A 55,717-nucleotide genomic window follows, 5' to 3' on the forward strand; every position below is an offset into this window, starting at 1 on the left:
TGGTCATGATTTATTTGGCAGAATTTCCTTACGTCCGAATATTGTGAAATTGCATCATATGATGCCGAAAGGAACTAGCGTGATACCAGGATAATTAGGATTGCAATACAACAAATAAGAATTGCATAATGATATCTCAAGTTGTTTTTCTGAAATGAAATCAAATAAAAGGGGTATCCTATGAAACGCTACATGAAGCGCTGCCTGGCTCTTTCCATCTCCGCAATGCTGCTGTCGACCGCCGCGTCGGCGGCACCGACCCCAACCTTCAACATCACCCCAGGCGATGCTCCAAGTTTCACTGCGAATTATGGCAATTCGTTCAGCAAGTTGGACTACAACCACACGTTCGATGACAAGTTCTATTTCGCCATCAATCGGAAATTCACATCGAGCGCCGACCTCACTGCCTCCTATCTGGGCAAGAGCTTCGACCTGAGCATTACCGCACTGCAGCTGGTGAGCTACAACCCGGCAACACATGCTGTCATCCACACCTATGGCGGTAGTAATGACACCCTTCCAAACTCCAAGAAGGACGAGTGGTCGTTTGACCTGGGACCCCTGGCATCTGGCTCGTACTACATGGAAGTAAAAGGCAAAGTGCTGGGCACTTCTGGTGGTAGCTACGGCGGCACGCTCAACGTCGCTGCCGTGCCTGAGCCTGAGACTTATGGCATGTTGCTGGCTGGCCTGGGACTGTTGGGGGCGGTGGCTCGTCGGCGCCCGAAGCAGGCATAAGCTCCCGCACTTCTAGAGGCCGCCTGAGGGCGGTTTTTTATTGGATGGCCGCAGTCCGCGTCGGTGTGCGAGATGCTGCGGAGACGCGGCCTCCACAGGACAGTCGTGCTCATGGTGCTTGGTAGGCTGGCGCGGTCGACACCAAAACCGCTGCGAAGCGCAAGCGCGGGATGTGAAGGAAGAGGGCGCGAACTAGAATCCGGCGCTGTAGCGCGTCAGCTTGATCGGCTTGTCTGCAAAGTGATCGAGAGGGAAGTCGGTGACCTCGGCCAATTCACCAATATGCATTGCTACCCCAAACTTGGATAGTGCGCTGCGAACCATCTGCCTCGCCTCATATGCATCTGCGGCATGGGTGTGCGCTACCAACAGCGCCAGATTCATGGAGGCATCTTGATAAACGACGGCCCTGTACACTTGCATTGATTAACTTATAATTTCCATATCGGCAATGTCAGATTATAACCAAGTGCGCTCAATCGTTTTGTGGGTTGCCGCGCATCTCTAACCCGTTCGGGCTTGCGCACCTTTATCAAGAGACATTGGATCGAGCGAGTCGTGTTTCTCCGCTTGAGATTTAAGCGCATCGCCCGGCTCTTGCCGCAGTAACCATTTGCCCCCAGCGATCTCAGCGGGGCGCTCATCAAGCTTGCCACCGAGATTGACGCCGAAGCTATAGCGCATGGCTGGGTTACGCAATGAAAGACGTTCCAGTGCCTCAAAAATCAAGCGCAAGTCCAGCTCGTTCGAGCTATCAGCCAGACTGCGTTCGAGGCGAGCCACCAGCTCGGCGTTCGCGCTGCGTTTGGATTTGCCAGCTTCGGTCTTCAACTTCTCGAAGAGCGATATCGGCATGCGGAATTGGCTGCGGTAAATATCGGACATGCCACTATATTGTCACTTACCGCACAAACTGGCTAGTGACTGAAATTATGGAAATAGTGACAAACTGGATTAATAGTCAAAAATTCGCCGCTCCACTTGGACGAAGGTCGGAATGCCAGCAAGCTAGGAGCTGATGGCCATCGACGGACTTCGCCGGCGAGTGCACATCCTGGCCAGCCTTGTTCACGTAGTGGTTGTGCGTCTGTAGATTAGATGCTATTGGTTCGGCATACCCGCTGCGTCACAGTCGCGGGCTTCGGTCCGCTTCCACAGGGCATAGTTGTAATCATCTTTCGCTCGCAGGAAAGAGGCGGACACCGTCCCTGCGTGTACGCATATATCGATCGGGGTGCCCGAGGCTTTTGCAATGTTGTATTGGTCTACCATATCGCGAGCTACCTGAACTCGAATCTTACCCATATCCTTACCAGCTTGATTTTCCAGCCCGCCCCCGAAATAGAACCAAATGATCCCAATTGTGAAAATGCCACCGATGGTCACTGATGCGGTGTTTGTTTTATTCTTCGGGGCGACGCACTGCGGGCAGGTCTTGGCTTCGCTACTAATTTGGGCGCCACACTCGTGGCATGCTTGTAACGCCATTTTTATCTACTTCCTCTTGGCATCTGAGCGTGCCGTATCGCATAGATAGAAGTATATTAAAAATTGTTAATTGGAAATCTAACGAATTGTCACGATGCTATGACCAAGGTCTCGCAAATAGCCTTCCAGTGATCTTCGAAGACTTCGCGGACGACCGTTGGGTGATCTTGCCGTGCGCATCAGTTGGCGCGGGCAATTGTTATTGATAATTCACCCGATCTAGTGTGGGTTCGTCACGGCCCGAGGTAGCTTCGGCGCATCGTCTCCGGATTTTGTCGAGCATTGCTGGCCCCACTCCCTTGAATGCAAGCAGGTCTTTGTCGTTTGCGGCAGAAATTCTATCTGGCGTATCCAGTGCAACATCCCACATCGCATGCTGGGTCAGGTGCGGAAGGCCCGGAATCATTGATAGAAACGTCGGAAAAAAATACCCACAAATTGCTTCCTTATAGTGACCTTCGGGGCTCAAGACAAAAAAATAGCCCCGAAGGGCCATTTATGCGGAACGTCTTATGCTTGTCGGCGACGGCGAGCGATGACGCCAAGCAAGGCAAAGCCACCAAGCAGCATGGCATAGGTTTCTGGCTCTGGGACGGCGGTGATATTCGCGGTATAGGTTATGTTGGGAACGTAATAATTACTCCACGAGTTACTCAGCCCAAGTGGGTTGACACCGCTGGTGTTCAAATATACGAAGTCCCCTTGCAAGCCACCATTGCCGGTCGAGCCTAGCATCCTGACTCCTTGCACCGGGGATGCAACATCAGCAATTGTCAAGTAGGCGATGTAATTGATATTCGCTTGCAGTGCCAAATTAATTCCTGAAGCGCCCAGCGATTGCTCACCGCCGGCGTACGAGATTGGCGAGCTAACGTAGAGTGCGGGCCCGACTGCCTTACTGCCATCCCAAGCTGCAATGGTTAGGGCGAGATTGCCGCTGGTGCCAGAAAGTGCATAAAAAGTGAAGTCGCGCAGGAAGCCGCCGGGTGATGCAAAAGTCTCGCCGTAGCTCGTTGTATCGGGATATCCGAAGGTGGTAATTGCAGTGGTTGCGCTATCTAAATTTGAATAAGTTGTGGCGCTCGAATGCAGGGAGGTGAAGATAGTGGATGCTATCAGTGCGATTTTTGCAATGCTATAACGGTTCATATTATCCCCTAGTTTTGATGTAAAAAACACTACAAAATTTAGTATACGATAATTTATTTAGTTGTTAAATTTATATTTTCTATTTGCAAAGTAGTGGCAGACATGCTTGTAATCGAAACCGGCAGCGGACTCCCTGATGCTGAGAGCCAGGCCAGCGTTGCTGTCGCTGATGCGCGTTACGCTGGGTGTTGCGGGCTGGGCATGTCCGGTCGTCTGCTTGTCGTGAGCCAAGAAAAAATTGAAGTCGTCGGTGCAGCAGTTGGGTAACCAGTTTCCAGCGGCGCAGCCGATGTCCTGGTGCGCCGGTCAAGTCTTGCCACGATGGCCAGAAGCAGTGGGAGGATGTGTTGCACGCCGATCCGGCGATTGATTTCCGTCCGATCTGAAGCCGGATGAGGTCGACCGGTCGAGGTCGACTTCATCATGACAGGCATGTATAATTTGTCTACCCACTGGGGAGTAGCCTGCTTCCGCCCTGGAAGCGTTCGCGTCAACATACTCGGCAAGACTGCCGTGGTGCGAACAACCGATCAGGTTTGGCAAGACCATTGGCGTGCCGTACGCTCTGTCGGGCCGTGCTGCATGCCTTTCGTCGTGCCCGACCAGGAAGCTACATGAACTTCGCAGCCACCGCCGCCTTATCCCTGGCCATGTCCACGGATGCTTTTGCCGTCGCCATCAGCAAGGGCGCTTCGATCCAGAAACCTACTTTGCGCCAAGCGCTGCGCATTGGCTTGATCTTCGGTGTGATCGAGGGCCTGACGCCGATCATCGGCTGGCTGCTGGGCCAGGCGGCGGCGCCGTATGTTGAGGCCTGGGACCACTGGATTGCCTTTGGCCTGCTGGTGGCGCTCGGCGCAAAGATGATCCATGAAAGCTTTGACAAGGCGGACGGCGACGATCAGAAGAGTGCGGATCAGTCGGCCTGGGTGCTGGCCATCACCGGTCTCGCCACCAGCATTGATGCGATGGCGGTCGGCGCCAGTCTGGCGCTGATCGGCGTGAATATTTACGCGACCGCTGCCGCCATCGGCTTCAGCACCTTTGTCATGGTGACCATCGGGATCATGGTCGGCCGCGCGCTGGGAGCGGTCATTGGCAAGCGCGCTGAGCTTATCGGCGGCGTGGTGCTGATCATCATCGGCAGCGTTATTTTGTACGAGCACATCGGTTAAGCCGGGCCCTGGTCAGCCGTTATCGGCTATCATATTTCCTCCACTAAATATGAGGTTCGACATGGCAGATTGGGATTGGAATAGCGCGTCGGCGCGGGAGTCGCTGGTGCTGCCGCGCGTGGATGCGCTGGCGATCTACGCAAATAACAACGGCGAAATCGTGCTGCGGCAGCAGGGCATGGATGGGCAGGAGGACAGCATCATCATCATCCCCAAGAGTCAGGCGCAGGAAGTGATCGACGCCATGTCGGCCATGCTGGGTGATAAATAAAGGCAGGCTGCATCAGCCGGAAGTAAATAGCTTCAGCAGCGATGGAAGTAATTGGCCAAGGATAATCGCGCTCATCACCCACATGATGATGGACGATTTGCTTTCAGCGATCAGTGCCTTTAATTCGGCGATATCCGCCTTGGTCGCACTGTTAGCCTTGAGGAAGGCGATATCGACTTTAATGGATACAACGTCGTCTTCCAGCCGTTCGATGCGCGCCTCGGTATTCATGCGCCAATGGTAGGCCTCCGGCCTTTCCTCGTCAAATTTCATGGACATAATGTGCTCCCCGGTTGAAAGCCCAGTGCTTCCGCCTTGGCGATGGTAATCGCCTGCGGTAGCGGGAAGCTGAGGACTGTCAATGGAAACAGCGGTTCGTAGTTGACCTGCCCGCAGTCCGGACTGCCAGGCGCGCACACGCGCACGCGGACGAACCGGATGCAGCTGGCGCCGTAGGGATTGGCCGCGCACTGGATGCGCGCGCGCGCCGGACAGGCCGGCAGGCTGGCGGCCGGCATCTCGGTCAGGCTCATGCTGCCGTTGGCGGCGCGCGTCAGCGACAGGTAATCGATGCGGATATGTGAGTCGGTTATCGGCGTCCCCAGCACCAGCGGCCCCGGCGTGTCGCGCAGCACGGCCGCCTGGCGGATCTGCGCCATCACCGCCGGATCGCTGAAGTCGCTGACGGCGGCGGCGGCGGCGGCGCGGCGCGTGGCTTCCTGCAGCGTGTGCAGCAGGTACAGCGCACGCGCCATTTCGATGACGAAGAACAGCGCGCCCAGGAATACCGGCACGCACAGGGCGAATTCGGCGGCGGTGGCGCCGCGCTGGCGGTCAGTTGCCCACATAGCGCATGCTTTGCGTTGCCACGATGGTTTGATCGGCCACTTCCGGCGCATAGTCGATCAGATCGTTGTGCACTTTGATCTGCACGCCGACCGTGACCGTGGACGGCACGCTCAGGCCGCCGCACTCGAGGCCGTCGCAGGTCACCGACATCGCCATCTTGTACGGGTTGAGCACACTCAGCTCCTGCTGCGCAATCGCCTTGGTCACGGCCACTTCATAACCAGCCAGGTCGCTATTCTGCATGTTGAGGATGCTGGCGCTGGCCATGTAGCGCACCGCGTCGTGCGTGGCTTTCTGCGCCACTTCGTAGTTGTACAGCACGCGGCCGTAGAACAGCAGCATGGCCACCACCGGAAACAAGAAGCCCAGCGTCAGCGCCAATTCCAGCGCCACCGCGCCGCGTTGTCTGCGTGCCGGCTTCATGGCAGCAACTCCACCGTGCCGCCCAGCGTCGACAGCGGCGCGGTCCCGGCAAATTCCGCGCTCAGACTGGTGCTGGTGGCGGGCATGGTCATGAAGAAGCGGCCGACGCCCAACACATTGGCGCTGGTGATGGCGCCGGCCGCCACCGGGCAGGCCAGCAGCGCCACATTGAGCACGCGCCGCTTGGCCAGCCCCGGCTGGTGGTCGACGGCGGGGGCGAGGAAGGTGGCGCCGGCCAGCTGGATATACGGTGTGGAGGTCGACGACGACCCTGGATAGCCGGCGGAGGACGCCGGCGGATTCGGCGCGTACAGCTTGAGCCAGGCGCTGGTGGCGAAACCGCCATAACCGGCGGCCGGTTCCACCGGCTGCGCGCTGTAGGCGCTGTAGGGGACGGCACGTGCATACGCCCACAGCGGTCCGTACTGCGATGCGGTGTTGCTGGCGTCCCCCGGCAAGGGATCGGCGCGGGTCCACAGCTTGCCGCCGCTGGTCCAGCTGGCGGCGGTTTGCGTGCTGGCGGCCGGCACCATCCAGGTGATGGCGGCTTTGTCGTAGGACTTGATGTTGCTGTCCGGCGGAGCGCCTTCCGCCGTGCACGCGTGGTCGGCGTAGTCGTCAAAGCGCGAGTTCAGATGGTGGTACAGGTCGGCCAGCGGAAAGCCGCGCTTCAGCGTCAGCGTGCCGCCGGTGATGGTCGGCAGCGGCAACTGGCCGGCGCACACGAAGGGGCCGACCACGTCGCTGGCGAAATGGCTCGCGACGCCGGTGACGCCGGGCGGGGCCAGCGGATCGATCAGGAAATTTTCCGGCGTGACGCCGCTGGCATTCAGGTTCATCAGGTCATAGCCGACGCCGCGCCGGAAGCCGTATTCCACCAGTTCGTTATAACTGGAACTGCCGGTGACATTGACCCGCGACGCCGCCGGCGCCGTCGACTGCGCGCAGATCGCCAGCGGCGTCAGCAGCGTCGACATGCGGCCGGCCACCGCGCGCGCCGCCGTGGTGGCGCTGCTCGGGCCGTTGTCGGCCACGCGGATGAACACGGTCGACACCAGGCCGATATCGGCCCGCAGCGCGCGCGTGTCGACCTTGGCGAACATGATGCTGGCCGGCGCGGCCTCGGCGGTGGTCTCGTCGAGCCAGCTGGCGTCCGGCGTGGCGGCCGAGGCGGCGAAGCGCAGCGCGTTGCCGCTCCAGGTGATGAGCCGGCGGTTGTACTGGTAGCGGAAGCTGGCGGCCGTGTCGGCGGCGGCGATTGCCGCATTGGCGACGCCGTCAGCGGTGCCGTTCAGTTCGCGCGCGGCGGCCAGGGCGGTGGCGTCCGCCAGCGCCTGCAGTTCGGCCTTGCGGTTGTACAGCATGGCCAGGTCCAGCGCCATGCCCACCATGGCCAGCATGCCCAGCGCCATGGCGCAGCAGATGACTGCGATCACGCCCCGCTGGCGGGGCAGGCTGGTGGGACGCATGCGCTTCTCCTGTCGGTGCTTGCACTCTGCGATTTTATCCAACAGGAAATATTGGAAATTGATGCGGCGCAAGGTGGGGATATTCGGCTTTCCGTTGACACTCAAAATCATTGGATGCTATATTTGGCTCTGGACTGGGAACGTTTCCAATTTTGTTTGGCGCACTGTTCGTCTCTTCGCCCCGCGAAGTTGCCGGCGCCTCAGGCGGCGCCGGCTTTTTTGCCGCCGGAAGACGGTAGTATTAGGTTTATATAAAAAAATACACGGAGACTGGATGACCAAGCAAAGTAGGGGCGCGACGCGCATTGCATGGGTGTTGCTGGCCATGTTGGCTTTCGCCGCCGGCAAATCCGACGCGGCCGCGGCTGCCGCGCCCAGGGCCGAAGTCATGCATTGGTGGACCTCCAGCAGCGAGTCGGCCGCCGTGCGCAAGTTCGCCGACGCCTATCGCGCCGCCGGCGGCGTCTGGGGCGATACCGCGATTGCCGGCGCCGACCAGGCCAAGGCGGTGGCGATCAACCGCATCGTCGGCGGCAATCCGCCCACCGCTGCGCAATTCAACACCACCAAACAATTCCGCGACCTGATTGACCAGGGCTCGCTCAACAACGTCGACGACATCGCCATCCGCGACCGCTGGGACCAGCTGATGCCGCAGCCGATCCTGGACGTGATCAAGGTCAAGGGCCACTTCTACGCGGTGCCGGTGGACATTCATATGTCGACCTGGATCTGGTATTCGAAAGCCGCGTTCAAGAAGGCCGGCATTGCGAAAGAGCCGGCCACGCCGGACGAACTGTTCGCCGCGCTGGACAAGCTGAAAGCCGCCGGCCTGGTCGGCCTGGCGCACGGCGGCCAGCCGTGGCAGGAGAACATCCTGTTCCAGGCCATGCTGGCCAATGTCGGCGGCCGCGAGCTGTACCTGCAAGTGCTGCGCGACCGCTCGCCGAAGGCCATCAATTCCGACGCCTTCAAGAAAGTGCTGCTGGCCTTCAAGCGCCTGCAAGGCTATGTCGATACTGGTTCGCCCAACCGCAACTGGAACGACGCCACCGCGATGCTGATCAGCGGCAAGGCCGGCGTGCAGATCATGGGCGACTGGGCCAAGGGCGAATTCGCTTCCGCGCGCCAGACCGCCGGCAAGGACTTCGGCTGCATTCCCGGCCTGGGCGCCAACGTGCCGTACCTGATCCAGGGCGACGCCTTCGTCTTCCCCAAGACCAGCAATCCGGAAGCGGTGCGGGCGCAGAAGCTGCTGGCCACCACCATGCTCACGCCGGGCGCGCAGCTGGAGTTCAACAAGATCAAGGGTGCGCTGCCGATCCTCAGCAATGTCGACACGTCGAGCATGGACGTGTGCGCGCAAGCCGGTATGGCGATCCTGAAGGACAAGACGCGCGCGGTTGGCATGATCGAGGTGTTTTTGACGCCGGACCAGAACGGCGCCTTGCAGGATGTGCTGACCACGTACTGGAATACCCGCATGCCGGTGGAGAAGGCGCAGAAGGGAATTGTCTCTGCATTGCAGGATTGATCAGAGGCATAGCCTGCTTGTCATGCTTGAGGGTGTGGGTTATCCTTGCCGCCGCATAGACTAAAGGGATAAGGGAAATTCGTGGCAACCATCAAGGACGTAGCCCGGCTGGCGGGTGTGGGGTTGGGCACCGCCTCGCGTGTTATCAGCGGCAAGGGCTCGGTATCGCAATCCACGCAGGATAAGGTACGCAAGGCCATCGAAGAACTGGAATTCCGTCCGTCGCACGCGGCGCGTTCGCTGTTGTCGGGCTCCTCGCAAATGATCGGGGTGTACATCCCCTACCTGGCGGGGACGTTCTATACGCCCATTTTGCAGTCGATTTACACAGCTTTACGTGAGGCGGGTTTGAACATGGTGGTGGCGTTCGGCGTCGGTGACGGCGATGCGCGCAACCAAGCCATTGATGGCCTGAATTTTTTGATTGAGCGTGGCAGCGATGGCCTGATCGTCATGAGCACGGCGATGGAAGAGGAAGACTTTGCGGCACTGGGGCCATTCCAGTCGCGGGTGGTGGTGATCAACCAGGACTTGCCGAGCATGGCGCCGCAGTGCTTCACGGTCGATCACGACGCCGGCGGGCGGCTGGCGGCGCGCACCTTGCTGGCACAGGGCCACCGCAAGATCGCGGTGATCGCCGGCCGCGCGGCGGCAGCCGATAATCAGCAGCGTATCGCCGGGTTCATGGCGGAGCTGGAGGCGGTGGGCATCGACACCAGCACGGTGTGGATGGCCGACGGCGAGTTCACGCCGGAAGGCGGCTTTGCCCGCGCCGATGAATTGCTGAAGTCCGGTGCGGAGTTCACGGCGGTGTTTTGCGCCAATGATGAAATGGCGGTGGGAGCGTTGTCGCTGTTCCAGAAGCAGGGCGTCCAGGTGCCGGAGCAGGTGTCGGTACTGAGCTACGATGATACGCACAGCGCGGAGTTCACCGCGCCGCAGCTGACCAGCGTGCATATCCCGTGGAGCGAGATGACCTTGAACGGGCTGAATTATTTGCTCAACCACTGCTACGGCCTGAAACGGCCGGTCACGCGGGAATATCAGCTGCACGTGACTGAAAGGGCTTCGCTGACGGCGCTGAAGCAGTAAAACGGCGTAAATAAAAGGAGCATGCGCTAGCCGCTTGCTCTTTTTTTACAGTATATTGGAAACGATTCCATATTGAATGGAACAGGGGGAGACAAGATGCTGATAAAACGATTACTTAAAACGGCCGGATTGGCGGCGTGGCTGCTGGCCAGCGCAGTGCATGTGCCGACTCAGGCGCAGACCACTGCGCTGCCGATGCTGCACACGGAAGGCACCAAATGGCTGGCGGCGGACGGCACGCAGCCGGCGCTGCGGGGCATCAATCTGGGCAATTACCTGATCCAGGAATTCTGGATGATGGGGCAGGAAACCAAGGCGGTCGACGACCAGTGCAAGCTGGAAGCGGTGCTCGACAAGCGCTTCGGCTACGAAGAGCGCCAGCGCCTGTACACGCTGTTCCGCGACAACTGGATCAAGCAGCGCGACTGGGACATGCTGCCCAAGATGAATCTGAACCTGGTGCGCCTGCCGTTCATCTACAGCGTGGTGGAGGACGAGAAGAACCCGCGCCACCTGCGCGCCGACGCCTGGAATTATCTGGACAACGCCATCGACCAGGCCGAGAAGCGCGGCATCTACGTGATCCTCGACCTGCACGGCGCCGTCGGCAGCCAGGGTTGGGAGCACCACAGCGGCTGCGTGGGCCAGAACAAATACTGGGACACGCCGGAATACCAGGAGCGCACCATCTGGCTGTGGCAGCAGATCGCCGCGCGCTACAAGGACCGCAGCGCGGTGGCCGGCTACAGCATCCTGAACGAACCATGGGGCACCACGCCGGAGAACCTGGCGGTGGTGATGGGCACCTTGTACAAGGCGATTCGCGAGGTCGATCAAAACCATGTGATCATCCTGCCCGGCCATAACAAGGGCATCGACGCCTACGGCAAACCATCCGAGCATGGCATGAGCAACGTCGCCTTCGAGATGCATCCGTATCCCGGCCACTTCGGCTGGGGCAAGCCGGGACTGGCCGTGCACAAAGATTGGCTGCAATGCACGGGCGAAGGTGACAACGTTTGCAAATGGAAGACCAAGCTCGATGCGCTGGACACCGCGTTCTTCGTCGGCGAGTTCCAGCCGTGGGCCTTCATGGGCGCCGAGAACGGCGGCCAGGTCATGCGCGTCACCTATGACACCTACGTCGCCAATGGCTGGGCCAGCACCGCGTGGGCCTACAAGCGCCTGTCCAACAAGGGCGGGCAGGGCGTAGGCACCTGGGGCCTGGTGGCCAACGCGCCCGGCGCCAGCATTCCCCAACTCGATTTCAACAAGGCCTCACTGGCCGAGATTGAAAACCTATTCCGCCTGTTTGGCAGCGTGCCGTATCAACCGCAGCAAACCGCCATCAAATGGATGAACGCTCCTGTTCCACCTACACCTTTCGCTAAAAAATAATATGACCATGATTACGCGTACCGACTTTGCCAGCGACTTCCTGTGGGGCGTCTCCACATCGGCCTATCAGATCGAGGGCGCCGCCGCCGTCGATGGCCGCGTCCCATCGATCTGGGACACCTTCAGCGAGACGCCGGGCAAAATCCGCGACGGCGCTACCGGCGCCGTGGCCTGCGACCACTATCACCGCTGGGAAGAAGATCTCGACCTGGCGCAGTCGATGGGCCTCAACTCCTACCGCTTCTCGATTGCGTGGACGCGCATCTTCAACGGCGTCAATGCGGAGCCGAACGCCAAAGGGCTGGAGTTCTATTCCAAACTGGTGGACGGCATGCTGGCGCGCGGTTTGCAGCCCTGGTGCACGCTGTATCACTGGGATCTGCCGCAGTACCTGCAAGACCAGGGCGGCTGGAACAACCGCGCCACCATCGACGCCTATCTGCACTACGTCGATGTGATCACCAAGCATCTGGGTAGCCGCATCAAGCACTGGATCACGCACAACGAGCCATGGTGCACGGCCATGCACGGCAACTGGGACGGCATGCACGCGCCGGGCAACAAGAACCTGCCGCTGGCGCTGCAGGTCTGCCACAACGTGCTGGTGTCGCATGGCCGCGCCGTGCCGCTGATCCGCGCCAATGCGCCGGGCGCGCAAATCGGCATCGCATTAAGCCTGCATCCGATCAAGGCCGGTAGCGACAGCGCGGCCGATCTGGCGGCGGTATCGCGCCACGACGCGCTGCGCAACCGCTGGTTCCTCGATGTGCTGTATGGCCGCGGCTATCCTGCCGAAGCGCTGGCGCTGGTGGGCGCGGACGCGCCGGTCGTGGAAGCGGGCGACCTGGACGCCATCGCCGTGCCGTGCGATTTTCTCGGCGTGAATTACTACTTCCCGGAAGTGGTGGTCGATGCGCCGGATGAATATCCGCTGCGCACCCGCATCATCCATCCGGAAGGCCGCCAACGCACCGACTTTGGCTGGGAAGTCTCGCCGGAAGGTCTGATCTCGCTGCTGGAGCGCGTGGCGCGCGATTATCCGACCGGCGACTTGTACGTGACCGAAAACGGCTCGTCCTACGACGACCATCTGAACGCCGACGGCACAGTGACCGACACCGCCCGCCGCGATTACCTGATCCGCCACCTGACCGCGATGCGCGATGCGATTAGCGCAGGCGGCAATATCAAAGGCTATTTCGCATGGAGCCTGCTGGATAACTTTGAATGGGCGGAAGGCTATCTGCGTCGCTTCGGCCTGACCTACATCGACTACCCGACGCAGCGCCGCATCGTCAAACAAAGCGGCGAATGGTACAGCGCCTTCGTGCGCGGCCAGAACTCATAATCACAACGGAGACAATACGTAATGAAGACCACGACCAATCACATTCTGCGTCGCGCCGTGCTGGCGGCAACGCTGGCCTTGGGGGCCAATGTCATCGCCGCACCGGCCGCCAAGCCGCTGGCCGACTGGCCGCACATCACCAGCCCGGTCAAGCAGGACGCCCGCATGGAAGCGCGCATCAAGCAGATCGTCGCCGGCATGACGCTGGCGCAGAAGATCGGCCAGATGACGCAGCCGGAAATCAAATTCAGCACGCCGGAAGACATCCGCAAATACTATATCGGCTCCGTGCTGAATGGCGGCGGCAGCTGGCCGCAAGGGAACAAGCACGCCAGCGCCGCCGACTGGGTCAAGCTGGCAGACGCCTACTACGATGCGTCGGTCAGCACCGACATGAAGGTGCAGATCCCGGTCATCTGGGGCATCGACGCCATGCACGGCAATTCGAATATGTACGGCGCCACGCTGTTCCCGCATAACATCGGCCTGGGCGCCGCGCGCGATCCGAAACTGGTAGAGGCGATGGCGAAGACCGTCGCCAAAGCGGTGCGCGCCACCGGCATCGACTGGGTGTTTGCGCCTACGCTGGCCGTGGTGCGCGATGATCGTTGGGGACGCACGTATGAGAGCTTCTCGGAAGATCCTGCCATCGTCAAATCGTATGCCGGCGTGTACGTCAAAGGCCTGCAAGGCGATCTGAAATCCGACAACACCGTGGTGGCGACCGCCAAGCACTTCGTCGGTGACGGCGGCACGGCGGAAGGCAAGGACCGTGGCGTCAACCAGTCCACCATGTCGGAGATGATCAACATCCATGCGCAGGGTTACTACCCGGCGCTGGCGGCCGGCGTGCAGACCGTGATGGCGTCCTTCAACAGCTGGAACGATGTCAAGGGCGGCACCGATCACGGCAAGATGCACGGCAGCCGCGAGCTGCTGACCGTTGCGCTGAAAGAGAAGATGGGCTTCGACGGCCTGGTGGTCAGCGATTGGAACGCGATCACCGAAGTGCCAGGCTGCGCGGAAGACAGCTGCGCCGCCTCGATCAACGCCGGCGTCGATATGGTGATGGTGCCGGAGAAGTGGAAGACCTTCATCGCCAACACTATCGCGCAAGTGGAGAAAGGCGAGATTCCGATGTCGCGCATCGACGACGCCGTGACCCGTATCCTGCGCGTGAAACTGCGCGCCGGTCTGTTCGACGGCAAGAAGCCTTCGCAGAATATCTACGCCGGCAAGCAGGAAGCGCTGCAGGACCGCGCGCTGGCGCGCCAGGCGGTGCGTGAATCGCTGGTGCTGCTGAAGAATAACGGTAACGTGCTGCCGCTGGTACGCGGCAAGAAGATCCTCGTGGTCGGCAAGAGCGCCGACAACATGGCCAACCAGTCCGGCGGCTGGTCGCTGACCTGGCAGGGCACCGACAACAAGAACAGCGACTATCCAGTCAGCGACACCATCCTGACCGGCATCAAGGAAGCGGCGGGCGAAGCCAATGTCACCTACAGCGAAAAAGCCGCCGACGTTGATGTCAGCAAGTTCGATGCGGTGATCGCGGTGATCGGCGAAACGCCGTATGCCGAGGGCGATGGCGACATCGGCCCGGCCGGCACGCTGCGTTTGTCGGGCCGCCATCCAGAAGACCTGGCGGTGCTGCAAGCCGTATCGGGCAAGGGCAAGCCGGTGGTGACGCTGCTGGTGACCGGCCGTCCGCTCTACACCAACGACATCATCAACCTGTCGGACAGCGTGGTGGCCGCGTGGCTGCCGGGCACCGAGGGCAAGGGCGTGTCGGATGTGCTGTTCCGCAAAGCGAACGGCAAGGTCAATGCGGACTTCCGCGGCAAGCTGTCGTTCTCGTGGCCGAAGTCGGCCTGCCAGTCGCCGCTGAACGTCGGCGACGCGAATTACGATCCGCTCTTTAAATACGGCTATGGCCTGAACTATGCCAGCAAGGCCACCGTGGCGCAGCTGGACACCAGCTATCCGGAAGGCGGCTGCGGCAAGTCGCTGGCGGTGCCGGTGTACAATCCGACCGACCGTTCGACCTATGCGCTGTATGTCAGCAGCGGCGGCCAGCGCGTGGCGTTGGGTGCGGATCTGAACGCGGTGTTCAACCTGCCGGCCGTAAAAGTGGAGACGGCGCAGATCAATACCCAGCAGGACGCCAAGCGCCTGACCTGGAGCGGTCCGGCCAAGCTGGAAGCGCAGGCGAACAAGGCGATCAAGCTGCCGGCCTACGCCAGCACCGACGGCGCGCTGCAATTTGATACTATCGTGTCGGCTGCGCCGCAGGGCAAGGTCAACATCGGTATCGAAACAGTGGAACTGGACGCCAGCGCTGTATTCCAGCAGCTGGCGGGCAAGGGCAAGCAGACGGTGAAAATCCCGCTGACCTGCTTTAGCGCCAAAGGCTTACCGCTGGCGGCATTCAGTACGCCGTTCAGCGTGTCCGCCGATGCGCCGTTTGCAGCGACCTTCGCCAACATCCAGATCGTTGGCGGCGCCGCCAAGGACAAGGATGCGCTGGCGTGCGGCGCATTCAAATAAATAAAACAAGGAGAAAGTAAAAGTATGGAACACTATTCGCAAGCTGCCCCGGTAGCATCCGGGCAGCCGAAGGGGGAGCACCAGACGGGCAGCTACACCGGTCCGCTGGTCATCGTCACCATCCTGTTTTTCATGTGGGGTCTGCTGACGTCCCTGAATGACGTGCTGATTCCCCACCTGAAGGCGGTCTACACGCTGACCTATGTGCAGGCGATGCTGGTGCAGTTCTGCTTCTTCGGCGCGTACTTCATCGTGTCGCTGCCGGCGGGGATGCTGATCAAGAAGATCGGCTACCAGAACGGCGCCGTGGCTGGCCTGACGATTGCTGCTGCCGGTTGCGCGCTGTTCTATCCAGCGGCCACCAGCGGCTACACGCTGTTCCTGATCGCCTTCTTCGTGCTGGCGGGCGGCATCACCATTTTGCAGGTGGCGGCCAATCCATACGTGGCGGTGCTGGGCGATCCGCGCACCGCATCCAGCCGCCTGACGTTGACCCAGGCGTTCAACTCGCTGGGCACCACCGTGGCGCCGTTCCTGGGCGGGATGCTGATCCTGGCCGGCGGCGTTCTCAGTTCGTCCGACCTGGCGAAGTTCAGCGCCGACCAGCTGGCGGCTTACAACGCTGCGCAGGCTACCGCCGTGCAAGGTCCATATCTGGCGCTGGCTGCCGCGCTGCTGCTGTTGGCGATCCTGTTCGCGCTGGCGCGCCTGCCGAAGATTGCCGACGCAGAGGCGGCGCCGGGCGAAGCGCAAGGCACGTTTGCCGATGTGCTCAAGCACCGTCACCTGGCGCTGGGCGCGGTGGCGATCTTCCTGTACGTCGGTGGTGAAGTCAGCATCGGCAGCTTCCTGATCAACTTCCTCGGCGAACCGCACGTGGCCGGCCTGACGGCGGCCGAAGCGTCGCACTACGTTGGCTACTACTGGATGGGCGCGATGATCGGCCGCTTCATCGGCTTCGTCGTGATGCAGAAGGTCAGTCCGGGCAAGGCGCTGGCGTTCAATGCGGCGGCGGTGATTGTGCTGGTGCTGACGGCGATCTTCAGCCAGGGCGACGTGGCCAAGTGGTCGATCGTGACGGTGGGCCTGTTCAACTCCATCATGTTCCCGACCATCTTCTCGATGGCGCTGAACAAACTGGGTCCGCTGACCGGCCAGGGGTCGGGCGTGTTGTGCATGGCGATTGTGGGCGGCGCGCTGGTGCCGTTCGCGCAAGGCTTGCTGGCCGATCACCTCAGTTTGCAGGTGTCGTTCTTCGTGCCGGCCGCGTGCTACCTGTTCATCCTGTACTTCGGTCTGAAGTACGCCAATATGTACAACGAAAAATAGGCTTTTCTTGTTCGATGCCGTTGCGATTTAGGTAAGCACTACTAATCGCGGCGGTTTTTGATCGCGCGCATGTGCCCCGGTTGTTTTGATTGCCTAGACTCGGCTCATTACAACTGAGGGAGTGTGCATCATGACTAAAGCGTATTTGATCGGCAGCGGCATCGGTTCCTTGGCCGCTGCGGCCTTCATGATTCGCGACGCCGGCGTGGCCGGCAGCGACATCACCATCTTCGAAGCGCTGCCGCTCGCCGGCGGCAGTCTCGATGGCGGCGGCAACCCGGATAGCGGCTACACGCTGCGCGGCGGCCGCATGCTCACCACCGACAACTATGAGTGCACCTGGGATCTGTTCAAGAGCATCCCGTCGCTGGAGCATCCCGGCCAGACGGTGTACGACGAAACCATCACCTTCAATGAGCTGCACAAGTCGCACTCGCGCGCGCGGCTTGTGGACCGCAACCGCTTCAAGGTCGATGTCACGTCGATGGGCTTTTCCATGCAGGACCGGCTGGAGCTGGTGAATTTGGAGGAGGCCGATGAAAAACACCTGGGCGACAGCGCCATTACTGACTGGCTGTCGCCGGAATTCTTCGAGACCAAATTCTGGTATATGTGGGCGACCACCTTTGCCTTCCAGCCGTGGCATAGCGCGGTGGAGTTCAAGCGCTACCTGCGCCGCTTCATGATGGAGTTCTCGCGCATCGAGACGCTGGCGGGCGTCAAGCGCACCGTCTACAACCAATACGATTCGTTTGTGCGGCCGTTGCAGCATTGGTTGCAGCAGCAGGGCGTGCAGGTGGTGTTCGGCGCCAGGGTTGACGATCTGTCGTTGAGCGACGATGCCTCGACGGTCACCGCGATCCGCTATGTGCGCGATGGCGAAGCCCAAACCATTCAAGTGGCGCCGGGCGATCTGGTGTTCTTCCAGAATGGTTCGATGACCGATGCGTCGAGCTACGGCACGATGCACAGCGCGCCGCCCAAGCTGGACAAGCGCGATAGCCAGGGCTGGGCGTTGTGGGAGAAGCTGGCGCAGGGACGGCCGCAGTTCGGCAATCCGGCCGCGTTCAATTCCAGCATTCCGGAATCGTGGTGGGAGTCGTTCACCGTCACGCTGAAAGACGCGGCGTTCTTCGACCGCATGGAGAAGTTTAGCGGCAACGTGGCCGGCACCGGCGGGCTGGTGACCTTTAAGGATTCCAACTGGTTCATGTCGGTGGTGCTGGCGCATCAGCCGCACTTTGCCGGACAGCCGGAGGGCGTGCAGGTGTTCTGGGGTTATGGCCTGCATCCGGACCGCATCGGCAACTTCGTCGCCAAGCCGATGGCTGAATGCAGCGGCGAAGAGATCCTGCGCGAGTTGTGCGGCCATCTGAATTTCGACTACGACGAAGTGATGTCGAGCGCTAACTGCATCCCGTGCCGCATGCCCTACATCACCAGCATGTTCATGCCGCGCCAGTACAGCGACCGTCCACTACCGGTGCCGGCGGGTTCGCGCAACCTGGCGTTTGTCAGCCAGTTCGTTGAGGTGGCGGAGGATGTGGTGTTCACCGTCGAATACTCGGTGCGCGCAGCGCAGACAGCGGTCTACCAGCTGCTGAACGTGCAACGCGAAGTCCCCCGCGTCACGCCGCACGACGAGTCGCTGAAGGTGAAATTTGACGCGGTGATCAAGGCCTTCAAATAATTACGCCAAGACCCCGATCAGTTTCTGCATCGGGGGCAGCGGAATCAATGCCTCAGGCTCGTCGATTTCCAGCACCACATCGTTGTACGCGACGGGCCGCAGATGCTCGACTTCCGTGGTATCGGAAAGTCGCGCTTCATCAAGCAATTGCTGCAGCGATGCGGCATCCATCTGATTGAGTTTGGCAAGCAGCGCGCCATACTTCCTGACGTCAGCTTCGTTGGCCGCTATACGCTCCGCAGGGCGTATAGCCAAGTTCATGCAGCCGAGCACGGCAAATGTGGCCAGTAGCCATGCCGATTGCGCCGGTAGTTGCGCCGCGAGGGTCGCTACTGCACTACTGCCTGCGAGCAAGCTCATAAAGGTGAGCAAGGTCTGAATGCGGCGATAAAAGCGCGCCGTGCGTTGGCACAATCGCTGCGCGTAGCGGAAATTAAAGTAGAGCTCTTCCTTGTCTTCATCCATGATCAGCTCCCTTCTTCGGTGGCTGCGGCGTGGCAGGCATTGTATGCCTTTCCGCGCCTTCTTGATGGGCGCACGATTCCCATCATGGCCTCGCTATTTGAGGCCGCTTTGCGGTGGATCAGAAGGGAAATGCTGCGCCATCGGCTGGGTGGCCGATGGCGCGAGAGGCGCGCTTACAGGAAGCGGTCGATGATTTTTTTGCTGTGCTTGTCCAGATCGCGCAGGTCGCGGATCAGGTAGTGGATGCCGTGGATGTCGGAGATCAGCAGCGTGTCGATGGTCAGGCGGCGGATGTCTTCTTCGCCACGCAGCACGAACTCGGTGTCGCCGCGGTCGGTCTTCACCGACCAGGTGCACGGCGTGGCGTAGCTGGTCACGCTGTTGATGCGCGAAATCTCCGGCATGAATTCGCGGCCGCTCAATTCCTCGCTCACCAGCGCGCCGATGGCCGGCGGCAGGTCGCTGATCACATCGATCCACGCCACTTCCTTGCCATCGGTGTTAAGCAGCGAGATGCCGTCTTCCGGCGCCTGCACCGGGAATGCGCGCACCGGCGATACGCCTTCGTGCACCACGCCTTCGGTGGTGGTCAGCACCAGCCGGCCGAAGGAATTGCGGGTCAGTTCAAATGTCGTCGTCATAATCTGTTATTCCTCGCTGGCGCTGTCGTCCAGATCCTTGTCCACATTGCGGGCCTGGGCCTGATACAGGCGGTAGTAAGCGCCTTCGCGCGCCATCAGTTCGTCGTGCGGACCGTCTTCCACCACCACGCCGCGATCCAGCACCACCAGGCGGTCGGCCTTCTGCAAGGTTGACAGGCGGTGGGCGATGGCGATGGTGGTACGGCCTTGCACCAGGTTGTCCAGCGCCTTCTGGATTTCTTTTTCGGTTTCCGAGTCGACCGAGGCGGTGGCTTCGTCGAGGATCAGGATCTTCGGATCGATCAGCAGCGCGCGCGCAATCGAGATGCGCTGACGCTCGCCGCCCGACAGGCCCTGGCCGCGCTCACCGACCATCGAGTCGTAACCCTGCGGCAGGCGCAAAATGAATTCGTGCGCATGCGCGGCGCGGGCGGCGGAGATGATCTCTTCGCGCGTCGCACCCGGCTTGCCGTAGGCCAGATTCTCGGCGATGGTGCCGAAGAACAGGAACGGCTCCTGCAGCACCAGGCCGATATTGCGGCGATAGTCCGACACCGCAAACGAGCGGATGTCGACGCCGTCGAGCATGATGGCGCCTTCGGCCACGTCGTAGAAGCGGCAGATCAGGTTGACCAGCGTCGATTTGCCGGAACCCGAGTGGCCCACCAGGCCGACCATCTGACCGGCCTTGATATCCAGGTTGATGCCGCGGTTGACCGCGCGGTTACCGTAGCGGAAGCCGACTTCGCGCAGCGAGATATTGCCTTCCACTTTATCCAGCTTGACCGGATTGACCGGCTCCGGCACCGACGACACGTGGTCGAGGATGTCGAAGATACGCTTGGCGGCCGACGCCGATTTCTGCGTCACCGAGACGATGCGGCTCATCGAATCCAGGCGGCCGTAGAAGCGGCTGGCATACGCCACGAACGACGACAGCACACCCACCGTGATATTGCCCTTGGAGACCTGGTAGATACCGAACACCCATATCACCAGTAGTCCCAGCTCGGTCAGGAAGGACACGGTCGGCGAGAACAGCGACCACACCTTGTTCAACTTGTCGTTGACGGCCAGGTTATGTTTGTTGGCGGTGCGGAAGCGGTTGGCTTCGCGCGCTTCCTGGGCAAAGGCTTTCACCACGCGGATGCCGGGAATGGTATCGGCCAGCACGTTGGTCACTTCGCCCCACACGCGATCGATCTTTTCAAAGCCGGTGCGCAGGCGGTCGCGCACCAGGTGGATCATCCAGGCGATGAACGGCAGTGGCGCCAGCGTGCAGATGGCCAGCCACGGATCGAGGTTGAACAGGATCACGCCGGTCATGATGATCATCAGGCAGTCGGACAGGAAGTCCAGCAGGTGCAGCGACAGGAACACGCAGATGCGGTCACTCTCGGAGCCGATGCGCGACATCAAATCGCCGGTGCGCTTGCCGCTGAAGTATTCCAGCGACAGTTGCAGCAAGTGTTCGTAGGTGGTGGTGCGCAGGTCGGCGCCGATGCGTTCCGACGCCAGCGCCAGCACATAGGTTTTGCCCCAGCCGAAAATCCACGCCAGGATAGACGCCCCGACCAGGCCGGACATATACATCACCACCAGCATCGGATCGACGGCCTTGCCGTTCTGGTACGGGATCAGCACATTGTCCATCAGCGGGATGGTCAGGTAGGGCGGAATCAGGTGGGCGCCGGTGGACAGCAGCATGAAGGTAAAGCCCAGCGCCAACTGCCATTTGTACGGCTTGGCGAAGCGCCACAGGCGAAACAGCGTCCACGTCGATGGCGGCGTGTAGACCACCTTGGTGCAGATCGGGCATTCCTCCTGCTCCGGCTCCATCGGCGCCTTGCAGCTTGGGCAGACGTTTTTATCGTCGACGATGACCGGCTCGCCGGAGGCGTGGCTGTCGAGATGGGCCTCGAATTGTTCGACCAGGCGGATCGCCGCCAGGTTCTGGCCCAGCGTGAAGCGCCAGGCGGCCAGACGGCCTTGTTTATTGATCAACTCCAGATGACCGACGCCGGCATGGTCGTGGTGTTTCAGCACCAGATCCGGCGAAAATGCCCACGATTCCCATCCGGCCGCCCCCGGCGCGCGGGCCAGAACGCGGTGTGGCGTTACCAACACAACACCCTTGGAAAAACGAAGTTGCTGATCCAAGTCAACCTCCAGGGCACCTGCAACGTTTTCCCCTTGGGAAAGTTGTGCCTGTATCTCGGAACGCCAGCGTTCAGGTAGTTCGCTCTGGCTGGATACGGTGGAAAGTTGTTCTGTCGTCATCGTGTGGCGTACTCCTGAGGGGAAAAGGGCTGTTGTAACGTATTATTTACGGTATTCTGTCAGTGATTAAACATTTGACAGAAAACAATAAAATCAGATGGTTGCGGCGGCGTCAAACTTGACGGCAAGTATACCGCACAGCAGCATGGCAAGGGTACAGGGTTTACAATACGGCGCGGGCTGGCTCAGCCGATAACAAAGTTATAAGAATCAATACATGACTAAGAAGAAAGACATTGAAGTTCAGCGCGTAACTTATTTGCGCGGACCCAACATCTGGACCTATCGCCCGGTAGTCGAGGCGTGGCTGGACATTGGCGAGTTGGAGAACTTCCCCTCGAATTTGTTGCCCGGTTTGTATGAGCGCCTGACGGCGATCCTGCCGGGCCTGATCGTCCACCGCTGCGGCGTGGGCGAGCACGGCGGCTTCCTGGAGCGCCTGCGCGACGGCACCTATGCCGGCCATATCCTGGAACACGTTGTGCTGGAACTGCAAAACCTGGCCGGCATGAAAACCGGCTTCGGCAAGACCCGCGAAATCGGCGAGAACACCGGCCTGTATAAAATGGCCTTCCGCACCCGCCAGGAAGAAGTCGGCCGCGCCGCACTGGCCGCCGGCCGCGACCTGCTGATGGCGATGATCGAAGACCGTCCGTACGATCTGGCCGCCACCGTGGCGCAGCTGACCGATATGGTCGAGAGCCTGTGCCTGGGCCCAAGCACCGGCAACATCGTCGATGCCGCCGGCGTGCGCAAGATTCCTTTCATTCGTCTGACCGACGGCAACCTGGTGCAGCTGGGCCATGGCGCCGCACAACGCCGCATCTGGACCGCCGAAACCGAACAGACCTCGGCCATCGCCGAAGGCATCGCCAGCGACAAGGATCTGACCAAGACGCTGGTGTCCTCGTGCGGCGTGCCGGTGCCGGAAGGCCAGTTGGTCAAGAGCGCCGAGGAAGCGTGGGAAGCCGCGCAGGACATCGGCCTGCCGGTGGTCCTGAAACCGTATGACGGCAACCATGGCCGTGGCGTGTCGCTGAACCTGAGCACCGAAGCCGACGTCGCCGCCGCGTATGCGCTGGCCGCAGTGGAAGGCGACAGCAGCAGCGTGATCGTCGAGCGATTCATCGTCGGCGAAGAACATCGCCTGCTGGTGGTGGGCAAGCGCATGGTCGCCGCCGCCGCCGGCGAGTCGCTGTGGGTGACCGGCGACGGCAAGGCCAGCGTGCTGGAACTGTGCAACACGCAAATCAATACCGATCCGCGCCGCGGCGATACCGAAGAATTCCCACTGGGCCTGGTCACGCCGGATACCTCGGGCGAGATCGTGCTGGAACTGAAGCGCCAGGGCATGACGCATGACTCGGTGCCGGCCGAAGGCCAGAAGGTGCTGATCCAGCCGAACGGCAATGTCGCCATCGACGTCACCGACAAGGTGCACCCGCAAGTGGCGGCCATGGCCACGCTGGCGGCGCGTATCGTTGGCCTGGACATCGCCGGCATCGACCTGGTGACCTCGGACATCAGCCGTCCGCTGGAAGAAACCGGCGGCGCCATCATCGAAGTCAACGCCAGTCCTGGCTTGCTGGCGCATCTGAAGCCGGCCGAGGGCGAACCGCGCAACGTCGGCGAGGCGATTGTCGATCACCTGTTTGGCGACGCCACCGGCCGCATGCCGATCGTCGGCATCACCGGCAAGCATGGCACCACCATGACCGCGCGCCTGGTCGCCTGGCTGCTGCAAATCAGCGGCAAGAAAACCGGCCTGACCTGCGCCGACGGTTTGTTCGTCAACGGCCGCCTGCTGCCGCGCGACGGCTTCAGCGACTGGGAAACCGGCGAGCGCCTGCTGTTGAACAAAAACGTCGAAGCCGGCGTATTTGAAAACAGCGCGCGCATGATCCTGTCGGAAGGCCTGGCCTACGACAAATGCGCGGTGGGCGTGGTGACCGACGTCAGCGACTTCGCTGACCTGAACGACTTCCACATCGACAGCGAGAACAAGCTGTATAACGTGCTGCGCACCCAGGTGGATGTGGTGCTGCCGGACGGCGTGGCGGTGCTGAACGCCGCCGATCCGCAAGTGGTGGAGATGGCCGACCTGTGCGACGGTGAAGTGATTTTCTACGGCGTCGACGAGCACCTGCCCGCCATCGCCGCGCACCGCCAAGACAACCAGCGCGTGGTGTTCGAGCGCAAGGACGGCGTGAATAACAGTATCGTCATGGCGATCGGCCACGAAGAAGTGGGCACTTTGCCGCTGTCGCCGCTGGTGCCGCCGGAAGCCGTGCTGGCCGCGATTGCCGCCGGCTGGGCGCTGGGCCTGACGCCGGACCTGATCGGCGCCGGGCTGCGCACCTGGGAAGCGTCACCGAAACGCGTTCACCACTGATACATCATTGAGAGAATAAAAAGAGCATGGAAGTCATACGCACCCGCGCCCTTCGCGGCCCGAATCTTTGGAGCCACCACACTGCGGTGGAAGTCATCATCTCGTGCCCGCCGGAAGAACAATCGATTGCGACGCTGCCGAACTTCGTGCAGCGTCTGCACGCGCGCTTCCCCGCTGTCGGCGCACTGCAACCAACCGGCACCTCGGACGCCGTATCGCTGGCACGCGTGCTGGAAGTGGCGACACTGAGCCTGCAAGCGCAAGCCGGTTGCCCGGTCACTTTCAGCCGCACCCACGCCACGCTGGATGAAGGCATCTACCAGACCGTGGTGGAATACACCGAGGAAGCCGTCGGCCGCCGCGCGGTGGAAATGGCTGAAGCGCTGATCAACTCCGTGCTGGCCGATACCGCCTTTGACCTGGAAGCAGCGCTGACCGAACTGCGCGACCTGGATGAAGACGTGCGCCTGGGCCCAAGCACCGGCGCTATCGTCAACGCCGCCGTGGCGCGCGACATTCCGTTCCGCCGTCTGACCGAAGGCTCGATGGTGATGTTTGGCTGGGGCTCGAAACAGCGTCGCATCCAGGCTGCCGAAATGGACACCACCGGCGCCATCGGCGAGACCATCGCGCAGGACAAGGAACTGACCAAGAAGCTGCTGCATGCGGCCGGTGTGCCGGTGCCTATCGGCCGCTCGGTGGAAGACGAAGCCGACGCCTGGAAAGCCGCGCAGGAAATCGGCCTGCCGGTGGTGGTCAAGCCGAAGGATGGCAACCAGGGCAAGGGCGTCACGGTCAACATCATGACCCAGGACCACCTGGAGCAGGCCTTCCGCACCGCCAAGGAATTCCGCGACGACGTGATGGTCGAGCGCTACCTGCCGGGCCACGATTACCGTCTGCTCGTCATCGGCAACAAGCTGATTGCCGCCGCGCGCCGCGATCCGCCGCTGGTGATCGGCGACGGCACCCACACCGTGCGTCAGCTGGTCGACATTGTCAACGCCGATCCGCGCCGCGGCTCCGGCCATTCGACTTCGCTGACCAAGATTCGCTTCGACGACATCGCGATTGCGCGTCTGGCGCTGCAAGGCCTCAACGCGGACTCGGTACCGGCCAAAGGCCAGCGCGTCATCCTGCGCAATAACGCCAACCTGTCGACCGGCGGCACCGCCACCGACGTCACCGACGACGTGCATCCGGAAGTAGCGGCGCGCGCGGTGGAAGCGGCGCAAATGATCGGCCTCGATCTGTGCGGCGTGGATGTCGTTTGCGACAACGTGCTGGAACCGATCGAGAATCAACGCGGCGGCGTGGTGGAAGTCAACGCCGCACCTGGCCTGCGGATGCACATCGCGCCATCGTTCGGCAAAGGCCGCGCGGTGGGCGAGGCCATCGTCAACACCATGTTTGCGCCGGGCGAAGATGGCCGCATTCCCGTGGTGGCGGTGACCGGCACCAATGGCAAGACTACTACCGTGCGCCTGATCGCGCACCTGCTGACCGCCAGCGGCCTGCGCACCGGCATGACAAATACCGACGGCGTCTACATCGAAGGCCGACAGACCGACAGCGGCGATTGCAGCGGTCCGCGCAGCGCGCGCAACGTACTGCTGCATCCGGACGTCGACGCGGCGGTGTTTGAAACCGCGCGTGGCGGCATCCTGCGCGAAGGCCTGGCCTTCGACCGCTGCCAGGTGGCGGTGGTGACCAACATCGGCATGGGCGACCACCTGGGTTTGAACTACATCACCACGGTGGAAGACCTGGCGGTGCTGAAGCGCGTGATCGTGCAGAACGTCTCGGCCAGCGGCTTCGCGGTGCTGAATGCGGTCGATCCTATCGTCGCCGGCATGGCGCTGAACTGCCGCGGCAAGGTGATCTTCTTCGGTGCGGACCGTTCGCATCCGGTGATCGCCACGCATCTGGCGCAAGGCAGCCGCACCGTGTACGTGGAAGACGGCCATCTGGTGGCGGCGGAAGGCCGTGAACAGAACCGCATTCCCCTGTCGGCTGTGCCGATCACCCGTAACGGCGCAATCGGCTTCCAGGTGGAGAACGTGATGGCGTCGGTGGCGGCAGCGTGGGGCGTGGGCATCAGCTGGGACGCGATCCGTCTCGGCCTGAAAACCTTCGCCAACGATTCCGACAATGCGCCGGGCCGCTTCAACGTCTTCGACTACAAAGGCGCGACGCTGATCGCCGACTACGGCCACAATCCGGACGCCATCCTGGCGCTGGTGAAGGCGGTGGAGACCATGCCGGCCAAGCGCCGCGTGGTGGTGATATCGGGCGCCGGCGACCGCCGCGACCAGGACATCACGCAACAGACCGAAATCCTCGGCCGCGCGTTTGACGACGTGCTGCTGTACGAAGACGCCTGCCAGCGTGGCCGCGTGGACGGCGAAGTGGTGGCGCTGCTGCGTTCCGGCCTGGCCGGCGCGCCGCGCACCTCGCACATCGAGGAAATCTACGGCGAGTTCAAGGCCATCGACACCGCGCTGGCGCGCTTGCAGGACGGCGACTTGTGCCTGATCCTGATCGACCAGGTGGAAGACGCGCTGGCCCACATCGCCAAGCGCATCAAGGAAGTCTGATCTTCGTTCGCGCCTGCCGTCCCCGTTTATTGAGCGGGAACGGCAGGCGTTTTTCTTGTCATCAGCGCCAGCGCAATCAGCGCCAATGCCATGATCCCCGCCAAAAAGCCGAGCGCCGTGGCATACAGGCCGAAGTAGCCTACCGCCAGTCCCGCCAGAATCGCCGGCACACTGAACGCGAGATAGCTCAGTGAGAAAAATCCTGCCATCAAGTCGCCGCGTTGTTCCGGCCGCGCCAATCCCACCAGGCTACGCAACGAGCCGTTAAAGCCGGCGCCGAAGCCCGCTCCCATGATCGCGGTCCCGATAAAATATGCGACGGCGGAGTAGCTGACGATGCCGGCCAGCGTCACCACCATGCCTGTGGCCAGCGCGATCGTCCCGCCGATCAGTACCGCGCGCGGTGGATGCGTGCGCACCACCAGAATCGCCGCTGCACTGGTGAGCACCAGCGCGGCGATGGCGAAGCCGCCGATCAGCGGCGATTGGCTGGCGGTGACGATGCGCACCAGGCTCGGTCCCAGCGACAGCGAGAAACCTCCCAGCGCCCATAGCGCCGTATTCACCGGCAAAACCTGCCACAAGGTGGCGCGGGCCTGCTGGGGAATCGCGATGCTCGGCCACAGCGAGCGCCAGGCGCCCGGCCTGCGCGACACGGTCTCCGGCAGGAACCACATGGCGGCCGCCTGCACGATAAACACCACGATCAGCAGTTCGAACACGATCTTGGTCGGCGCCGGCGCGAACTGCACCAGCAGGCTGGTGCCCAAGGCGCCGATGCCCATGCCGATCATCGGCGCGACGCTGTTCACCAATGCGCCGTGCGTGCGGTCGATGTCGATCAGCGCGGCGCTGAGGGCGCTGGTGACGATGCCGGTGGCGAGTCCTTGCAGCGCACGGGCGGCGATCAGCGAGGCGACCGAATCGGCGTTCAGGAACAGCAGCAGCGAGCCGACCTCCAACCCCAGGGCGAGCAGGATGATGTCGCGCCTTCCGCGGAAGTCCGACAGCGAACCAAATACCAGCAGTGCGCTCAGCAGCGCGAAGGCATACACGGAGAACACCACCGTGAGGGTGAGCGCTGAAAAGCCCCAGGCGTGCCGGTAGATCGCATACAGCGGCGACGGCGCGCTGGAGGCGGCCAGAAAGCCAACCATAATGCTGGCCAGTAGCCAGAGTGATGTCTTGGAGCTGAGTTGCTGTCCAGTCGTTTTCATAAAAAGTCCATTTCCGCACAAAAGCAAAGAATTTGCTTTTGTGCGATTAAACCACTAAAGCGAATTCTTTGCATTAGAATCGCGAAATGAACTCAAAAACATCTCCGCGCCCAGGAGGGCGCAGCGCCCGCGTTCAGGCGGCGGTACATCAGGCGGTGCAGGAGCTATCCGCTGAAATCGACCGCGCCGACCTGACGGTGCCGATGATCGCCGACCGTGCTGGCGTGACGCCGTCCACCATCTACCGGCGCTGGGGCACGCTGGCGGACCTGCTGTCCGATGTCGCCGTCGGCAGCTTGCGCGCGGATGCGCCACTGATCGACACCGGTACCGTGCTGGGCGACCTGCAAGCCTGGGCGGAACTGTATCTGGATGAAATGACGTCGGCGGTCGGCATGACCATGATGCACGACGTACTGGCCAGCAATCGCGCCGAGGCGAGTTGCCAATGCGCGGTGTACGTGGCCGGGCAAATCCAGCAAATCCTTGACCGTGGCATTGCCCGGAGGGAGGCGGTGCCTGAGGTGGACGTCGTGATGGATGGCGTCGTTGCGCCGATCATCTATCGCTCGCTGTTTGGTCCGACCCTGCCGACGCGCGCGCATATCCGCACACTGGTCGAGCGTTGCTTCGCCAAGGTAAAGCAATCATTGCCATAAGCTATCAAAGCTATAGATATTTATAGTTTTTATTTATTGACCATCCTCGTTAGAATAGCCCTACGCTATCAACAACGAGGAGCCATAGTATGAGCCAGCCACCTATCACCACCGCGTCCGGCATTCCAGTCGCCGACAACCAAAACTCCGTCACCGCCGGCCCACGTGGCCCGGTGCTGTTGCAGGACTTCCACCTGATCGAGAAGCTGCAGCACTTCAACCGTGAACGCATTCCTGAGCGCGTGGTGCACGCCAAAGGCTCGGGCGCTTATGGCACCTTCACCGTTACCCACGACATCACCAAATACAGCAAGGCCAAACTGTTCGCCGAAGTCGGCAAGCAGACCGAGACCTTCCTGCGCTTTTCCACCGTTGGCGGCGAGAAGGGCAGCGCCGATACCGAGCGCGATCCACGCGGTTTCGCCGTGCGCTTCTATACCGAAGAAGGTAACTGGGACCTGGTCGGCAATAACACGCCGGTGTTCTTCCTCAAGGACGGCATCAAGTTCCCGGACTTCATCCACACGCAAAAGCGCGATCCGCAAACCAATCTGAAATCGCCGACCGCGATGTTCGATTTCTGGAGCCGCACGCCGGAGAGCCTGCACCAGGTGACCACGCTGTTCTCCAGCCGTGGCACGCCGGACGGCTATCGCCACATGCACGGTTTCGGCAGCCACACCTACAGCCTGATTAACGTCGACGGCGAACGTGTTTACGTCAAGTGGCACTTCCTGACGCAGCAAGGCATCAAGAACCTGAGCGCCGAGGAAGCCACGCGCATCGCCGGTTCCGATCCGGACTACGCGCAGCGCGATCTGTTCAACGCCATCGCCGGCGGCGACTTCCCGCGCTGGGACGTCAAGGTGCAAGTCGCCACCGAGGCCGAACTGGCGACATGGGAAGCGCGCACCGGCTGGAATCCGTTCGACCTGACCAAGGTCTGGCCGCATGCGGACTTCCCGATGCTGCCGGTCGGCGTGCTGGAACTGAACCGCAACCCGGTCAACTACCACGCGGAAGTGGAGCAAGCGGCGCTGTCGCCATCGCACGTGGTACCGGGCCTGGGCTACTCGCCGGACAAGATGCTGCAAGCGCGCCTGTTCGCCTACCACGACGCGCAGCTGTACCGCGTCGGCACTAACCACCAGCACCTGCCGGTGAACGCGCCACGCTGCCCGTTCCACAACCAGCAGCGTGACGGCGGCATGGCTATCGCCAACGGCGGCGCAGCGCAGAACTACGATCCGGTGCAGGGCGGCGGCAGCAATCCGCAAGGCCTGGGCCATGGCGAACCGGCGCTGGCGCTGCAAGGCGCGGCGGCCCGCTACGATGCCCGCGGCACCGAGGACGATTACACCCAGGCCGGCAACCTGTTCCGCCTGATGCCGGCGGATGAACAGCAAAACCTGTTCAACAACATGGCCGGTCCATTGAGCCAGGTCAGCGCCGAGATCATCGCCCGTCAGCTGGGTCACCTCGACCTGGCCGATCCAGCCTACGGCGCCGGCGTGCGCGCAGCGCTGAAAGCGAAGGGCGTGACCGTCGCCTAAGATGGCATACAATCTCCACGTTGCCGTGCATCGTGGAGGTCTGTCTTGAGCCGCAAATCAGCTTGTCCGCCATCGCCAGCCTTGCCGGGTCAGATTGTTCTGGTCCTGCAGGGCGGCGGCGCTTTGGGCGCTTATCAACTGGGCGTGTACCAGGCCTTGCACGAAGCCGGCATCGAACCGGATTGGGTGATCGGCACCTCCATCGGCGCCATCAACGGCGCCATCATCGCCGGCAATCCGCCCGGGCAGCGGCTGGACCGCTTGCGCGAGTTCTGGCATCGGATGGAGCGCAATGCCTTCGGCTTCTCCACCATGCCGCGCGCGATCGCCAATGCGATCACGGTGGGGCAGGGCATCCCGGCCTTCTTCGAACCTAATCTGACCTCGTGGTGGAATCCCGAGGCGCGCGTGGGAATCGAACACGCTTCCTTCTATCAGACCACGCCTTTGCGGAATACGCTGGAGGCGCTGGTCGATTTCGATTATCTCAATCAAAAGCAGATGCGCCTGACGGTGGGCGCGGTCAATGCGCGCAGCGGCGCGATGCGCTACTTCGACAGCAAGCAGGAGCCGCTGCGGGTCGAGCATGTGATGGCCTCGGGCGCGCTGCCGCCGGCCTTTCCGGCGGTCCGCATCGACGGCCAGCCGTATTGGGACGGCGGCATCTACTCCAACACGCCGATCGAGGCGGTGCTCGATGATGAGCCGCGCCGCAGCTCGGTGATCTTCTCGGTGCAGGTGTGGAACCCGGACGGCAGCGAACCGGAAAGCGTGCTCGATGTGCTGGATAAGCACAAGGAGATCCAGTACGCCAGCCGCGCCAGCAATATCGAGCAGCAGCGCAAGCTGCACCGGCTGCGCCATGTGATACGCGAGATGAGCAAGCATCTGTCGGCGGACGAAGCGGCATCGCCCGAGATGCGCGAGCTGGCTTCATGGGGCTGCGGCACCGACATGCACGTGGTGTCGCTGCGCGCGCCGCGCATCGGCAATGAAGACCATACCAAGGACATCGACTTCAGCGCCGCCGGCATCCGCGCCCGCTGGCAGGCCGGCTATGACGATACGCAGCGCTTCATTGAACTGCGGCCGTGGCAGCAGGCGATCGACCCGATCGAGGGCATCGTGATCCACGAACTGCCATCATGAAAAAAACGACTGAAAAGCAGGAATTTAATTCATAAATATGCAGTTTTCCTGATTCTATACTGAAACAAAAGAATGAGGAGAACCACCATGTATGAAGATCGCATTCGCCGCCCGGCGCTGATGAACAAACTGATGAGCGCCGAACAGGCCGCCTTTTTATTCAAGGACGGCATGACGGTGGGCATGAGCGGCTTTACCCGCGCCGGCGACGCCAAGGCGCTGCCCGCAGCGCTGGTCGAACGCGCCCGCCAGGGCAATCCGCTGCAACTGACGCTGCTGACCGGCGCTTCGCTCGGTAACGACAGCGACGGCCTGATGGCCAACGCCGGCGTGGTGGCGCGCCGCATGCCGTTCCAGGCCGATGCCGCGCTGCGCCGCAAGATCAATTCCGGCGAGGTGATGTTCATCGATCAGCATTTGTCGGAGACGGCCGAGCAGTTGCGTTCGGGCGACCTGAAAGGCATCGACATCGCGGTGATCGAGGCGGTGGCGATTACGGCCGATGGCGGCATCATTCCCACCATGTCGGTCGGGAACTCGGCTAACTTCGTGCAGCAGGCCGGCAAGGTGATCGTCGAGATCAACCTGAGCGCGCCGCTGTCGCTGGAAGGCTTTCACGATATTTATGTGCCGACTGCGCGCCCGCAGCGCGAAGCGATTCCTTTGCTGACGCCATGGCAGCGCATCGGCGTCAACGCGATTCCGCTCGACCCTGAGCGCATCGCCGCGATTGTGATTACCGATAGCCCGGACAGCCCATCCAACGCGCTGCCGCCGGATGACGAGACCGACGCCATCGCGCGCCACATCATCACCTTCCTGGAAGGCGAGGTGAAAGCAGGCCGCATGGATACTTCACTGCGTCCGCTGCAGGCAGGCATCGGCACCATCGCCAACGCGGTGCTGCATGGCCTGATCGATTCGCCGTTCCGCGATATGACTATGTTCTCGGAAGTGCTGCAGGATAGCGCGATCGAGCTGCTGGATTCGGGCCAGCTGAAGATGGCGTCGGCGTCGTCGATCACGCTGTCGGCCGCCATGCACCAGAAGTTCATCGACAATATCGAGCAGTATCGCGAGCGCATCGTGCTGCGGCCGCAGGAGATCAGCAACCACCCGGAGATCGTGCGGCGGCTGGGCATCATCGCGTTGAATACGGCACTGGAGTTCGACATCTACGGTAACGTCAATTCGACCCACGTCGGCGGTACGCACATGATGAACGGCATCGGCGGCTCGGGCGACTTTGCGCGCAATGGCCAGTTGTCGGTCTTCGTCAGCAAGTCGGTGGCCAAGGATGGCGCGATTTCCAGCGTGGTGCCGTTTGCCTCGCACGTCGATCACACCGAGCACGATGTCGATGTGCTGGTGACGGAATGGGGCCTGGCCGACTTGCGCGGCCTGGCGCCACGCGAACGGGCGCCGCGCATCATCGAGAACTGCGCGCATCCGGATTACCGCCCGCAGCTGCGCGCCTATTTCGAGGAAGCGCTGCAAGGCGGCGGCCAGACGCCGCATGTGCTGGAGAAGGCATTGTCGTGGCACGCCCGCTATAAACGGGAAGGGAGCATGCTGGTAAAATAATGGTCATCTGCATTCACTTAATATTGGATCAACATGACCATTAAAATCAGCCAGAACTTCGACTCCGGTGCGATCGAAGTTCTGCGCGCGGACAGCGCAGCCTCCATCGAACTGAATCTGCGCAAGGATTCTCACGCTGACATCCATCAGTGGTTCCATTTCCGCGTGCAGGGCGCGCGTGGCCAGAAGCTGACGATGCGCTTCCTGAACGCCGGCCAGGCCACCTATGCCAAGGGCTACGAGGATTACCAGGCGGTGGCCAGCTACGACACCGAGAACTGGTTCCGCGTGCCGACCAGGTTCGATGGCGCGGTCATGACGATTGACCATACGCCGGATACCGACAGCATCTACTACGCTTACTTCGAGCCGTATTCGTTCGAGCGCCATCTGCGCCTGCTGGGCGAGGTGGGCGAGCATCCGCTGGCGCGCGTGCTGGACCTGGGTTCGACGGTCGATGGCCGCGATATGAACCTGGTGGTCATCGGCAAGCCGGAAGCGGAAAAGAAAATCTGGTTCATCGCGCGCCAGCATCCGGGCGAGTCGATGGCGGAATGGTTCATCGAAGGCCTGATCGATTCGCTGCTGGACGATGCGAACCCGATCGCCCGCAAGCTGCTGCAGCGCTGCGTGTTCTACATTGTGCCGAACATGAATCCGGACGGTTCGGTGCGCGGCAACCTGCGCACCAATGCGGCCGGCGCCAACCTGAATCGCGAGTGGATGACGCCTTCGGTCGAGCGCAGCCCGGAAGTGCTGTACGTGAAGCAGAAGATGCACGAAACCGGCATCGATATGTTCTTCGATATTCACGGCGACGAAGCATTGCCGTACAACTTCGTGGCCGGTAACGAGATGCTGGAGAACTTCAGCGACGAGCGCCGCCAGAAGCAGCAGGCGTTCATTGACCGCTACAAGAATGCGTCGCCGGACTTCCAGGATAAAGTCGGCTACGCGGCCAGCAAGTACAAGGAAGACATGCTGACGCTGGCGTCCAAATACGTCGGCCACCACTTTGGCTGCCTGGCGCTGACGCTGGAGATGCCGTTCAAGGACAACGCCGATCTGCCGGACCCGCACGTGGGCTGGAATGGCGCGCGCAGTGCGGCGCTGGGCGCCTCGATCCTGCAACCGATCCTGCTGTCGCTGGACGACTACTGATCGTGGGCGTCGAGATCGAACGCAAGTTCCTGCTGTCCGGCGATGACTGGATGGCGCTGGGCGAGCCGGTGTTTTTTCGCCAGGGCTATCTGTCGTCCAGCAAGGAGCGGGTGGTGCGCGTGCGCATCGAGGGCGAGCGGGCGGTGATCACGATCAAGAGCGCCAACAAGGGCGCTACGCGCGGCGAGTGGGAGTATGAGATTCCCGTCGCCGATGCGGCTGAGCTGCTGAATGGTTTGTGCGAGCGGCCGTTGATCGAGAAGTACCGCCGCCGCATTACGTTCGCGGGCAATGTGTGGGAAGTGGATGAGTTCCTCGGCGTGAATGCCGGTTTGGTGGTGGCGGAGATCGAGTTGCAGTCGGAAGACCAGCAGTTCGACAAGCCGGACTGGATCGGCGAGGAAGTCACCGATGACCTGCGCTACCTCAACTCGAACCTGATTAAAAAGCCGTTCTCCACTTGGTAGGATGCCCGTTTTGTCCTAAGCTGTAGGAATGGACAACGAGGTTTCAGCGCTCAAGGCGCATATAGATGCGATCGTGCCGACGTTAGCGACGAAGGCCGATATTGAGATTTTTCGCGCGGAAATGCACAAGATGTCGGCTGAAGGCTATCGCTGGATGGTGGCGTCGATGATCGGCATGTTTCTCGGTTTCGGCGGGCTGTATTTCGCGGCAAATAATGCAACGAGGTCACCGCCGCAGCCGACGCCGATTGTTGTGCAGGCGCCGCCGGCGCAGACGCTGCAGCCAGCGCAGAGCAATCAGCCGATCGTGATCTATTTATCGCCGCCACCTTCCAAATAAAAAGCCCCGTGAGGGGCTTTTTATTTAGTGGAAGTGCTCGGTGCCGCTGGGGGCGTCTTCGGGCATTTCGGCGTGGGCCAGTTCGCCTTGCGGGTCGGCGAACAGCGGGGCGCCGCAGTCGTCGCAGAACTCGACTACATAGCGTTCGCTGATCTTCTTGACCTGCGTGACGCCCGCCTCGTTCAGGTGCGAGATGATGTCTTCTATCGGCGTCATCGGCTTTTGTTCCAGTGGGACGGCGCCTGGACCTTCGGGCGGCGTGCCTTCCTCATCTTCCTGGCCATACAGCGGCCACACCACACCGTAGATCACATCGCTCGACGAACGCTGCGTAAAGGCCACGCGGTATTCGTCCACCTGGTTCTCCGCGCTTTCTTCGCCGAAGCCGGCGATCACCGCGCGCAGTTCGGACGGCTCCACGCCCAGCGTGTGCGTCAGGTAGTGCACGGCGGCGCGGATCGAGACCGGACGAATTTGCTTGTCCGCCTCGCGGCAGGCCATGTAATAGGCTTCCGGCAGCAGCAGCTCGACGCCGCAACCCGGCAGCAGGCGGTTGACGGTCGGCGTGGCCTGCGCGCGCCATTGCTCCAGCGCGGCGCCGCGTTCGACGGCGAAGTTGGCCTGGTGTGCCGGCATCTGCCAGCGGAACAGCGGTCCGCCGGCCGGCGCCACCACGGCCACCAGCAGGTAGCGGGTATCGGCCAGGAACGGCGCGGTTTCCGGCACTTTGGTGTCGACCTTCAGCGTCGTGCCCTTGACGGCGGCCTGCGCCAGCTTGTGCACTTTGCCGTAGGTCTCGACGTGGCTGCGCGGCAGCTGGTCGATGGAGAACAGCGTCGGTGACACCGCCAGCTGCGTACCATCGGCCAGCAGGTGGGCGGAGAAGTGCGCCGTCAGCGTTTGCAGGATGTCGGCCGGGATCGCGCCGGAGGCGATGGCGAAGCGGGTCCAGGCCAGGATAGGCGCGGCCACCAGCAGCACGTCATACGCTTTGCTGACGCCGTCGGCGGTGTCGATGGTGATGTGGGCCGATTCGCTGGCCGCTTCCACGCTGTCCATCAGCACGTCGTAGGCGTTCAGGTCTTCCTTGAACAGCGCGTTGAGGGTGGCGTCGACGGTGTCCTGGTGACCGGTTTTCAGGAGTTTCTGGAGCTGCGCATCGAGTGAGTGCTCCCAGGCCCGCTCTTCGATGCGACTGGCCGCCTGCCCGACTGCCTGGGCATAGGTGGCGAGGCGTTGGCTCTCGGAGGATAACTTGTGGGATGAAGCTTTAGATGGACGACGCATAGCGCAATAAGAGTCTCAGGTAAGAAAAAGCGGAATAAAAAAACGGATCAGTCATGCAGATCATAACCCTTATGATCCCTATTGTAGTTGATTCGTGCGCTGGGCATACATCTGACGCAGGCAGGCGGCCATCGCCAGCGTGGCGGGGGCGTCGCCGGCCAGCAGCGTGATGGCGTACGGCGGCAGCGGCGGCAGGCCGCTGTCGTGGCCGAGGATGTCCAGCGTGGCCGGCACGGTGGAGGCCAGCCAGGCGCTGACGGCCAGATCGGCCTGCACGGTGGCGGTGGTGGCCTCCATGCTGGCGTAGTCGATGACGGTGCGCGCGGCGATGCCTGCCTGGCGCAGGGCGGCATCGACCGGCTGGCGGAACACGCAGGTGTCCGATACCAGGCATACCGGCAGCGGCCGCCGGCTCCAGGCTTTGCCGCCGGCGGCGCCGACCCACACCGGCTGTTCCAGCGACAGCTGTTCGCCAGTGCCTTCGCCGACCGGTTCTTCGATCAGCGCCAGATCCACCTTGTGCGTTTCCCAGGCCCGCTGCAGCTCGTTCGAGGAACCGGCTACCAGCGCGACATCGATATCCGGATGGCGCTGCGCGAAGTGGTGCAGCATCGGTGGCAGGTGCGTGCCGATCAGGTCGTGCGGCACGCCTAGCCGCACGCGGCCCGACAGTGCCGGCGTCAGCGTGGCGAGAATAGCGTCGTTGAGGTCGACCAGCTGGCGTGCGCTGGCCAGCAGGCGTTCGCCGGCGGGCGTCAGGCGCGTGCCCAACTGGTCGCGTTGCATCAGGACCTGGCCGGTGGCCGTTTCCAGCCGCTTGATGCGCTGGCTGACGGCGCCCTGCGTCATGTGCAGCCGGCCGGCGGCGGTGCTCATGCTGCCGCAGTCGGCCACCGCGATCAGGGTGCGCAACAGGCCGACGTCGAGATTCCTGGACATGATGGTATTAGCGTTGTTAATGGCGTCCATTATACCTATTCGCTATGCGCCGCCCGCGCGCCGGCCTAAGCTGCCCGCACCCTCATTTTCGGAAAGCAGGTCTGTATGTTAGCCGCCGTCTGTCTGGCCGCCATCACCATGATGGTGGATATGCGCGATGCATCGCGCAAGCTGTATCACGCCGTCGAGGTGATTCCGGTGACGCCGGGACCGTTGACGCTGGCGTATCCGCAGTGGCTGCCCAGCGAACATGCGCCGGGACCGTTGGAGAACCACGTCGGCCTGCAGATTCGCGGCGAGGATGGCGCGCAGCCGGCGATTGCCTGGACGCGCGACCCCTACGATGCCTATCTCTACCACCTGACGGTGCCGCCGGGCGTGAGCGCGATCCGCATCCAGTCCGACTTCATCACCACCGACAGCGGCAGCCCGCGCGGCGGTGTGGCCGGCCGCGACCTGGCGGCGCTGAGCTGGAACAGCATGCTGCTGTATCCCTACAGCGGTCCGCAGACGCAGGCCAGCGCCATCATGGTCAAGCCGAGTGTAACGCTGCCTCCAGACTGGCGGTACGCGACCTCGCTGCCGCAGCAGGACGGCGAGCTCCAGGCGGTCTCGCTGGAGCAACTGGTCGATTCGCCGCTGATCGCCGGCCGCCACTTCCGCGAAGTCGAGGTCGCGCCGCATCATTACCTGGACATGGTGGCGGATAGTCCGGAAGACCTCGCGGTCAGCGATGCGCAAATCGGCCAGTTGCGTGAGCTGGTGCGGCAATCGGGCTATTTGTTCCGCAGCCGGCATTACCGCGACTTCCGCTTCCTGATGACCTTGTCCGATCAGGTCAGCGGACTGGCGGTCGATCATCACGAATCGCTCGACAATCGGCGGCCTGCGAAGTTCATGGTCGATGCGGACATGCGTGCGTTGTACGGCAATTTCCTGCCGCACGATTTCGTCCACAGCTGGAACGGCAAGTATCGCCGGCCGGCGGGCCTGGTCGCGCCGAATTTCCAGCAGGCCGTCGACACCAGCGGCCTGTGGGTGTACGAGGGGCTGACCGATTACCTCGGAGGCGTGCTGACCACGCGCGCCGGCATCTGGACCAGGGAGCAGTATCTGGCCTCGCTGGCCGAAACGGCGGCACGCTACAGCCACCGGCCGGGCCGCGCTTGGCGCGACCTGCAAGATACTGCCAGCATGGCCATGACGCTTTGGCAGCGCGAGGGCGGCGGCTACGGCAGCTTGCGCCGCGACGGCTTCGACTTTTACGGCGAGGGCGCGCTGGTGTGGCTGGACGTTGATGTCACGATCCGTCGGCTGACCGCCGGCCGCAAGTCGCTGGACGACTTTGTCGCGGCGTTCCATGGCGCAGGCGGCGATACGCCGCCGCAGGTGCTGCCTTACAGCTTCGATGAATTGGTGGCGGCGCTGAACGCGGTGGCGCCGCACGACTGGCGCGGCTTCCTGCAAACGCGCCTGCACGCGCTGGGGCCGGACGCACCGCTGGATGGCGTCACCGGCGGCGGCTACCGGCTGGTTTACCGCACCACGTCCGCGCGCAATGGCTCAGGCTTGCTGTATTCGGTCGGCATGGAGGTGGGGCAGGGCGGCGTGGTGAGCGATGTGTTGCAGGACAGCGCGGCATGGCGCGCTGGTCTGGCGCCGGGCATGAAGATCGACCAGGTCAACGGCAGCGCCTACACCACAGCCGCGCTGCGCCAGGCCATACGCAACGCGCAGCATACATCGGCCGCCATCACGCTGACGGTGGCGGGCAGCGCCGGGCCGCTGGCGCTGGACTACCACGATGGCGAACGCTTCCCGGCGCTGGAGCGGATTGACGGCACGCCGGATGTACTGGGCGATATTCTCACAGCGCGCAGCCACTAAGCCAGCGCCGGTTGCAGGCCTTTCCGCCGCAGCCGCTGGCTCAGCCAATTCCGCAGCGGTATATCGTAGAACCGCAGGCACAGGTAGGCGACGATCACACACAGCAAGAACGTGGCGATCGTCACCGGCAGTGCCTGCGCCAGCGGCACCTTGCCCTTCGCCACCCAGGCGGTGTAGGTGTAGACGAATGGATAGTGAATGATATAAAGCGGATAGGAGATCGCGCCGAGAAAGCCGCAGACCTTGGTCCCCATGGCCGTGCGCACATCGCCGCTGGCGCCGAGGTAGACCACCAACGGGAAAATCAACGTGATGCACAGGGCGTCATACAGGCCGTTCTGCCACAGGTCGGACGGGCCGCCGATGCGTGGCATCGCCAGCACGACAATGATGATGGCGCTGCACAGCAGGAAGGCGTGCTGGTAGCGTCCCGGCGTGACCACGCGCGACAGCAGCAAGCCGGCAAAGAACGGATACAGCAGCCGCGTGAGGCCGATGCGCAATTGCGCCGGTTCCAACGACCAGCCGCCGATCACATCGCCGTTGGGACCGGTCACGCAATAGTGCAGCAGCACCGCGCCGGCGATGAACACGCAGACACCCAGCACCAGTTTGGAAAATTTGCGGACAAACAGCGCGTACAGGATGTTGGCGACATACTCGTAAAACAGCGACCATCCCGGACCGTTCAGTGGATGCATTTCGCCCCAGCCGCGAATGTCCAGCGCCGCGCCGACCGGCAGCAGTGTCATGCCGATCACCATCACGACCAGCATCAGCCAGAGCGGCGTGTCCTGAATTTTCGGAAATATCGGACTGGTCTGGAAGTAGAACATGCCGGCGCCAATCAGCATGGCAATCACGATCATCGGATGCAGCCGGATCAGCCGGCGCTGAAAGAACTCCATGGTGGACATGCTGCGCCAGCGATCGTCGTAGGCGTAACCGATGACAAAGCCGGACAGCACGAAGAAAAAGTCGACGGCCAGGTAACCGTGGTTGATGATCTGTTCAAAACGGCTGGCGGCATGCGCCTCGAACAGGTGGAAAGCTACCACCAGCAGGGCGGCCACACCGCGCAAGCCGTCCAGGATGGCGTAATGACGTTTGGTATCGGCAAAGCCTGTCGCCGTCGAATTATTGTCCATCTGGTCTCCTTTATGGCTGCGAATTATTTTTCACATCATTATATGGAAACGTTTCCATGTCAAGCTGGTGGGCGGCGGCATCGCAATAAAAAACGCCCCGGGGCTTCGCAGCCACGGGGCGTTTTAGTGAACGCTTAAAGAATTAAGCGGCCAGCAGTTGACGCAGCACGAACGGCAGGATACCGCCGTGTTTGTAGTAGTCGACTTCGATCGGGGTGTCGATACGCAGCAGCACGGTTACGTCCTGGCTGGTGCCGTCGGCACGGTGGATCACCAGGGTCGCCAGCTGTTGCGGCTTGATGTCGCCGTCCAGGCCCTTCAGGTCGTAGGTTTCCTTGCCGGTGATGCCCAGCGATTCAACCGAGTCGGTGCCGATGAATTGCAGCGGCAGCACGCCCATGCCCACCAGGTTGGAGCGGTGGATACGCTCGAACGAACGCACGATCACAGCCTTCACGCCCAGCAGCTGGGTGCCCTTGGCTGCCCAGTCGCGCGACGAGCCGGTGCCGTACTCTTCGCCACCGAACACCATGGTCGGGGTGCCGGCTGCCACGTATTTCATGGCGGCGTCGTAGATCGACAGCTGTTCGCCCGACGGCTGGTGAATCGTGATGCCGCCTTCAACTGCGGAACCGTCGGCTTTCGGCGGGATCATCTTGTTCTTGATGCGCACGTTGGCGAAGGTGCCGCGCATCATGATCTCGTGGTTGCCGCGACGCGAGCCGTAGGAGTTGAAGTCCGCCTTCAGCACGCCGTTGTCCTTCAGCCACTTACCGGCCGGGCCGTCTTCCTTGATCGAGCCGGCAGGGGAGATGTGGTCGGTGGTGATCGAGTCGCCAAACACGCCCAGCGCGCGCGCGCCGCTGATGTTCGGGTTGGTCAGTTTCGGCGTCATCTCGAAGCCGTCGAAGAACGGCGGCTCGGCGATGTAGGTCGAGGCTGGCCAGTTGTAGACCTGGCCTTCGGTCGACGATACGTGTTCCCACAGCTTGCCCGGGTTGCCCTTGACGTCGGCGTAGTTGGTCTTGAACACTTTCGAGTTCATCGCGAACTTCATCAGCTTGTCGATCTCTTTCGAGGTCGGCCAGATGTCGCCCAGGTACACGTCCTTGCCGTCTTTGCCCTTGCCAACCGGCTGGGTCATCAGGTCGACCGTCATGTTGCCGGCGATGGCGTAGGCGACCACCAGCGGTGGCGAGGCCAGGAAGTTGGAACGGATGTTCGGGTGGATCCGCGCTTCAAAGTTGCGGTTACCCGACAGCACGGCCGAAGCGACGATGTCGTTGCTGGTGATGGCGGCGTTCAGCTCCGGCGTCAGGTCGCCGGCGTTACCGATGCAGGTGGTGCAGCCGTAGGCGGTGACGCCAAAGCCCAGTTGCTCCAGGTACGGCAGCAGGCCGGCGGCGGTCAGGTACTCGGTCACCACGCGCGAGCCAGGGGCCAGCGACGATTTGATGTGCGGCGCCACGGTCAGGCCGGCTTCCACGGCCTTCTTGGCCAGCAGGCCGGCGGCCAGCATCACGCTCGGGTTCGAGGTGTTGGTGCACGAGGTGATCGCAGCGATCAGCACGTCGCCGTTTTTCACGTTCAGGCCGTCGGTGGTGGTGTAGTTGTGGTTCAGGTCTTCCGGCTTTTTGTTGAAGCCGTTTTCCGAGGTCGGTTTCGAGAACAGTTCGGTGAAGTTGCTCTTCACGTTGCCGATTTCGATACGGTCTTGCGGACGCTTAGGACCGGCCAGCGATGGGGTCACGCTCGACAGGTTCAGGTGCACCACGCGGGTGTAGTCGATGTCGCCGGCTTTCGGAATGCCGTACATGCCCTGAGCCTTGAAGTAGGCCTGGAATGCGTCGATCTCTGCCTTGGTGCGGCCGGTGCCTTCGAAGTATTCGATGGTGGCGTCGTCAACCGGGAAGAAGCCCATGGTGGCGCCGTATTCCGGCGCCATGTTGCCGATGGTGGCGCGGTCGGTGACCGACAGCGTCTCGGTGCCTTCGCCGAAGAACTCGACGAACTTGCCGACGACTTTCTCTTTGCGCAGCAGTTCGGTGATGGTCAGTACCAGGTCGGTCGCGGTGCAGCCTTCGCGCAGCACGCCGGTCAGGTTGACGCCGATCACGTCCGGGGTCAGGAAGTAGACTGGCTGGCCCAGCATGCCGGCTTCCGCCTCGATGCCGCCCACGCCCCAGCCGACTACGCCGATGCCGTTGATCATGGTGGTGTGCGAGTCGGTGCCCACCAGCGAGTCAGGGTAGTACACGCCGTTGTTGTCCTTGTGGACGCCGCGCGCCAGGTATTCCAGGTTGACCTGGTGGACGATGCCGAAGCCCGGTGGCACCACGCCGAAAGTGTCGAAGGCTTGCATGCCCCATTTCATGAACTGGTAGCGCTCGTTGTTGCGCGAGAATTCCAGCTTCATGTTCAGGTCCAGCGCTTGCGGCTCGCGGAAGTGGTCGATGGTGACCGAGTGGTCGACCACCAGGTCAACCGGCACCAGCGGTTCGATTTTCTTGGCGTTCTTGCCCATCTTGTAGGCGACGTTGCGCATTGCGGCCAGGTCGGCCAGCAGCGGCACGCCGGTGAAGTCCTGCAGCACCACGCGGGCGACGATGAATGGAATCTCGTCGGTGCGCTCGGCGGTGGCGCCCCAGCTGGCGACCTGGCGGACGTGTTCTTCGGTGACTTTCTTGCCGTCGACGTTACGCAGGACGGACTCCAGCACCACGCGGATCGAAACCGGCAGGCGGGAGATTTTAGCGCCCAGGCTCTTTTCCAGGGCTGGCAGCGAGTAGAACTTCGCCTTCTTGCCCGAAATAGTGAATTCCTTCAGCGTGTTCAGAGTGTTGCGTGACATGACCTCTCCTTAGTGATGGGGTAGCGTCTATTACTATTATTGAAGTGAAACGTGGTGCTGGTATTTACTGAATCGAGATCTTGGCGCTGGTCGGCTCGCCGGCTGCCGTCGAGACTGGCTTGCGCTGTTCGGCGTCGCGGCATTCGTTGGCCAGCTGGCGGTTTTGCTTGGAATCGAGCAGCATGCCCTTGGCCGGAATACCGATCCAGATCAGGCCATACATCTTGTTTTCGAAGCGGTTGGCGCCGGTGGTGGTGCCGACGCGGGTCAGGCGGTGCAGGCGCTTCTTCCAGCGCAGTGCGATGTGGCTGTCGTCGCTGGCGTTCTGGTAGATGGCGATCTTGTTGCCCAGTTCGCAGTCGAATTCGGTCACGGAGGAGTCGGTGACGACCGGCTCGTCTTCTTCCTCGTTCGGCGCTTTCGGCTCAGCTGCGGCAACCGGCTTGGCGGCGGCCTTCTTGGTGGACTTGGCGGCCGTCTTCTTGACGGTTTTCTTGGCTGGCGCGTCTTCGGCGTGGGCGCCGGCGGCCAGGGTCAACGAGGCCAGCGCGAGGCTGCAAGCCATGAATAATTTGGAAATGGACATCAGTGTGCTTCCTGTGGGAGTTCGGTGGGGGTGCCGTTGAACAGCGCGGCCACGGATTCCGGCAAACTGAGGCCGGCCTGCCTGGCACGCTGTAAAACGGTCCAATAATATCGGTAGCTGGCGCGGTCATGCAAGCGTCCATGCTGGGCAATCGGGCCCCAGTGCGCGGCAGCGGCTTCGTGCAGGATGGCGGCGGCCTCGCTGACCTCGGACAAACGGGGCGTAAACGTCTTGACGATCGGCTTGATCTGGTTCGGGTGGATGCTCCACATGCGCGTGTAGCCGAATTCGGCGGCGGCGCGCTGGGCATCGTTGGCGGCGACCGCCGTGTCCTTGATGTCGGTGGTGACGTTATGCGACGGCACCTTGCCGTGCGCGTGGCAGGCGGCGGCGATTTCCAGCTTGGCGCGGGTCACCAGCGGGTGGGTGAACTGGCCGGGCGTGCGCATCGCGCTGCCGGGTATCGCGCCGTAGTGGGCCGATACAAAATCCATGATGCCGAACGACAGGCACTGCACCTGCGGCAGGGCGGCGATGGCGTAGACGTCGTGCAGCGCGCCGTGGGTCTCGATCAGCACGTGCACCGGCAAGTCCTTGCGGCCGGCCTTGGCGGCGTGGGTGTTGATCAGCTTGATGGCGCGCGCCACTTCATCGACGCTCTGCACCTTCGGCAGGGCGAGGTAGGCCAGGCGCTGGGCGGCGGCGCAGATGATCTCGACGTCCTGCGCAAAGTAGGGGCTGTGCACATCGTGCACGCGGGCGCCGATGCGGTTGAATTTGTTGTCGTCGGATTGCAGCAGCTCTGCCACGAGGCGGGCGTGGGCCAGCTCGTTGCCGGCGCTGGCGCCGTCCTCGCAATCGAGAGTGATGTCGAACAGGGGACCAAGTTCTTGTTGCAGGGCGATCGATTTGCGCATCAGCTTCTCGGAGCCGGCGTAGTGGTCGCAGGCCGGAAGGATGGCCGGCTGAAGATTACCCTGGAATAAAACCTCGGATGGATGCATGCTTGCTGGGTCGGCTGGCGAAATGACCGCCGCGCTGCTCTCGGCAGCGCGGCGGGTACGGCGGATCGGCGGTTTAACCGGTTCCACGTAAGGAGCGAAGCTTATGCAGGCAGCAGGTGCTTGACGCCTTCGCGCTCTTCGGTCAGTTCTTTCAGGGTCAGGTTGATGCGCTCTTGCGAGAATGCATCGATTTCCAGGCCTTGAACGATTTTGTATTCGCCGTTTTCGGTGGTGACCGGGAAGCCGAACACGATGCCTTCCGGGATGCCGTACGAACCATCCGATGGAATGCCCATGGTGGTCCACTTGCCGTTGGTGCCGACGTGCCAGTCATGGATGTGGTCGATTGCGGCGTTGGCGGCCGAGGCAGCCGACGACAGGCCACGCGCTTCGATGATGGCGGCGCCGCGTTTGCCGACGGTTGGCAGGAACACGTTGGCGTTCCATTCCTGGTCGTTGATCAGGTCTTTGACAGCCTTGCCGTTGACGGTCGCGAAGCGGTAGTCAGCGTACATGGTTGGCGAGTGGTTGCCCCAGACGGTCAATTTCTCGATGTCTTTGACGGCGGTGCCGGTCTTGGCAGCCACTTGCGACAGCGCGCGGTTGTGGTCCAGGCGCAGCATGGCGGTGAAGTTTTTCGCCGGCAGCGATGGCGCCGATTTCATGGCGATGTAGGCGTTGGTGTTGGCCGGGTTGCCGACTACCAGCACTTTGACGTTGCGCGAAGCAACTTGATCCAGGGCCTTGCCTTGTGCGGTGAAGATCTGGGCGTTGGCTTCCAGCAGGTCTTTGCGTTCCATGCCTGGGCCGCGTGGACGGGCGCCAACCAGCACGGCGTAGTCAACATCCTTGAAAGCGGTCAGCGGATCGCCGTGGGCGGTCATTTCGGTCAGCAGCGGGAATGCGCAGTCATCGATTTCCATCATGACGCCTTTCAGCGCCTTCTGTGCTTTTTCGTCAGGGATTTCCAGCAGTTGCAGGATGACCGGCTGGTCCTTGCCGAGCATGTCGCCGTTGGCGATGCGGAACAGCAGAGCGTAGCCGATTTGGCCGGCGGCGCCGGTAACAGCAACGCGCAATGGGGTTTTAGCCATGATGAATCTCCAAAGTGTGAAGTAACAAGTGCGTAACAGGTGCTAAGGACTTAGCGCTGGACCGTCGCCCGGTCCGGGAAAACGTAATCATACTGCAAAATTCGACGCTTATAATCATCTGTATCCCATAAGCGTCGGCGGCGAGTGTAGGCTCGTCGCAACTATCTGTCAATCCTATCTTATGTCTTATATAAGACAGATAACTTATTGCCGTTTTTTCTGGACGGCACTGTGTATTTGTGGTGAAATCTTGGCCTATGAGTTCCGTGCCGCCAAATTCGAATAACAATCCCGCCGCCAGCAGTGCCGGCGGTGCGGCAACGGCATCGTCCAATGCGTCACCGACGTTCTCCCCGCTGTACCAGCAAATCAAGGCCCTGATCACCAAGAGCCTGCAGTCCGGCGAATGGAAGCCGGGCGAACTGATCCCTAGCGAAGTGGAACTGGCCAACCGATTCAAGGTTAGCCAGGGCACCGTGCGCAAGGCGATCGACGAGCTGGCGGCCGAGAACCTGGTGATGCGCAAGCAAGGCAAGGGCACTTTCGTTTCCACCCACCATGAAGAACGGGCGCAGTTCCGCTTCCTGCGGCTGATGCCGGACGAAGGCGTGCCGCATCCGGGCGTCAGCCAGTTCATCGAAGTCAAGCGCATGCGCGCGCCGGCCGATGTGGCGCGCCTGCTGGACCTGAAGTCGGGCGACGCCGTGATCTTCATCAAGCGGGTGCAGCACTTCGACAGCGTGCCGACCATCGTCGAGGAAATCTGGCTGCCGGGCATCACCTTCAAGGGGCTGACGGCCGAGCGGCTGGAAGAATATAAGGGGCCGATGTACGGCCTGTTTGAATCCGAATTCGGCACGCGCATGATCCGTGCCACCGAAAAAATCCGCGCCGTGAGCGCTGCAGCCGGCGATGCCGCGCTGCTGAAGATTGCCGCCAACACGCCGCTGCTGGCGTCGGAGCGGGTGTCATACACCTATGGCGACAAGCCGGTGGAGCTGCGCCGCGGCCTGTATTCGACCGAACGCCATCACTACCATAATGAGTTGAACTGAAGGAGACAGGGCGCGCAGTCATACGCCTGTAGCATTGTTGCGCTGATAATACGTTGAGCTACGGAAAGTAGCCGCCAGCTGGTGTCGCTGACCACTATTTTTATTATATGTAACAATAGATATTGGTTGTAAGAGTGGAAATCGGCGAAAATCGCAGTCTCACCAAATTTTTGTATAAGCCTGAGGAGGTCTTGTTATGTCAGAAGCCGTAAGGGAAGCCCCTAAAAAAGAACGGCCGGAGTTCCGTAACATTCATGTTACCGAACTGTCCAATTACCGCATGCCGCTGGCTGCCATCGTGTCCATCCTGCACCGCATCAGCGGCGTCATGATGTTCGTGCTGCTGCCGTTCGTGCTGTATCTCTTGCAGAATTCCCTGCGCTCCGAGATCTCTTTCGCGTACTACGAAGGTTTCGTGACCTATCCACTGGTCAAGCTGATCATCCTGGCCCTGAGCTGGGGCTTCCTGCACCACCTGTGCGCCGGCGTGCGCCACCTGGTGATGGATCTGCACATCGGCCTGGACAAGCACTCGGCGCGTAAATCGTCCGCCACCGTGCTGGTCATCAGCCTGGTCCTGACCGCGCTGGTCGCCCTGAAACTGTTTGGAGTGTTCTAATTATGTCGATTAACGATAACGGTATCGGTCCTAAGCGCCGCGTCGTTGGCGCCCATTACGGCATGCGCGACTGGCTGGCGCAACGCGTCACCGCCGTGCTGATGGTGTTGTACACCGCCATCCTGCTGATCTCTTTCCTGACTGGCCAGAACTTCACCTATGAAGGCTGGGCCGGCCTGTTCGCCCAGCAGTGGTTCAAACTGATCAGCGCCGTGACGCTGCTCGGCCTGTTCTACCACGCCTGGGTTGGCATGCGTGACGTCTGGATGGACTATGTGCGCGCCGTCGGCCTGCGCCTGGTTCTGCAAGTCGCCACCATGGCCTGGCTGATCGGCTGTGCCGTCTGGTCGATTCAAATTATCTGGAGTGTGTAATCGTGGCAGCTATTAAAACTGGAATTCCTACCCGCCGCTTTGACGCGGTCATCGTCGGCGCCGGCGGCTCCGGCATGCGCGCATCGCTGCAACTGGCCGAAGCCGGCCTGAACGTGGCAGTGCTGTCGAAAGTGTTCCCAACCCGCTCGCACACCGTGGCGGCGCAGGGTGGCATCGGCGCTTCGCTGGGCAATATGGCCGAAGACAACTGGTTCTGGCATATGTTCGACACCGTCAAAGGTGGCGACTACCTGGGCGACCAGGATGCGATTGAATTCATGTGCCGCGAAGCACCGAAGGTCGTCTACGAGCTGGAACACTTCGGCATGCCGTTCGACCGTAACCCGGACGGCACCATTTACCAGCGTCCGTTCGGCGGCCACACCGCCAACTTCGGCGAAAAAGCCGTGCAACGTGCTTGCGCCGCCGCTGACCGTACCGGTCACGCGCTGCTGCACACGCTGTATCAGCGTAACGTCAAGGCGCGCACCCACTTCTTCGTGGAGTGGATGGCGCTGGACCTGATCCGCGACGCCGAAGGCGACGTGGTCGGCGTGGTCGCGCTGGAAATGGAAACCGGCGAAACCATGATCCTGGAAGCCAAGACCACCATCTTCGCCACCGGCGGTGCTGGCCGTATCTTCGCTGCTTCGACCAACGCCTTCATCAACACCGGCGACGGCATGGGCATGGCGGCACGCGCCGGCCTGCCGCTGCAAGACATGGAATTCTGGCAGTTCCACCCGACCGGCGTGGCCGGCGCGGGCGTGCTGATCACCGAAGGTGTGCGCGGTGAGGGCGGTATCCTGATCAACTCGGAAGGCGAACGCTTCATGGAGCGCTATGCGCCGACGCTGAAAGATCTGGCGCCGCGCGACTTCGTGTCCCGTTCGATGGACCAGGAGATCAAGGAAGGCCGCGGCGTCGGTCCGAACAAGGATCACGTGCTGCTGGACCTGCGCCACATCGGCAAGGAAACCATCGAGAAGCGTCTGCCGTCGATTCTGGAAATCGGCCACAAGTTCGCCAACGTCGATGCGACCAAGGAACCAATCCCGGTCGTGCCAACCATCCACTATCAGATGGGCGGTATCCCGACCAATATCCACGGTCAAGTGGTGACGCCAAACGGCGACGGCACGCAGAAAGTGGTCAACGGCCTGTACGCGATCGGCGAATGCGCCTGCGTCTCGGTGCACGGCGCCAACCGCCTGGGCACCAACTCGCTGCTGGACCTGCTGGTGTTCGGCCGCGCTGCCGGTAACCACGTGGTGGCATCGAACCTGAAGCAGAAGGAAAACAAGCCGCTGCCGAAAGACGCTGCCGACTTCGCGCTGAACCGCCTGAACGCGCTGGAAACTTCGACCGGCACCGAAAAAGTGCAGGGCGTCGCCAACGACATCCGCGCCACCATGCAGAAATACTGCGGCGTGTTCCGTACCGACGAGATGCTGAACAAAGGCGTCGAAGAGATCCTGAAGCTGGACGAGCGCCGCAAGCACGTGTCGTTCAAGGACAAGTCGAAAGTGTTCAACACCGCCCGCGTGGAAGCGCTGGAACTGGACAATCTGATCGAAACTGCGAAAGCCACCATGGTCTCGGCCGCCGCCCGCAAAGAATCGCGCGGCGCCCACGCCCAGGATGACCACCCGCACCGCGACGACGACAACTGGATGAAGCACACTCTGTGGTACTCGGAAGGCAACCGACTGGATTACAAAGCCGTCGTGACCAAGCCGCTGACGGTCGATACCTTCAAACCGAAACCACGTACTTTCTAAGGCTATACAACATGGCACGCACTCTTAAACTGAAAATTTACCGTTACGATCCGGACCGTGACGCCAAGCCGTATATGCAGGACGTCACCGTCGAGTTGAAAGACACCGACAAGATGCTGCTGGACGCGCTGCAACGCATCAAGTCCGACGTCGATGACTCGCTGGCCCTGCGCCGCTCGTGCCGCGAAGGCGTGTGCGGTTCGGACGCGATGAACATCAACGGCAAGAACGGTCTGGCCTGCACCACCAACTTGAACGAGCTGAGCGAGCCGATCGTGCTGCGTCCGCTGCCAGGCCTGCCGGTGATCCGCGACCTGATCGTCGACATGACCCAGTTCTTCAAGCAGTACGATTCGATCAAGCCATACCTGATCAACGATTCGATCCGCCCAGAGAAAGAGCGCCTGCAGACCCCTGCGGAACGCGAAGAACTCGACGGCCTGTACGAGTGCATCCTGTGCGCGTGCTGCTCGACCTCGTGCCCGTCGTTCTGGTGGAATCCGGACAAGTTCGTCGGTCCTGCCGGCCTGCTGCAAGCCTACCGCTTCATCGCCGACTCGCGCGACGAAGCCACCGGCCCGCGCCTGGACAACCTGGAAGATCCGTACCGCCTGTTCCGCTGCCACTCGATCATGAACTGCGTCGATGTCTGCCCTAAGGGTCTGAACCCGAACAAGGCCATCGGCAAGATCAAAGAGCTGATGGTACGCCGCGCGATCTAACGCACACGGGCGGCGCCGGCCTGGTCTCTGCGGCGCCGCCCAATTTTGTGTAAAGTAGCAAACCTATGGAAACGAATCACGCTGCGCATCAGTCCGACCCAGCCAACCGCGCCCGCCTGCGCTGGCGCTCACGCCGGGGTCTGCTGGAAAACGACATCATCCTCACCCGTTTTCTGGATGCGCATGAAACCGAATTGACCGACGACGAAGTGGACGCATTCACGCGGCTCCTCGACTTGTCGGACAATGCCCTGATGGATCTGGTACTGGCCCGTAAAGAGCCGGAAGGCGACACCGACCTGCCGCACGTTCACGCGTTGCTGCAGCGACTGCGCCTGGCGTAGTAACACACCCAGTTTCTTTTACTTGCATCATCTCTCCAAGAAGGAAGAGTCCATGAATATCTCTGATAACAAAGCCACTCTCTCGTTCTCCGATGGCAGCCCATCGGTCGAATTCCCGATTTACAAAGGTACCGTTGGTCCGGACGTGATCGACATTCGCAAGCTGTACGCCGGCACCGGCAAGTTCACCTACGATCCAGGCTTCATGTCGACCGCAGCGTGCAACTCGTCGATCACCTACATCGACGGCGACAAAGGCGAACTGCAATACCGCGGCTACCCGATCGAACAGCTGGCGGTGAACGCCGACTTCATGGAATCGTGCTTCCTGCTGCTGAACGGCGAACTGCCGAACGCCGAGCAAAAAGAAAAATTCGTTGAGACCGTGACCAAGCACACCATGGTGCACGAGCAGATGCAATTCTTCTTCCGCGGCTTCCGTCGCGACGCGCACCCGATGTCGGTGCTGGTCGGCACCGTCGGCGCGCTGGCCTCGTTCTACCACGATTCGCTGGACATCAACGACGCGGAACAGCGTGAAATCTCGGCCATCCGTCTGATCGCCAAGATGCCAACCCTGGTGGCGATGGCGTACAAGTACTCGATGGGCCAACCATTCATGTACCCACGCAACGACCTGTCGTACTCGGCCAACTTCATGCGCATGATGTTCGGCAATCCGTGCGAAGAATACAAAGTCAACGACGTGCTGGTGCGCGCGCTGGACCGTATCCTGATCCTGCACGCTGACCACGAACAGAATGCTTCGACCTCGACCGTGCGTCTGGCCGGTTCGTCGGGCGCCAACCCGTTCGCCTGTATCGCTGCCGGTATCGCCTGCCTGTGGGGCCCTGCCCACGGCGGCGCCAACGAAGCGGCACTGAACATGCTGAAAGAAATCGGCTCGGTCGACAACATTCCTGCCTTCATCGCTCAGGTGAAAGACAAGAACTCCGGCGTCAAGCTGATGGGCTTCGGTCACCGCGTCTACAAAAACTTCGACCCACGCGCCAAGCTGATGCGTGAAACCTGCTACGAAGTGCTGGAAGAGCTGGGCCTGCAAGACGACCCGCTGTTCAAGCTGGCGATGGAACTGGAAAAGATTGCACTGAACGACGAATACTTCGTCTCGCGCAAACTGTACCCGAACGTCGACTTCTACTCGGGCATCGTGCAATCGGCGCTGGGCATTCCAGTGTCGCTGTTCACCGGTATCTTCGCGATGGCACGCACCATCGGCTGGATCGCCCAGTGGAACGAAATGATCGCCGACCCAGAGCAGAAAATCGGCCGTCCACGTCAACTGTTCGTCGGCGCCACCGTGCGCGACGTACCACCGCTGGACAAGCGTTAATCTTCGGATTGGCGTCGCAATAAAAAAACGGGCTTCGGCCCGTTTTTTTTCGTCCGTCGCCGGAACTAACAGCCGTGCTGGCCGATCCAAACCTTATCCATAACCGCTGTGGAGGGTAAGTGATGGACATTTCTCACATTGGGCCTAGGCTCCGCAGCTGGGGCCTGACGCTGGAACAGATCAAGGAACTGTCAGATGCCGCCGCCAGGCTGCCGCCCGGACTTGATGACGGCACGCTGATCAACATCCCGCAATTCCCTGGCCTCTCCCTGCATGAATCCGAACTGCTGGTGGTGCGTTTTTTGGACAGGCTTGCAATGGATTTGGGCCTGCCAGTCGAAAGTTCCAGCCTGTACGATGCGTTGGGCTGGCCGACGCTGGAGGAATTGCTAAAGACCGCAGAGCGATATGAACAGATGCACGCGGAGAACTATGAGCGCGCGTGAACATGGACATTCTGTCTTCCACGATTCGTCGAATCATGATGTCTATGGGCGTCTTGAGTGCTGCCTCTGCGCGACTGTGGCGTTTGGTATTGCACCTGTTCTTGATTGAAGAGCGACGACGTTCGGAGCATCTGCGCAATGAGGGCAGCGAAATTCAAAATATCGAGAAGTACGAAAAACTGGTGACGCGATATGCAAAATCAGCGATTGCCTTGGGGCGAGATCCGCAAGAGGTAGACGCCATGGTTGAAGAGCTCATGAAGCTACGCATGCAAGCATATCTGAGATTACATACAATACCGGATATGAAATCTCAGTATAAAGCCGATGCGCGGGAAATTAAAAAATCTGCCTTCGCGAATCGGCGGCTAGAAGAGCGTCGGCAAATATCGGATCGACGTGCCGATTGAACGGCATCGTCGCAGCCTATTTGATCTGCGCCAGCACTTCAATCACCGCTTCGGTGACGGCGTCGGGTTTGTCGCCCTGGATGCCGTGCGATGCGCCGGGCACGACGCGTTGTTTGCCCTTGCTGGATAAGGCGGCGATCTCTTTGTGGATTTTCGCGTTCTCGTCTTCGAGCGCCTTGTTGCCGGCGCTTTGCGGCTTGGACGGGTCCATGTAAGGACTCACGCCGCGCGTCAATACGACCAGCGGAAGGTCGCCGAAAGGCTTGCGCAGGGCGCGCAGCTGATTGTCGCTGGTGTCGTAGGCATTGGCTTCGTCGACCCGCGTGCGCCAGTAGGACTTGGTCAGCATGCTCGCCTTGACCTGCTTGCCGAGGGCGGGGCCGAAGTATTGCGCCGGGTCGCCGATGCAGCTGTCTGCCGCTTCGCTGCCGGGTTTCATGCCTTTGTTCGCAGCGTCCAGACACTGCTGGTCGTGCTCCTTGACCATCGCGTAGATCTTGTTGATGAAGCCTTGCGAGGCCTTGTTGCTACGCGTGGTTTCATCTTCGCTCTGCGGCTCGACCAGCACCAGGCCCTTCACCTCCCCAGGGTAGCGATAGGTGTACACCTGCACATTGCTGCCGCCCAAGGAATTGCCGACCAACAGATACGGCGGCTTGATACCCGCAACCGACAAGGCCTTGTGCAGATCCTCGGCTGCGTTTTCCGAGGTGTTGGGACGTGGCGACGGATCGCTGAAGCCGAAACCGGCGCGGTCATAGGTGCAGGCGCGCGTATGCTTGGCCACTTCGGGCTGGACCTTGAACCATGCCCAGCCGGCATCGCCCGCCGGGCCATCGAAGATCACCGTCGTGCTGCCCGTGCCGGCGCAGAAAAGATTGATATGGCGGCCGCCGATATCGACGCGCTGATGTGGCTTGGCGAAGGCATAGCTAGCGGGGAGTGCTGCGGCATGTGCCAGCAGCGGCAAGAAAACAGGGAGCGCACAAACGAATTTCCTCATTTGAATCATATTCATATGCTTTGATTTTCCTGCAGCAGTTGGTGGAAGATGGCGCGGCTATCGTCGTCGATGCGGAGGAATTGGACGCCGGTTTTGAAGCCCAGCTCGGCGTCCGGATCACTGTAGACGATCTGGCCCATGGCCAGCACATTGTGATCGGTGTCGCCCAGTTGCACCTTGAACGACACTGCGCAGTATTGCGCCAGGCGCAGCTGGCTGTCGGTTTGCAGGCTGATGCCGCCATGCGACAGATCCAGCGTCTGGACAGTATGACGGGTCTCGTCGGTCATGGTCAGCGTGGCCGGCTGGCGGACCGTCTGGCGTCGGGCTGTGCGGGCTTTCTGCGTCATGATGCTACTGGAAGTTTGATTATGGAAAGATTATCACACTCTTCCATTGCGCGGTCAGGACGTAGCACCAATAGCCACCAACACAACACTCCCAGCGTCAATTGCGGCAAGTTGAACAGGAATTTGTCGAGCGTGACATCGCGCCGCTGCGGCCAGGCGCTGTTGGCGGTCTCGGCGATGATGTTGGTGTGGTAGAAGCAGGCCGCCAGCAGGAACAGCGCGGCGATGCCCCAGGTGGCCGGCAGGCTGGTAACGCGATGACGCAGCAGCGCCGCCACCGGATAGATCAGCACGCAGCAGAACACGTAAGCAAACAGATTGGCCGGCAGGTTGGCCAGATCGAAGTGCGGCAGCACCACCGGCACCGCACAGATCGCAACGGCCAGCATGACGGCAATGATGGGATGGGCCAGTTCAGGCCAGGAGTTGAAGCGGTTGTTCATTATGTGGCGCGCAGTGAAAAGAGCACCATTGTAACGGTCCGCAGGACTACTTTTCCTGGTCCAGCAAGGCCTGGATTTCTTCGCGTTCTTTTTTACTGACGTGGCCGCCACGCAGGGCGGCCAGCACCAAGGCTTTGCCGGAGCCGGCGAAGGCTTTCTGGATCAGGTCTTTCAGCAGGTTGGTCTGGACCGAGTCCTGTTCCTGCACCGGCGAATAGACGTGGGCGCGTTGGCTTTCGTCGCGGTTCAGCAGGCCTTTGGTGTGCATCACTTGCAGCACGCGCAGGACGTTGGCGTAGCTGGTGTCCGGACGCGTTTCCACCGCAGCTTCGTGCACTTGCCGCGCCGTGGCGGGGCCGAGCGCGAACAACAGGCGCAGCATCTCTAGTTCGGCAGCGGTTGGTTTGGGCAGATTGGTACTCATGGATGTAGAATAAAATATCTAGAACGGATTGTCTAGCTGTTCTTTGATGTCGTTGAAGCGCGGCAGGCCTTGCTGGCAGGCGGCTTGTAATTCACGCAACGCCAGTGGTGCGCTGTCGCTGCGGTCCAGCAGCTCTTCCAGCAGGTTGCCGAAGGCACGCACTTCCAGCGTTTGCAGTGCGGCGGCTTGCGGGCCGGCCGGGTCGTAGAACGAGGCAGCGCCGAAATCGCCCAGCAGGGTGTTGCCGTGCTCGTCGTGCAGGATGTTGTGGCCGTACAGGTCGCCGTGCAGGATGCCGTGTGCGTGCAATTGCGCTGCGGCGGAGGCAATGCCGCGCGCTATGCGTAAGGCGGTGGCCAGTTCGAAGCGCTTGTCGTCGGCGTAGATGTCGCGGGTGCAGCTGTCCAGGCTGGGCGGGCCGGCCAGGTTGTGGAAGGCCGGCGAGATCAGCGACATCACCAGCCCGTGGGCGCCGTCGGGATGGTCTTCGATGTGGCCGAGGATGGGAATTAGGTTGGGATGCGCGCCGGCGCCGAGGCAGGCGGCCATTTCGCTCAGCGGCGAGCCGTCGCTGGTCATGGCGCCTTT

The 55,717-nt window shown here is 61.5% G+C and carries 53 protein-coding genes and 1 riboswitch (1 of these 54 only partly in view); of the genes, 29 read left to right on the plus strand and 24 right to left on the minus strand.

Annotated elements, in window-relative coordinates; genetic code table 11:
• Positions 1-180: 180 nt before the first annotated feature.
• Positions 181-741 (plus strand): FxDxF family PEP-CTERM protein, encoded by a 561-nt coding sequence (locus GTP69_RS03465; protein WP_202424286.1) that lies wholly within the window; start codon positions 181-183, stop codon positions 739-741.
• 192 nt (positions 742-933) lie between these two features.
• Here GTP69_RS03465 and GTP69_RS03470 read toward each other — a convergent pair whose 3' ends face one another.
• From GTP69_RS03470 to GTP69_RS31255, 4 genes are all read right to left on the minus strand, one after another.
• Positions 934-1,125: a hypothetical protein gene (locus tag GTP69_RS03470; RefSeq protein WP_161053580.1), complete on the minus strand. Its 192-nt coding sequence runs from the start codon at positions 1,123-1,125 to the stop codon at positions 934-936.
• A 120-nt stretch (positions 1,126-1,245) separates the two neighbouring features.
• Entirely contained in the window at positions 1,246-1,626 is a 381-nt protein-coding gene (locus GTP69_RS03475; RefSeq protein WP_161053581.1) for an Arc family DNA-binding protein, read from the minus strand.
• Positions 1,627-1,842: 216 nt separating this feature from the next.
• On the minus strand, positions 1,843-2,229 hold the full coding sequence (locus GTP69_RS03485) for a hypothetical protein (RefSeq protein WP_161053583.1): 387 nt from the start codon (positions 2,227-2,229) through the stop codon (positions 1,843-1,845).
• A gap of 510 nt (positions 2,230-2,739) precedes the next feature.
• The gene (locus tag GTP69_RS31255; protein WP_229260802.1) at positions 2,740-3,378 is read right to left on the minus strand and encodes a PEP-CTERM sorting domain-containing protein; all 639 of its coding nucleotides are present in this window, start codon (positions 3,376-3,378) and stop codon (positions 2,740-2,742) included.
• Positions 3,379-3,820: 442 nt separating this feature from the next.
• Positions 3,821-3,986: riboswitch (yybP-ykoY riboswitch) on the plus strand.
• 6 nt (positions 3,987-3,992) lie between these two features.
• Here GTP69_RS31255 and GTP69_RS03495 point away from each other — a divergent pair.
• Positions 3,993-4,553 (plus strand): manganese efflux pump MntP, encoded by a 561-nt coding sequence (locus GTP69_RS03495; RefSeq protein WP_161053584.1) that lies wholly within the window; start codon positions 3,993-3,995, stop codon positions 4,551-4,553.
• A gap of 61 nt (positions 4,554-4,614) precedes the next feature.
• A complete protein-coding gene (locus GTP69_RS03500) occupies positions 4,615-4,824 on the plus strand; it encodes a hypothetical protein (RefSeq protein WP_110849141.1) in 210 nt (69 codons plus the stop codon).
• A gap of 12 nt (positions 4,825-4,836) precedes the next feature.
• Here the strand turns inward: GTP69_RS03500 and GTP69_RS03505 are convergent, their stop codons facing one another.
• From GTP69_RS03505 to GTP69_RS03520, 4 genes are read right to left on the minus strand one after another with little or no spacing between them, the layout of a single operon-like run.
• Positions 4,837-5,103 carry a hypothetical protein gene (locus GTP69_RS03505; protein WP_161053585.1) on the minus strand — a complete coding sequence of 89 codons (267 nt, stop codon included), beginning with the start codon at positions 5,101-5,103 and terminating at the stop codon, positions 4,837-4,839.
• On the minus strand, positions 5,094-5,672 hold the full coding sequence (locus GTP69_RS03510; protein ID WP_161053586.1) for a TadE/TadG family type IV pilus assembly protein: 579 nt from the start codon (positions 5,670-5,672) through the stop codon (positions 5,094-5,096). Before GTP69_RS03510 ends, GTP69_RS03505 begins: the two co-directional genes overlap by 10 nt.
• The gene (locus GTP69_RS03515; RefSeq protein ID WP_161053587.1) at positions 5,659-6,096 is read right to left on the minus strand and encodes a TadE/TadG family type IV pilus assembly protein; all 438 of its coding nucleotides are present in this window, start codon (positions 6,094-6,096) and stop codon (positions 5,659-5,661) included. The genes GTP69_RS03510 and GTP69_RS03515 overlap by 14 nt, the downstream gene beginning before the upstream one ends.
• A complete protein-coding gene (locus GTP69_RS03520) occupies positions 6,093-7,565 on the minus strand; it encodes a pilus assembly protein TadG-related protein (RefSeq protein ID WP_161053588.1) in 1,473 nt (490 codons plus the stop codon). The genes GTP69_RS03515 and GTP69_RS03520 overlap by 4 nt, the downstream gene beginning before the upstream one ends.
• A gap of 274 nt (positions 7,566-7,839) precedes the next feature.
• On the opposite strand from GTP69_RS03520, the gene GTP69_RS03525 reads away from it, so the two are divergent.
• The 7 genes from GTP69_RS03525 to GTP69_RS03555 all read left to right on the plus strand — a co-directional run bounded on the left by GTP69_RS03525 (position 7,840) and on the right by GTP69_RS03555 (position 18,503).
• Positions 7,840-9,099 (plus strand): ABC transporter substrate-binding protein, encoded by a 1,260-nt coding sequence (locus GTP69_RS03525; protein WP_161053589.1) that lies wholly within the window; start codon positions 7,840-7,842, stop codon positions 9,097-9,099.
• An 81-nt stretch (positions 9,100-9,180) separates the two neighbouring features.
• Positions 9,181-10,191, plus strand: a complete 1,011-nt coding sequence (locus tag GTP69_RS03530) for a LacI family DNA-binding transcriptional regulator (RefSeq protein WP_161053590.1) — start codon at positions 9,181-9,183, stop codon at positions 10,189-10,191.
• Positions 10,192-10,287: 96 nt separating this feature from the next.
• Positions 10,288-11,589, plus strand: a complete 1,302-nt coding sequence (locus GTP69_RS03535) for a glycoside hydrolase family 5 protein (protein ID WP_161053591.1) — start codon at positions 10,288-10,290, stop codon at positions 11,587-11,589.
• Position 11,590: 1 nt separating this feature from the next.
• Positions 11,591-12,937 (plus strand): GH1 family beta-glucosidase, encoded by a 1,347-nt coding sequence (locus GTP69_RS03540; RefSeq protein ID WP_161053592.1) that lies wholly within the window; start codon positions 11,591-11,593, stop codon positions 12,935-12,937.
• Positions 12,938-12,958: 21 nt separating this feature from the next.
• A complete protein-coding gene (locus GTP69_RS03545; protein WP_161053593.1) occupies positions 12,959-15,484 on the plus strand; it encodes a glycoside hydrolase family 3 protein in 2,526 nt (841 codons plus the stop codon).
• Between the two features lie 24 nt (positions 15,485-15,508).
• On the plus strand, positions 15,509-16,813 hold the full coding sequence (locus tag GTP69_RS03550; RefSeq protein ID WP_161053594.1) for a sugar MFS transporter: 1,305 nt from the start codon (positions 15,509-15,511) through the stop codon (positions 16,811-16,813).
• Between the two features lie 130 nt (positions 16,814-16,943).
• A complete protein-coding gene (locus GTP69_RS03555) occupies positions 16,944-18,503 on the plus strand; it encodes an oleate hydratase (protein ID WP_161053595.1) in 1,560 nt (519 codons plus the stop codon).
• On the opposite strand, the gene GTP69_RS03560 is transcribed toward GTP69_RS03555, so the two are convergent.
• The 3 genes from GTP69_RS03560 to GTP69_RS03570 all read right to left on the minus strand — a co-directional run bounded on the left by GTP69_RS03560 (position 18,504) and on the right by GTP69_RS03570 (position 21,889).
• Entirely contained in the window at positions 18,504-18,968 is a 465-nt protein-coding gene (locus GTP69_RS03560) for a hypothetical protein (RefSeq protein ID WP_161053596.1), read from the minus strand.
• A gap of 173 nt (positions 18,969-19,141) precedes the next feature.
• Positions 19,142-19,609: a cyanophycin metabolism-associated DUF1854 family protein gene (locus tag GTP69_RS03565; RefSeq protein WP_161053597.1), complete on the minus strand. Its 468-nt coding sequence runs from the start codon at positions 19,607-19,609 to the stop codon at positions 19,142-19,144.
• Between the two features lie 6 nt (positions 19,610-19,615).
• Positions 19,616-21,889: a cyanophycin metabolism-associated ABC transporter gene (locus tag GTP69_RS03570; RefSeq protein ID WP_161053598.1), complete on the minus strand. Its 2,274-nt coding sequence runs from the start codon at positions 21,887-21,889 to the stop codon at positions 19,616-19,618.
• Between the two features lie 217 nt (positions 21,890-22,106).
• Between GTP69_RS03570 and GTP69_RS03575 the strand changes: the two genes are divergently transcribed.
• Positions 22,107-24,281, plus strand: coding sequence for a cyanophycin synthetase (locus tag GTP69_RS03575; protein WP_161053599.1), 2,175 nt, complete (start codon positions 22,107-22,109; stop codon positions 24,279-24,281).
• Between the two features lie 26 nt (positions 24,282-24,307).
• Positions 24,308-26,878, plus strand: a complete 2,571-nt coding sequence (gene cphA, locus GTP69_RS03580; RefSeq protein WP_161053600.1) for a cyanophycin synthetase — start codon at positions 24,308-24,310, stop codon at positions 26,876-26,878.
• 26 nt (positions 26,879-26,904) lie between these two features.
• Here cphA and GTP69_RS03585 read toward each other — a convergent pair whose 3' ends face one another.
• Positions 26,905-28,095, minus strand: a complete 1,191-nt coding sequence (locus GTP69_RS03585; protein ID WP_161053601.1) for an MFS transporter — start codon at positions 28,093-28,095, stop codon at positions 26,905-26,907.
• Between the two features lie 86 nt (positions 28,096-28,181).
• Here GTP69_RS03585 and GTP69_RS03590 point away from each other — a divergent pair, with 86 nt between their 5' ends.
• The 7 genes from GTP69_RS03590 (at position 28,182) to GTP69_RS03620 (ending at position 35,008) form a co-directional block, all read left to right on the plus strand.
• Positions 28,182-28,754 carry a TetR/AcrR family transcriptional regulator gene (locus tag GTP69_RS03590; protein ID WP_161053602.1) on the plus strand — a complete coding sequence of 191 codons (573 nt, stop codon included), beginning with the start codon at positions 28,182-28,184 and terminating at the stop codon, positions 28,752-28,754.
• Between the two features lie 89 nt (positions 28,755-28,843).
• The gene (locus tag GTP69_RS03595; protein WP_161053603.1) at positions 28,844-30,307 is read left to right on the plus strand and encodes a catalase; all 1,464 of its coding nucleotides are present in this window, start codon (positions 28,844-28,846) and stop codon (positions 30,305-30,307) included.
• A 45-nt stretch (positions 30,308-30,352) separates the two neighbouring features.
• Positions 30,353-31,456: a patatin-like phospholipase family protein gene (locus tag GTP69_RS03600; RefSeq protein WP_229260803.1), complete on the plus strand. Its 1,104-nt coding sequence runs from the start codon at positions 30,353-30,355 to the stop codon at positions 31,454-31,456.
• A gap of 87 nt (positions 31,457-31,543) precedes the next feature.
• On the plus strand, positions 31,544-33,040 hold the full coding sequence (gene scpC / locus GTP69_RS03605) for a succinyl-CoA:acetate CoA-transferase ScpC (protein ID WP_161053604.1): 1,497 nt from the start codon (positions 31,544-31,546) through the stop codon (positions 33,038-33,040).
• Positions 33,041-33,073: 33 nt separating this feature from the next.
• Positions 33,074-34,201 (plus strand): M14 family metallopeptidase, encoded by a 1,128-nt coding sequence (locus GTP69_RS03610; RefSeq protein ID WP_161053605.1) that lies wholly within the window; start codon positions 33,074-33,076, stop codon positions 34,199-34,201.
• Positions 34,202-34,203: 2 nt separating this feature from the next.
• Complete coding sequence (locus GTP69_RS03615; protein ID WP_161053606.1) at positions 34,204-34,668, plus strand: CYTH domain-containing protein; 465 nt, start codon at positions 34,204-34,206, stop codon at positions 34,666-34,668.
• Positions 34,669-34,696: 28 nt separating this feature from the next.
• Positions 34,697-35,008 (plus strand): hypothetical protein, encoded by a 312-nt coding sequence (locus tag GTP69_RS03620; protein WP_161053607.1) that lies wholly within the window; start codon positions 34,697-34,699, stop codon positions 35,006-35,008.
• Between the two features lie 24 nt (positions 35,009-35,032).
• Here the strand turns inward: GTP69_RS03620 and GTP69_RS03625 are convergent, their stop codons facing one another.
• Positions 35,033-36,295, minus strand: coding sequence for a DUF2863 family protein (locus GTP69_RS03625; protein ID WP_161053608.1), 1,263 nt, complete (start codon positions 36,293-36,295; stop codon positions 35,033-35,035).
• Between the two features lie 78 nt (positions 36,296-36,373).
• A complete protein-coding gene (locus GTP69_RS03630) occupies positions 36,374-37,234 on the minus strand; it encodes a LysR family transcriptional regulator (RefSeq protein WP_161053609.1) in 861 nt (286 codons plus the stop codon).
• 105 nt (positions 37,235-37,339) lie between these two features.
• On the opposite strand from GTP69_RS03630, the gene GTP69_RS03635 reads away from it, so the two are divergent.
• Positions 37,340-39,121 carry a M61 family metallopeptidase gene (locus tag GTP69_RS03635; RefSeq protein WP_161053610.1) on the plus strand — a complete coding sequence of 594 codons (1,782 nt, stop codon included), beginning with the start codon at positions 37,340-37,342 and terminating at the stop codon, positions 39,119-39,121.
• Here GTP69_RS03635 and GTP69_RS03640 read toward each other — a convergent pair.
• The 5 genes from GTP69_RS03640 to GTP69_RS03660 all read right to left on the minus strand — a co-directional run bounded on the left by GTP69_RS03640 (position 39,118) and on the right by GTP69_RS03660 (position 45,804).
• On the minus strand, positions 39,118-40,269 hold the full coding sequence (locus tag GTP69_RS03640; protein ID WP_161053611.1) for an acyltransferase family protein: 1,152 nt from the start codon (positions 40,267-40,269) through the stop codon (positions 39,118-39,120). The genes GTP69_RS03635 and GTP69_RS03640 overlap by 4 nt on opposite strands.
• Before the next feature lie 142 nt (positions 40,270-40,411).
• On the minus strand, positions 40,412-43,120 hold the full coding sequence (acnA, locus tag GTP69_RS03645) for an aconitate hydratase AcnA (RefSeq protein ID WP_161053612.1): 2,709 nt from the start codon (positions 43,118-43,120) through the stop codon (positions 40,412-40,414).
• A gap of 64 nt (positions 43,121-43,184) precedes the next feature.
• Positions 43,185-43,706, minus strand: coding sequence for a hypothetical protein (locus tag GTP69_RS03650; RefSeq protein ID WP_161053613.1), 522 nt, complete (start codon positions 43,704-43,706; stop codon positions 43,185-43,187).
• The gene (locus tag GTP69_RS03655) at positions 43,706-44,710 is read right to left on the minus strand and encodes an HpcH/HpaI aldolase/citrate lyase family protein (protein ID WP_161053866.1); all 1,005 of its coding nucleotides are present in this window, start codon (positions 44,708-44,710) and stop codon (positions 43,706-43,708) included. The genes GTP69_RS03650 and GTP69_RS03655 overlap by 1 nt, the downstream gene beginning before the upstream one ends.
• 101 nt (positions 44,711-44,811) lie before the next feature.
• Complete coding sequence (locus tag GTP69_RS03660; RefSeq protein WP_161044068.1) at positions 44,812-45,804, minus strand: malate dehydrogenase; 993 nt, start codon at positions 45,802-45,804, stop codon at positions 44,812-44,814.
• Between the two features lie 257 nt (positions 45,805-46,061).
• Here GTP69_RS03660 and GTP69_RS03665 point away from each other — a divergent pair, with 257 nt between their 5' ends.
• The 9 genes from GTP69_RS03665 to GTP69_RS03705 all read left to right on the plus strand — a co-directional run bounded on the left by GTP69_RS03665 (position 46,062) and on the right by GTP69_RS03705 (position 52,909).
• Positions 46,062-46,859 (plus strand): GntR family transcriptional regulator, encoded by a 798-nt coding sequence (locus tag GTP69_RS03665; protein ID WP_161053614.1) that lies wholly within the window; start codon positions 46,062-46,064, stop codon positions 46,857-46,859.
• Between the two features lie 196 nt (positions 46,860-47,055).
• Positions 47,056-47,478: a succinate dehydrogenase, cytochrome b556 subunit gene (gene sdhC, locus GTP69_RS03670; RefSeq protein WP_161053615.1), complete on the plus strand. Its 423-nt coding sequence runs from the start codon at positions 47,056-47,058 to the stop codon at positions 47,476-47,478.
• 2 nt (positions 47,479-47,480) lie between these two features.
• Positions 47,481-47,852, plus strand: a complete 372-nt coding sequence (gene sdhD, locus GTP69_RS03675) for a succinate dehydrogenase, hydrophobic membrane anchor protein (protein ID WP_161053616.1) — start codon at positions 47,481-47,483, stop codon at positions 47,850-47,852.
• 2 nt (positions 47,853-47,854) lie between these two features.
• Positions 47,855-49,633 (plus strand): succinate dehydrogenase flavoprotein subunit, encoded by a 1,779-nt coding sequence (sdhA, locus tag GTP69_RS03680; protein ID WP_110849105.1) that lies wholly within the window; start codon positions 47,855-47,857, stop codon positions 49,631-49,633.
• Positions 49,634-49,644: 11 nt separating this feature from the next.
• Entirely contained in the window at positions 49,645-50,355 is a 711-nt protein-coding gene (locus tag GTP69_RS03685; RefSeq protein ID WP_161053617.1) for a succinate dehydrogenase iron-sulfur subunit, read from the plus strand.
• Between the two features lie 65 nt (positions 50,356-50,420).
• The gene (locus GTP69_RS03690) at positions 50,421-50,699 is read left to right on the plus strand and encodes an FAD assembly factor SdhE (RefSeq protein ID WP_161053618.1); all 279 of its coding nucleotides are present in this window, start codon (positions 50,421-50,423) and stop codon (positions 50,697-50,699) included.
• Between the two features lie 52 nt (positions 50,700-50,751).
• Entirely contained in the window at positions 50,752-52,053 is a 1,302-nt protein-coding gene (gltA, locus tag GTP69_RS03695; RefSeq protein WP_161053619.1) for a citrate synthase, read from the plus strand.
• A gap of 122 nt (positions 52,054-52,175) precedes the next feature.
• Positions 52,176-52,499: a hypothetical protein gene (locus GTP69_RS03700; protein WP_161053620.1), complete on the plus strand. Its 324-nt coding sequence runs from the start codon at positions 52,176-52,178 to the stop codon at positions 52,497-52,499.
• A gap of 2 nt (positions 52,500-52,501) precedes the next feature.
• Positions 52,502-52,909 carry a hypothetical protein gene (locus tag GTP69_RS03705; RefSeq protein ID WP_161053621.1) on the plus strand — a complete coding sequence of 136 codons (408 nt, stop codon included), beginning with the start codon at positions 52,502-52,504 and terminating at the stop codon, positions 52,907-52,909.
• A gap of 16 nt (positions 52,910-52,925) precedes the next feature.
• On the opposite strand, the gene GTP69_RS03710 is transcribed toward GTP69_RS03705, so the two are convergent.
• The 5 genes in view from GTP69_RS03710 to GTP69_RS03730 are tightly spaced (at most 46 nt apart) and all read right to left on the minus strand, a layout consistent with a single transcriptional unit that may run on beyond the window.
• A complete protein-coding gene (locus tag GTP69_RS03710; RefSeq protein ID WP_161053622.1) occupies positions 52,926-53,912 on the minus strand; it encodes an alpha/beta fold hydrolase in 987 nt (328 codons plus the stop codon).
• An 11-nt stretch (positions 53,913-53,923) separates the two neighbouring features.
• On the minus strand, positions 53,924-54,262 hold the full coding sequence (locus GTP69_RS03715; protein WP_161044075.1) for a PilZ domain-containing protein: 339 nt from the start codon (positions 54,260-54,262) through the stop codon (positions 53,924-53,926).
• Complete coding sequence (locus GTP69_RS03720) at positions 54,259-54,705, minus strand: hypothetical protein (protein ID WP_161053623.1); 447 nt, start codon at positions 54,703-54,705, stop codon at positions 54,259-54,261. The genes GTP69_RS03715 and GTP69_RS03720 overlap by 4 nt, the downstream gene beginning before the upstream one ends.
• 46 nt (positions 54,706-54,751) lie before the next feature.
• Positions 54,752-55,129 (minus strand): BlaI/MecI/CopY family transcriptional regulator, encoded by a 378-nt coding sequence (locus GTP69_RS03725; RefSeq protein WP_161044078.1) that lies wholly within the window; start codon positions 55,127-55,129, stop codon positions 54,752-54,754.
• Between the two features lie 18 nt (positions 55,130-55,147).
• Positions 55,148-55,717: the end of a leucine-rich repeat-containing protein kinase family protein gene (locus GTP69_RS03730; RefSeq protein ID WP_161053624.1), read on the minus strand. Its footprint extends 720 nt past the window's final position; the window shows 570 of its 1,290 coding nt (coding positions 721-1,290); its start codon lies beyond the right edge, outside the window — the gene reads right to left on this strand; it ends in the stop codon at positions 55,148-55,150.

The organism is Duganella levis (assembly GCF_009857605.1).
Lineage (GTDB): Bacteria > Pseudomonadota > Gammaproteobacteria > Burkholderiales > Burkholderiaceae_D > Rugamonas > Rugamonas levis.

What these genes read in the sequence shown, in the direction of transcription:
- GTP69_RS03465 (WP_202424286.1), top strand. Translation starts at nt 181, where the DNA reads ATGAAACGCTACATGAAGCGCTGCCTGGCTCTTTCCATCTCCGCAATG.
- GTP69_RS03470 (WP_161053580.1), bottom strand. Translation starts at nt 1,125, where the DNA reads ATGAATCTGGCGCTGTTGGTAGCGCACACCCATGCCGCAGATGCATAT.
- GTP69_RS03475 (WP_161053581.1), bottom strand. Translation starts at nt 1,626, where the DNA reads ATGTCCGATATTTACCGCAGCCAATTCCGCATGCCGATATCGCTCTTC.
- GTP69_RS03485 (WP_161053583.1), bottom strand. Translation starts at nt 2,229, where the DNA reads ATGGCGTTACAAGCATGCCACGAGTGTGGCGCCCAAATTAGTAGCGAA.
- GTP69_RS31255 (WP_229260802.1), bottom strand. Translation starts at nt 3,378, where the DNA reads ATGAACCGTTATAGCATTGCAAAAATCGCACTGATAGCATCCACTATC.
- GTP69_RS03495 (WP_161053584.1), top strand. Translation starts at nt 3,993, where the DNA reads ATGAACTTCGCAGCCACCGCCGCCTTATCCCTGGCCATGTCCACGGAT.
- GTP69_RS03500 (WP_110849141.1), top strand. Translation starts at nt 4,615, where the DNA reads ATGGCAGATTGGGATTGGAATAGCGCGTCGGCGCGGGAGTCGCTGGTG.
- GTP69_RS03505 (WP_161053585.1), bottom strand. Translation starts at nt 5,103, where the DNA reads ATGTCCATGAAATTTGACGAGGAAAGGCCGGAGGCCTACCATTGGCGC.
- GTP69_RS03510 (WP_161053586.1), bottom strand. Translation starts at nt 5,672, where the DNA reads ATGTGGGCAACTGACCGCCAGCGCGGCGCCACCGCCGCCGAATTCGCC.
- GTP69_RS03515 (WP_161053587.1), bottom strand. Translation starts at nt 6,096, where the DNA reads ATGAAGCCGGCACGCAGACAACGCGGCGCGGTGGCGCTGGAATTGGCG.
- GTP69_RS03520 (WP_161053588.1), bottom strand. Translation starts at nt 7,565, where the DNA reads ATGCGTCCCACCAGCCTGCCCCGCCAGCGGGGCGTGATCGCAGTCATC.
- GTP69_RS03525 (WP_161053589.1), top strand. Translation starts at nt 7,840, where the DNA reads ATGACCAAGCAAAGTAGGGGCGCGACGCGCATTGCATGGGTGTTGCTG.
- GTP69_RS03535 (WP_161053591.1), top strand. Translation starts at nt 10,288, where the DNA reads ATGCTGATAAAACGATTACTTAAAACGGCCGGATTGGCGGCGTGGCTG.
- GTP69_RS03540 (WP_161053592.1), top strand. Translation starts at nt 11,591, where the DNA reads ATGACCATGATTACGCGTACCGACTTTGCCAGCGACTTCCTGTGGGGC.
- GTP69_RS03545 (WP_161053593.1), top strand. Translation starts at nt 12,959, where the DNA reads ATGAAGACCACGACCAATCACATTCTGCGTCGCGCCGTGCTGGCGGCA.
- GTP69_RS03550 (WP_161053594.1), top strand. Translation starts at nt 15,509, where the DNA reads ATGGAACACTATTCGCAAGCTGCCCCGGTAGCATCCGGGCAGCCGAAG.
- GTP69_RS03555 (WP_161053595.1), top strand. Translation starts at nt 16,944, where the DNA reads ATGACTAAAGCGTATTTGATCGGCAGCGGCATCGGTTCCTTGGCCGCT.
- GTP69_RS03560 (WP_161053596.1), bottom strand. Translation starts at nt 18,968, where the DNA reads ATGGATGAAGACAAGGAAGAGCTCTACTTTAATTTCCGCTACGCGCAG.
- GTP69_RS03565 (WP_161053597.1), bottom strand. Translation starts at nt 19,609, where the DNA reads ATGACGACGACATTTGAACTGACCCGCAATTCCTTCGGCCGGCTGGTG.
- GTP69_RS03570 (WP_161053598.1), bottom strand. Translation starts at nt 21,889, where the DNA reads ATGACGACAGAACAACTTTCCACCGTATCCAGCCAGAGCGAACTACCT.
- GTP69_RS03575 (WP_161053599.1), top strand. Translation starts at nt 22,107, where the DNA reads ATGACTAAGAAGAAAGACATTGAAGTTCAGCGCGTAACTTATTTGCGC.
- cphA (WP_161053600.1), top strand. Translation starts at nt 24,308, where the DNA reads ATGGAAGTCATACGCACCCGCGCCCTTCGCGGCCCGAATCTTTGGAGC.
- GTP69_RS03585 (WP_161053601.1), bottom strand. Translation starts at nt 28,095, where the DNA reads ATGAAAACGACTGGACAGCAACTCAGCTCCAAGACATCACTCTGGCTA.
- GTP69_RS03590 (WP_161053602.1), top strand. Translation starts at nt 28,182, where the DNA reads ATGAACTCAAAAACATCTCCGCGCCCAGGAGGGCGCAGCGCCCGCGTT.
- GTP69_RS03595 (WP_161053603.1), top strand. Translation starts at nt 28,844, where the DNA reads ATGAGCCAGCCACCTATCACCACCGCGTCCGGCATTCCAGTCGCCGAC.
- scpC (WP_161053604.1), top strand. Translation starts at nt 31,544, where the DNA reads ATGTATGAAGATCGCATTCGCCGCCCGGCGCTGATGAACAAACTGATG.
- GTP69_RS03610 (WP_161053605.1), top strand. Translation starts at nt 33,074, where the DNA reads ATGACCATTAAAATCAGCCAGAACTTCGACTCCGGTGCGATCGAAGTT.
- GTP69_RS03620 (WP_161053607.1), top strand. Translation starts at nt 34,697, where the DNA reads ATGGACAACGAGGTTTCAGCGCTCAAGGCGCATATAGATGCGATCGTG.
- GTP69_RS03625 (WP_161053608.1), bottom strand. Translation starts at nt 36,295, where the DNA reads ATGCGTCGTCCATCTAAAGCTTCATCCCACAAGTTATCCTCCGAGAGC.
- GTP69_RS03630 (WP_161053609.1), bottom strand. Translation starts at nt 37,234, where the DNA reads ATGTCCAGGAATCTCGACGTCGGCCTGTTGCGCACCCTGATCGCGGTG.
- GTP69_RS03635 (WP_161053610.1), top strand. Translation starts at nt 37,340, where the DNA reads ATGTTAGCCGCCGTCTGTCTGGCCGCCATCACCATGATGGTGGATATG.
- GTP69_RS03640 (WP_161053611.1), bottom strand. Translation starts at nt 40,269, where the DNA reads ATGGACAATAATTCGACGGCGACAGGCTTTGCCGATACCAAACGTCAT.
- acnA (WP_161053612.1), bottom strand. Translation starts at nt 43,120, where the DNA reads ATGTCACGCAACACTCTGAACACGCTGAAGGAATTCACTATTTCGGGC.
- GTP69_RS03650 (WP_161053613.1), bottom strand. Translation starts at nt 43,706, where the DNA reads ATGTCCATTTCCAAATTATTCATGGCTTGCAGCCTCGCGCTGGCCTCG.
- GTP69_RS03655 (WP_161053866.1), bottom strand. Translation starts at nt 44,710, where the DNA reads ATGCATCCATCCGAGGTTTTATTCCAGGGTAATCTTCAGCCGGCCATC.
- GTP69_RS03660 (WP_161044068.1), bottom strand. Translation starts at nt 45,804, where the DNA reads ATGGCTAAAACCCCATTGCGCGTTGCTGTTACCGGCGCCGCCGGCCAA.
- GTP69_RS03665 (WP_161053614.1), top strand. Translation starts at nt 46,062, where the DNA reads ATGAGTTCCGTGCCGCCAAATTCGAATAACAATCCCGCCGCCAGCAGT.
- sdhC (WP_161053615.1), top strand. Translation starts at nt 47,056, where the DNA reads ATGTCAGAAGCCGTAAGGGAAGCCCCTAAAAAAGAACGGCCGGAGTTC.
- sdhD (WP_161053616.1), top strand. Translation starts at nt 47,481, where the DNA reads ATGTCGATTAACGATAACGGTATCGGTCCTAAGCGCCGCGTCGTTGGC.
- GTP69_RS03685 (WP_161053617.1), top strand. Translation starts at nt 49,645, where the DNA reads ATGGCACGCACTCTTAAACTGAAAATTTACCGTTACGATCCGGACCGT.
- GTP69_RS03690 (WP_161053618.1), top strand. Translation starts at nt 50,421, where the DNA reads ATGGAAACGAATCACGCTGCGCATCAGTCCGACCCAGCCAACCGCGCC.
- gltA (WP_161053619.1), top strand. Translation starts at nt 50,752, where the DNA reads ATGAATATCTCTGATAACAAAGCCACTCTCTCGTTCTCCGATGGCAGC.
- GTP69_RS03700 (WP_161053620.1), top strand. Translation starts at nt 52,176, where the DNA reads ATGGACATTTCTCACATTGGGCCTAGGCTCCGCAGCTGGGGCCTGACG.
- GTP69_RS03705 (WP_161053621.1), top strand. Translation starts at nt 52,502, where the DNA reads ATGGACATTCTGTCTTCCACGATTCGTCGAATCATGATGTCTATGGGC.
- GTP69_RS03710 (WP_161053622.1), bottom strand. Translation starts at nt 53,912, where the DNA reads ATGAGGAAATTCGTTTGTGCGCTCCCTGTTTTCTTGCCGCTGCTGGCA.
- GTP69_RS03715 (WP_161044075.1), bottom strand. Translation starts at nt 54,262, where the DNA reads ATGACGCAGAAAGCCCGCACAGCCCGACGCCAGACGGTCCGCCAGCCG.
- GTP69_RS03720 (WP_161053623.1), bottom strand. Translation starts at nt 54,705, where the DNA reads ATGAACAACCGCTTCAACTCCTGGCCTGAACTGGCCCATCCCATCATT.
- GTP69_RS03725 (WP_161044078.1), bottom strand. Translation starts at nt 55,129, where the DNA reads ATGAGTACCAATCTGCCCAAACCAACCGCTGCCGAACTAGAGATGCTG.